This window comes from Mesorhizobium sp. M0771, from assembly GCF_040320155.1.
Taxonomy (GTDB): Bacteria; Pseudomonadota; Alphaproteobacteria; order Rhizobiales; family Rhizobiaceae; genus Mesorhizobium.
Genome location: NZ_JAMYPC010000007.1, coordinates 1 through 57,671 on the forward strand (window position 1 = coordinate 1; position 57,671 = coordinate 57,671).

The window sequence follows — 57,671 nt, forward strand, 5'->3', positions numbered from 1 at the left end:
TAACCTGAAGGTCACAGGTTCAAATCCTGTCCCCGCAACCAACAAAAAAAGCCCGCTTCACGCGGGCTTTTTGCGTTCGGACCGTGATCGATGGCCGCGACCGGATATTCAACGATCGAGGAGGGCAGCAAGGCTGGCGTGCTCGACTTTATTGACAGGTCCGCGAACCGGGGGGTGATGCCGCCTCGGCGCATTTCGGCGAGAGCTACACGTCGAGCATTGGGAGTTCGCCAGCCCGTCATGGCAAGCGATCTGCACGACAACAGCATGATTCGAGCGGCGGAGAGATCGTCGTACGAAGGCGCGAACCGTTGATTTAAACAACCCGCGCCTTGCCGAAGCTTTTCGTCGCGGGCCGCGTCAGCCAGCTCGCCGCAATGACGCCTGGAAGACCAGCGAGGTCCAGCTGTTGCTCGAGGCGAGATGGCAATAGAGCAGCGCAAGCGCGCCGGATTTCCTGAGATCGAGAAACGCCTCGTCGCTCAATTTGTTGAAGGCCGGCTCGTCGATCACCTGAAAGTCGGTGAGGTTGAGGGTCTCGCCGCCCTCCAGCGTCACCTTGCTCTGCCGCGGCGCGAACAGGCCGTGCGCGTCGATCTTGTCGATCATGGCGCGAGTCGCATTGAAGTCGGTCTGGAACTGGCTGCAGAAGGCGAGCGCCTGCTTCGAGGCCTCGGCCGGCTCGTTGCCGTCGAAGAAGGGCGCGGTCTCGTCGCCGCCCTTGGACGAAGGCGTCTGCTCGACGACGCGTTCGCTGGCGCGGTCGATGCACAACGTCAGGCGGCCGGTCGTTTTCGATTCATCGGCCAGGATGAAGGGGTACCGGCGGACATAGGCGGGAATGTAATGCGGCTCCGCCCATTTGCCGTCGGCGCCGACGAACAGGTTCTGGTCCTGGCGCAGGCCGGTGATGATGACAGGCGCCTTGGCGTCGCCAATGAAAACGATCGGATAGGAGCGCATCGCCGCCGGCATTTCCGATGCGACGACGGGGATGGCGTGCGCGGTGCGGGCAAAGGAGAAATCGGCCCGCGCCGTAAGGCCGAGTGAGCCGTGCCGCAGCGGATTGAGCGCCTCGGGTTTTTTGTAGAACAGCGGCAGCGCGTTGGTCGCGGTGCTTCCGGCCGGGGCCGTGTCTGTTTTCGCGTCAGTCATCCCTAGTGTTCTCCTCTTATACCATTCCGGTTTAGGCCAGTGGCTGCCGGTGCGCAACGCGTTGACGGCTGCTTCACCCTACGTGGCCAAGATAAATCTATCTGTTTGTTTGATCGTGCTCTTTTGTACTTCTGGAGATCGAGCTCTATAGACAGCACGCCATGAAGCGGCGAGATTGGCTGACGGGATAGACATCTCAAGAGAGCCGTCTGAAAGACAGACGAACCAGGGCAGGCGCATGGCATCGCTTTCGGATTTCGAGCAGGGGCAGAGCTTTTCCGTCGAAGCCGGCGGTCAGACGCTCACGATGGAACTGAGCGCGGTGCAGCCCATTGCCAACAGCCCGCGCGACGGCGGTGGCTTCACGCTGCTGTTCAGGGGGCCGCGCGACGCGGCGCTGCCGCAGGCTATCTATCGGTTCAACGGCAAAAGCGGCGCCCATGAGATCTTCATCGTGCCGATCGCTGCCGATGAGGCAGGGCGGCTTTACGAGGCGGTATTCAACTGATTTTTTTCGACCGGATCGGCCACGGGGACGCTCCGGCCATCAGGGCGATTTGGCAGCGCGGCGGCTCGACATATGATCGACTATATCGAGATTGCGGACGTATTTGACGGAGCGGCGTGTAGCGCACTGTGCGCGGAAATTCGGGCGGCCCTGGGCCGTCCGGCCGGCCTGCTGGGGCGTGCCGACCAGAAGATGGCATGGCCGGAGATCCGAAAGACCGTGCGCGCCGATGTTTCGCAGGCCACTGAAGAGCGAGTGAGTGCCCTGTTGGCGCAGCAGAAGGCGGCTCTGGAGCGGCATTTCGGGCTGCTGCTCGGCCAGGTCGAGAAACCTCAGTTCCTTCACTATCGGCAAGGCGATTTCTTTGTGCCGCACCAGGATGGCAACACGCCGCTCATTCACGACGAGTCGCGGTTCCGAAAGATCTCGGTGGTGATCTTTCTCAACCGTCAATCGGACAACCCTTCGCCAGAAAGCTATGCAGGCGGCTCGCTGGTCCTGCATGGGCCTTACAGCGGCCCGGACCTGCGCATTGCCATGCCGGCATTGCCGGGCTCTCTCGTCGCCTTTCGCTCGGAAACGACGCATGAAGTCACCCCGGTCACGTGCAACGAACGTTTCACCATCGTCTCCTGGTATCGCGGCACGTGACGACCGGCACGGCCCTTACGGCGAACGGATCATCAGGTCGTAGACGCCCTTGTCCTCGGCAACGGTGAAGCCGAGGCGTTTGTAGAGCCGCCGCGCTGGATTGTTCTTCTCGACATGGATCCAGACCGACTTGCCGACGGCGGCGGCCTCATCGATGAGATCGGCGAGCAACGCACCGCCAGACCCCTTGCCGCGATGCGCCGGCAGGAAGGCGATATCTATGATGCAATGCTCGCTCGCCGAGCGCTCGATATACAGGCGACCGATATCTTGCCTTCCCTGCTCGATCACCAGCCAGTCGGCGTTGGGATAGTATTTCTGGTAATGCGCGTGCTGCGCTTGAAACTGCATGTCGAGGAACGCCGTTTTCTGCGCGTCGCTCCACGGCGTGACGGCAAGTTCTTCGGCGCGGGTCGAGGCGTAGAGCGCCGACAGGAACGGCAGATCGGCGTCCGCCATCGGGCGGAACGTCAGATCAATCCGCGCCGCGCGCACCCAGCAAAATATAACAGGCCCGTTGTCCACAATCGGAAGCTGGATCATGGAGTGGCGCTTACGGACGCGCCGGATAAACGCCTTGCATGGCAATGATGAACGTCATCGCCAGATAGGGAGGCAGGTTGTTGTGAGGCAACGTACTGCCCGTTATGCTCAGTGCCTGGGGGTCCATCTGGACCAGATTTTGCGAAGTGTTGTTCTGATAAAGCGTTCCGCCCCCCGACTTCCCCAGAACAACCGCATCGGTAAGAGTTCCCTGGGCGCCACTCTCGGTGGATATCGCGACAAAATGATCATGTTGCGGCATTTCCGTTTGCAGAAGGGTGACGGACGTTTCGCCACCCGTCTCGCCGAGAAACCGCTCCGACAAGCCATTGCCCTGTCCTTGCCCCATGGGCGCGGAGCCAGCCATATTCGGCAACGCGAAGGTCGACTTGCCGTCGCCGCCGTAAACTGTGCCCAGCAGCGAAAACAGCGCCGTATTCTGCGAGATTGGCAGGAGCTGGCCATCGCAGGTCGCCCACCCCGTCGGGGCGAAATCTCCGGCAAAAATTCGAATTTCGGCGACGAACGGATTGGTCATGGCAAGTCTCTAGCTTTGCTGGGGGAAGATGCCAAATAGCGAGATGATGAAACTGACGGCGAGGAACGGCACCATATTGTCGTGAGGCTGGCTGCCGCCGGCCGGCGAAATGGCTCCGGCGGCCATGTTGCCATCAGGTGCGATACCCACATAGGGCGTCAGCAGGCTCGATGTCGCCAGGACACCGCCGGACGGACCCGGATTTTTGGCGATATTCGACGAACCGGTCCAGGTATGGGAATGGTTCGGCATTTGTTGGGTTGAAACAGTGACGGATTCGACCCCGCCCAGTTCTCCGATGATATAGGTCTGGCTGACCAGCGGGCCCTTGCCAGCATGGACGGGGATGCGGGATGCGAGGTTGGGCAGGGCGAATGTTTCCTCCCCGTCGCCGCCATAAGTCGTACCGATCAGATTGAACAAAGTTTCGTTCTCGGAGATCGGCATCAACTGGCCTTGGCAGAACGCCCAGCCATTCGGAGGGAAATTGCCACCGAACATCCTGATCTCGCCGACAAAAGGTTGGCTCATCGAAGCGTCCTCTTAATTTCGCGACGGGAATATGCCTTGCAGGGCAATGATGAAATTCAAGACGAGATAGGGCGATCTGTTCTCATGCGGCTGGCCGCCACCGACGAAAGTGATGTTTTCCTTCGCCATAGCCACCGCGCTGCCAGGCGGCTGATAGATCGGGCTGGCGTTCGCCCCCAACAGCGCGCCGGATGGATTGTTGACGTTGCCGGCAGTGTTCGATGCGTTGACGAAATGGTTGTGTGTCGGCATTTCGCCGAGCGTGAGCGTGTGAAACTCTTCGCCGCCCTGGCCGCCGACAATTGCACCGATAGGGCCGCCCGTATGAACCGGCGCACGTCCCCTCATATCCGGAAGGGCAAAATTTGTCTGGCCGTTGCCGCCGTACCTGGTGCCAAGAAGTGAGAACAATGGCTGGTTCTGGTTAAGCGGCAACAACTGGCCGTTACAAAATGCCCAGCCGCGCGGTGCATAGTTCCAGGAAATGATCTTGACTTCACCTAAATAAGGCTCACTCATCCCCGTCCCCTCCGTTGGCCGCTTACTGTCTGAATTCTTGTATTATGCCTAAGTAAGACAACAAGTCGATATCAGATTCATAAAATATATTTCCTAGGACGAATCCAAGGTTGCTGACTACGGTGTCGCGGCAGGCAGCAGTGGCAGCGGCTGGTTGAAGAACGTCCGGGTGTCCGTCAGCGCCGTTGCCCCGCCATTGATGGTTTCGATACCGGCCTCGCTCGCCTGCGGTACGTTGATCGTGCCGTCGGCGCCGCCGAGGCCGTCCGCGAGGAAGCGGATGGCATTGGCGTTGTTGACGTTGGTGATGGTGTTGGCATGAACGTCGGCATTGATGATAGCGCCGGCAAATGTGGCGGTGACCGTGATGCCGCGGCTGTCGGCATTGTCGCGAATGGTGTTGTTGGTGACCGTCGCGTGCACGGTGCCCGGCTGCACGAGCTGCGTGATCGAGACGCTGTCGCCACCGCTTATGCCGTTGACGCCGATGCTCTGGATAATGTTGTTGTCGATCAGCACCTTGGCGACGCCGAGGCTTTCATGCCCAACCCTGATGCCGTTGCCGGTTCGCGATCCCGAGGTTGCTACGCCTTGCGTACCGATGACGTTGTTGGCGATTGTGCCGTCAAGCGTCCGTGCGAGGTCGCCGCTGCTGAACACGTTGATGGCCGTCGAGTCGCTGTTGGTGACGGTGTTGTTCCGGACGGTGAAATTCAGATTGCCGCCCGTGCCGGCGCCGGAATTGCTGCTCTGGGTGAGGTTGATGCCGTTGTTCAGATTGTTGAATAGATTTCCCGTGGTCTCGCCGATGTGAGCGTTGACGGTGCCGTCATTGGCAATGACGAACAGACCGGTTCCAGGGATGACTCCCGGTCCGGGATAGGCGTTGTTGCCGGTGAAGGTTGCGCCGTCGACGGTCAGCGTCATCGTCGGCGCGCCGGCGACACCGGCGCCGTCCGCCTCGAAGATGAAGTCGCTGCCGGCATTGTTTGAGGCGCCGTTGTTCGAGAACGTGCCGCCGCTCACCACCAGGTTCGCCAACGTGCCGCCGGAATTGATGACCTGCACGTTATGGGTGAATGAGTTGGAGACCGTGAGGTTGGTGAACGTGGTGACGTGCGAGGCGTTGCCGGTAAGTTCGTTGAACAGGATTCCGGACTCGGTGTTGGCATCGGCATTGCTGTTCAGGGTCAGACCGTTGAGCACCACACCGTTGACGCGCAGGCCCTTTATGCCGTTGCCCGCATTGTCGCTGATAATCATGTTGCTCAGGCTGACATCCTGAGTGTCGGTCAGGCTGACGCCATCGCCGGTCGAGTTCTGGATCGTGCCGCCGCTGCCCCCCGTCGCGCCGGTGCCGGTCACCACCAGATTGCCGCTGGTGCCGGTGTTGTTGAGCACGATGCCGTTGGCTGCACCATTGGACGCAATGCTCCTGAACGTCACGTCGCCGGCGCCGATCGTCGTGTTGGCGACATTAAGGGCCGTGCCCGTGCCGGACACGATGGTGTTGCCGGTGCCCTGCACCGTCACCGTGCCGCCGGTGGTGGCTGCCGGACCGGGGCCGGTGGCGCTGAAACCGGCGCCGCTGGTCGTGGCGATGACCAGCCCGCCATTGGTGAAGTTGATCGTCGCGCCGGCATTGTCGCTCAGGCTGACGCCAGCCGCCGTGGTCGAGGTGATCGATTTCGACGCGCCGGAGAAGGTGATGATGCCGGCGACATTGTCGTCCAGCAGGATGCCGATCTGGCCCGCCGCATTATGCGTGATGTTGCCCGACAGGGTGATGTTGCCGGCGGTCAGGGCGCGATCCTGGATGTTGACCGCCTGGCCGGTGCTGCCGCTGGTGATCGCGCCGGCATAGGTGAACGCCGCCGTGCCGCCGCTGTTGGCGGTGCCTAGGCCATCGCCGATACGGATCACGGCGCTTGTTCCGCCCACCAGCGCGCCGGTGCCGAGGTCGATCGCTCCCGAACCGGTGACGGAATCTAGGATGACGGCGCTGGTGCCGCCGGCGCCTTTGTTTGTGGAAGCGAAGGTCACGCCGCCCGCCGCGATAGCAACGCTGTCAAGGTTGACCGCGACGCCGCTGCCGGTCGAAATCGTGTTGCCCGAGCCGATAACGGTCACGGTGCCAGTACCGTTGCTCGTGGCGTTGAAGCCGGTGCCGGAGGTGGTGGTGATGGCTAGGCCGCCGCCGGTGAAGTTGACCGCGGTGTTGGTGTTCGCCGTCAGGTCGACGGCATTGTTGGCTCCGGTGGTCAGTATCTTGCTGGCGCCGGAGAAGTTGATCGTGCCGCCGGTGTTGGCGTTGACGAGGATGCCGTTGGCCACGCCGCTGGTGGCGCTGAGAGTGCCCGACAATGTCGTGGTGCCGGCGGTACGGGTGGAGATGCTGACGACGTTTCCGGCCGTGGTCTTGGTGACCGAGCCGGCATAGCTGACATTGGCCGAGCCGCCGGTGACCAGGAAGGCCGCGCCGGTCGCGCCGCCGAGCGCACCGGAGCCGAGGCTGACAGTGCCGGCGCCGGTGACATTGGTCAGCGACACGTTGTTGGTGCCGCCGGTCGAATTGGTCGAGGTGAAATTGATGCCGGTGGTGGCGATGCCGTTGAGGTTGACCGCCTGCGCGGAAGTGGAGCTCACCGTGCCGGTCGTGACATTGACCGTGCCGCCATTGCTGGCGCTGAATCCGGTGGTGCCGCTTGTGACGATGTCGAGGTTTGCGAAGCTGACGGTCGAGGCCGTGGCGCCGTTGTTGATTGCGACTGCGGTGCCGGTCATCGGCGTCGTGGTGCCGAGATCGACCGTACCGGTGAAGCTCACCGTATTGGCCGCCGTCGCGCCGGAAATGCTGATGCCGCTCGCAGCGCCGTTGGCGATCACCGAGCCGGCGAAGGTGAAGCTGCCGCCAGCGCGGGTCGAGATCGTGGCCGCCGCGCCCGACGTGCTGATGATGGAGCTGGCGCCGTCGAAGCTGATCACCGCGTTGCCGCCGGTCACCGAAAGGCCGCTGCCGCCCGATATATCGACATTGATACCGGCAATCGTGCCGCCAGCGCCCGACGCGCCGCCGAAGGCGATGCCGGTGCCGGTCGCTGCGGTGGTGATGTTGACGTTGGTCAGCGTCGTCGTGCCGACGGTGTTGTCGAGCCTGAAGGCAATGCCGGTGGCGCCGGTGCTGGTGACGTTGGTGATGGTGGTGTTGGACGCGTTCAGCCACACATCGCTGGCGTTGCCGGAGAAAGTAACGTTGTTGATCGTCGTGCTGTTCGACGGGGTAATCTCGATACCCTGCGTGAAATTGCTGATGGTCATGTTGCTGATGACGGTATTCGCAGCACCCGCGCCATTGTCCTTGATGCCACGCGCGGCACCCGCCGGGCTGCCATTCAGGATGAAGCCGTCGATGATGTTGCCGCTGGCGCCGAGCGTGATGACATTGTTGCCGGCGCTCGTCGTCAGCGTCGCGGCGCCATTGGGCGTCTGGTCGATGATCGAGATGCTGTTGCTGGCGAGCTGGATGGTGGAGGGCACCGTCAGCGCCAGATTGATGTTGCCGTTGCCGAAGCCGCGCACCTGCTCGACGGTGGCGAGAGCCAGCGTGTCGTTGCCATTGCTGCCTGCCGCGGTGATGGTGCCGCCATCGTTGACGAGAACCAGGATGTCCGTCGCCACGGCTGCTGCTTCGGCGGTGGCCAGCGTCGCGAGATTGTTCTGGTCGCGACCGCTGCCGTCACCGGTCGCGGACGCGCCGACGAAATAGACCTTGCCGACTCCGAAGCCCAGGCCGGGAGCCGACTGGAAGTTCACATCCTGGAAATTGTAGGTGCCGGCAACCGGCGCACTGGATGCGTCGACGCCTACATTGGCGCCGATGGTCGAGAGCTGGTCGGTCGCCGATTCGCCGTCGCCATAGGTGAAAGCGAGGTTGGTGGCGCTGTTGAGGAACACGCCGGTGTTGACGCCGGCAATGCTGGAGCTGGCGCCGCCGACAACGGCATCGCCGAGGCGTACCGTCTGGCCGCCAGTGGCGCCACGCAGGTCGACGGCGATGGTGCTGCCGGCGGCGGCCGCGTTGGTCACGTCGAAATCATTGGCGGTGATCGCCGCGTTGATCGCCGCACCATTGAGGTCGAAGGCGATGCCTGTCGTGCTGTTCAGGCCGATGTCGAGATCGTTGAAGGACAGCGCCGCGCCAAGCGTGCCGGAAACATCGACACCACGCGTGGTCATGCCTTGCAGGTTGACCGTGCCGAGAATGATGGCGCCGCCGCCGGACGAGGCGATATTGTTCAGCGAGATGCCGGTTGCGGCGGCAGTGGCCGAAACACTGTCGAAATTCATGCCCGCAGCGCCAATCGTAACGCCATTGAGGTTCAACGCGGTGCCGCCGGCCGTCGTGGTGATGCTGTTGTCGCTGAGGGGCGCGCCGACGCTGACCGTGCCACCGCCGCTGGCGTTGAAGCCCGTGCCGGAGGTGGTGGTAATCACCAGGCCACCCGTATCGAAGTTGATCGTCGCGCCGGTGTTGGTCGTCAAGTCGACCGCCGTATTGGCGCCAGTGGTCAGCGTCTTCGTGCCACCGCCGAGAGTGATGGTCCCGCCGGAGTTGCCGTGGACATAAATACCATTGTCGAAACCGCCGGTGGCGCTGAGCGCGCCGGACAGTGTGACCGTGCCGCCGGTGACGCCGGAGATGTCGACGATCTTGCCGGCGGTGGTCTTGGTGACCGTGCCGCCATAGCTGACGGTCGCAGCACCGCCGGTGAGCTGGAATGCGACGCCCGAAGCGCCGCTCAATGCGCCGGATCCGAGGCTGACTGTTCCGGTGACATTGGCCAGGCCAACATTGTTGGTGCCGCCGCCCGACGAGGTCGAGTCGAGCGCAATGCTGGCGGCGACGTTGATGAGGTTGATCGCCTGGCCGCTGGTCGAATTTACCGTCTGGGCTGCAGCGGAAGCGGTGATGCCCATAACGCCACCGGTCCCGACAATGCCGGTGCCGCTGGTGGTATCGATGGTCAGGCCGTTGAGGAAGTTCACCGTGCCGGCGCTTTGCGAGAAGCCGACGCCGCTGCTCGTGTCGATGTTGGCGAGGCCGGCGATGTTGAGGTTGCCGCTGACCCAGTTTATGCCGCCGCCGGTCGTCGCGACGTTGTTCACCGTCACCGTGTTGAAGTTGAAAGTGCCGGGATTGGTGTTGATCGCACTGATGCCGAAGCCTGTGGTGCCGGTGATGGTGGTGGCGCCGCTGACCGTGACGGTGGCGTCAACGCCATTGAAGGCGATGCCGTTGACGCCACCGTAGACGGTGATGCTGTCGAACTGGATATCGCCGGATACACCGGACAGCGTCAGGCCATAACCGCCGACGCCATTGCTGCTTGTGCCGGCGACGAAGGCGCCGCCGTCGACCTGGTCGATGCCGACGGTCGCTGGAACGGCATCGAAGGTGACACCGCTCACCCCAAAGCCGCCGGTTTCGCCATTGTTGCCCAGAAGCGTGATGTCGGAGAAGGCGCTGACCTTCATCAGCCCGGCGCCGACCGTGCCGTCAACCTTGGCAATGTCGCCGCCGGTTGCCGACAGGATCAGGTTCGACAGTGCGATCTGGCTGGCAGCGGCGCCGTCGGTAAGCGACAGGGCGCCACCGGTGCCGCCGGCGATCGTGGCGCGGCGCAGGATAAGATCGGTGATGTTGGTGCCGGAGATGCCAAGGCCCGCACCGGTGTTCTGCACGATGACGTTTTCGATGCCGGCCTTGCCGGAGAAATCGATAGTGTTGCCGCTCGCGGTCGTCAGCGTCGCCAGCACGCTGTCGACATTGGACCCTGCCGTGATGACGGTCGACGCATTGATGCCGCTGAAGCTGAAATTGCCGCCGAGGCCGCCGCCGACGGCGCCCAGCGGCGCGGTATCGATGGAATCGCCGGCCTTGAGGCCGATCAGGATCTGGCCGTCGGCAAGGTTGAGCGTGTTGTTGCCGCCGCCATTCTGCTGAGCCTGCATCATGTCGATGAGGTTGCTGGTGCCGTTCTGCGACGTGTCGACAAGGATGACAACCGAGGCGCCCGACGCTTCCGCGCCGGCAATCGAGCCCGGATTGGCGGCGGTGCCGTCGCCGTCGCCGTCCTGGTCGACATAATAGGTGGTCGGTCCCTGGGCCTCGGAGAGGTCGCCGATGAAGCCGCCATTGGCGCCGTCGACATCCTGGAAATTATAGGTGCCGCCGACCGGGAAAACGCCGGTGGAATTGAGGATGTCGATTGCCTTGACCGTCGACAGCTTGTCGACCGCGCTTTCGCCGTCGCCATAGATCAAGTTGATCGCCGTCGTCGGGGTGAACTGGAAGCCGATGCCGGGTCCGGCGCCGGCGCCGCCGATGGTGGAGGATGCGCCGGCCGTGTTCGGATCGCCGAGCTGGATGGTGCCGGTGCCGGTGGTGTTGGACAGGTTGACGGCGGTGGTGCCGGTCGAGGAAGCACTGGTGAGCGTGAAACCGCCAGTCGTGAAGATGCTGTTGACGACTGCATCGGCGAAGGTGATGCCGGTCGAATTGTCGCCGGGCATGGCGATGGTCAGGCTGGCGAAGTTTACCGTCGAGCCGAGCGTGCCGGAAATGTCGACGCCGGTCGAGGTGATGCCTTGCAGGTTCACCGTGCCGAGATTGAGCGTGCCGCCGCTGACATTGTTGAGCGAAACGCCGGTCGCCGCTCCATTGACCGAGATGGAGCTGAAATTGATGCCGCCGGCGCCGACCGTCGCGTTGTCGAGGTTGAGCGCGGTGCCTGTCGTCGTGGTTATCGAGTTGCCCGTGCCGCTGACGCTGACCGTGCCGGCGCCGAAAGTGCTGGCGGTGAAGCCGGCGCCGCTCGAGGTGGTGATGACCAGGCCGCCATTGGTGAAGTTGAGCGTGCCCATGCCCTGGGTCGGGCTGATGCTGGGCAACTTGACGATCGCGTCGTTGGTGCCGCTGCTGGTGTTGAAGATCTTCGACGCACCGGAGAAGGTGGCCGTCCCGTTAGACGATCCGTCAAACCGCACGCCGATGCCCGTGCCGGTATGATCGATCGTGCTTGAAATATTGTAGACGCCGTTGGCGTTGCCGGTGAAGACGAAGGCCGCCGTACCAATGCCAGTTGCTGCCGTAGTCGAAACGACCGAACCGCTCATGTTGAGCTCGCTCCAGTCGGCCACGGCCTGCACGACCATGCCGGTGTCGACCTTGATCGAGCCGTTGTAGTTCAGCGTGGCGTGAATGAGGTCGTTACCGCCGCTGACGGCGATAGCCGCACCGGTGGTGCTTGTCGTCGCGCCGATGCTGGCGACGCCGCCATTGCCGCCAACGTTGATGATTCCTGCCTGCAGGCCGTTCGTGACAATGCCGGCTTCCCCACCGTCGATGGTCAGGGTGGAGCCGGCGACGTTGGCGATGTTTATGGTGCCCACTTGCGGGCCGCCGATATCGAACCCTCGGTAGCTGACGTCGAGATCGGTCGTGCCGGTGAAATTCACCGCACCGGTGCCGAGCAGGGCGTTCAGCGAGGCGCCCATGTAGCCGGTATCTTTCAGGCCGCCAATGTTGACGTCGCCCGCCAGATTGGACCCTGTCAGCAAGACGCCGGCAGCGTCCGATGTCGATACGGCCGAGACGCTGTCGAAGGTGACGCCGGCGGCGCCGACGTCGGCGAAGACAATGAACAGACCATTGCCGCCGGAGGCGATCTTGTTGCCGGTGCCGGAGACGCTGACGGTGCCGCCGAAGGCGGCGCCGAAGCCTTCTCCGGTCGTTGTCGTTATATCCAGGCCGCCATTGGTGAAGTTGATCGTGCCGTCCGTGTTGTCATACGGGACGATGGCGGAGAGGGGGCCCGTGTAGCCGATCTGTACAGCTGTCGTCGCGCCAGAGCTTATCTTCTTGCTGCTTCCTGAGAAGGTGACGGTCGCCGCCGTGCCGTTGGCGATGCCACCGATGAAGATCTGGCCGCCATCGGCTGCGTTGCCGTCGGTCAGATTGCCCGACAGCGTCACCGAGCCGCCGGTCAGTTCCTGGATCGAGACGGCGGCCCCGGTGCCGTTGCTGGCGATGGTGCCAGCATAGGAGATGATTGCATTGCCGCCGCTCTGATCGGCCGCCGAGCCGACATTGAAGGCTGTACCCGAACCGGTGTTGGTCAGCGTGCCGGTGCCGAGCGCGACCGTACCGGTCAGATGCTGCAGGTCGACACCGCTGCCGGAACTGAAGCTGGCGCTTGTCGAGGCGAAATTGATGTTGGCCGCAATGCCGTCGAGCGCCACCGCTCCCGCATTGGTGGCATTGATCGTTCCGGTCGTGACGTTGACCGAGCCGCCTCCGGTTGCAGTGAACGCCGTTGCGGCGTCCGTGGTGATGTCGACATCGGCGAAGGTGATTGTGGCGCCGGTGTTGTTGGTCAGCGATACGCCGCTGCCGCCGATCGTCGCCTTGTCCGTGAAGTTGACCAAGCCGCCGGTGCGGTTGGCGATTGCGATGCCGCCACCGGTCAGCGTGCCGGGCGTCGCGCTGTTGGGCAAGGTGCCGCGGGTGACCGTAATGTTGCCGTTGCCGCCGTCGACATCGAGCAGCGTGCCGGCAACGTTGATATTGTTGTTGATAATCGACAGGTTGCCGGTGAGGCCGTCGACGTTGAACGCCGTCTGGCCGGCAGCGACATTGCTGACGGTGACGCCTTCGATAACGATGCCGCCGGAATTGTTGAAGCCACCCACGCTCTGGTCGATGACGAACACCGAGCCGCTGCCGCCGCTGTAGTCGAAGGCGGTGTTGCGCACCTGATTGCTGCCGAGCAGATGAAGGGTGTCGCCCGTGCTCTTGACCACGCCCTCATCGCCGGTGACATTGCCGCCGGTGGCGCCGAGATTGCCCTGCACATTGACCGGCTGGAACGTACCGGAGGTGAGGATGGAATTGCCGTTGCCGAAACCGGTGATCGACTGTCCCGAATCGAGCGTGAACGGCGTCGCGCTGAGGTCGACGATGCCGACAAAGGCGAAGGTCTGCGTGCCAACCATGGCATCGGCCTGGGCGGCCGTCACGGTGGTGACATCGGCGCTCAGCCCGTTCGTGCCCGCGTGAATAGTGCCGCCTGTCTGCGAGATCATGACGACCCCGCCGACAGTTACCGCCAGTTGGGCATCGCCGGTGAAGACGACATCGTCGAAGTCGTAGTTGCCGAGCGCCGGATCCAGCCCGATCGTATTGACAGTGTAGCCGCCGGTTGCGGCGGTGATGAAGGATTCCAGCCCATCGGCGGAATTGCCGTCGCCGAAGGCGAAGTTGGCGTTGGCCGACGTGGCCGTGGTGCCGCCTGACGACAATTCGACACCGACGCCGACATTGTCGATCTTGGAGCCCTGCAGGAAGGTGATCGTCTTGTTGCCGGTCGTCGACGACAGGTCGATGCCGCGCGAGGTCAGGTCGCCGGTGCCGGTAATGCTGGTCAGCCCGAAATCGGCTGTCGTTGACGAGCCGCTGAAGTCAATGCCCGTCTGGTTCAGCCCTTCGCCGAGCAACACCGTCGTCGTACCGAAACTGACGTCGTTGTTTGTGCCGCTGAAGTTGATGCCCGCGCTGCCATAGGCAGAACCGATGACAACGATGGTGGGGCCAGAGAATGTGACTGACCCGGTATTGCCCCCAATATCGATGCCGTTGAGGCCGGCCTGGCTGATTTCCGCATAGCCGAAGCTGACTGCCCCGGTATTGCCGCTTAGCGCAATGCCATTGCCGAGCACCTGGCCGATGAAAACGTCGCCGCTGAAGCCAACCGTTGCCGTGCTGCCGCTGATCGAGATGCCGTCGCCGGTGGTGCTGCCGATCGTCGTCGGGCCGGTAACGCTGACGCTGCCGCTGACGCCCGAAAGGCTGACGCCGGTTGTGCCGCCGACGTGGCCGATGTTGGAGAGCGTGACACCGAGCCCGATATTCGACGCCGTAAAGGCGGATGTGGTGTTGTTGTTGACGGTACCGCCGTCGATCGAAAGCGAGCCGGTGCCAGTTGACGTGGCCTGGACGCCGCTGCCGCCATTGCTGGTCGCGTTGAGCGTCTGGAAGCTGGTGATGGCATTGCTGTTGATCAGCAAGCCGTCGCCGGCATTATCCGACACCGTCGTCGTGCCGGTGAAATTGTAGGTGCCGTCGCCCTGGATCGACAGCCCAGCGCCGCCATTACCGGTCGAGCTCAGATTGCTGCCGGAAACGTCGTTGGCGCCATCGAACAGCACGCCATTGAGGGCGGCTCCCGACACGGTCATGCCGGTCAGCACGACGCCGGCAACGCCGCTGCCATGGATGCCGTTGGCGGTACCGCCGGAGATGTTGAAGTCCTGGAGCGAGGTATTGTTGGCCAGCGTGACGACGTCGCCGCTGCCCGAAGCGGTCAGCGTTGCGGCACCGGCCGCATCCGAGATGGTGCTGCCGTGATCGACGTTGTCGCCGGTCACATTGATCGGCAGGCCGCCGAGCGAGAAGGTGCGGCCGTTGCCGAAAGAGGCCAGGGTCTGCCCCGCTTCGAGCGTAAAGCCGTCGGTGTCGTCGATGACACCGCGATTGACCAGCACGAAAATCGCGGTGCCGTCGGTATTGTTGTCGGCGTCGGTGATCGAAGCCAGGTCCGAAAGCGAGGTACCGTCGCCTGTGCCGCCTGCAGCGACAAAGAGCAGCAGCGTCTGGTCGAACAGTTGCGGCCCGTTGAACGTCGTCGTGCCGAATGCGTATTGGCCCGAACCGGAATTGAGGCCGCGTGCGTCGAGCGAGGCGAGGTTGCCGCCGATCGAGCCGCCACGGAAGGTGAATTGGGCGTTGGCGGTGTCGGCCGGCGAGCCGGCAATGCCGAGCCGCACGCCGGTGCCGACATTGGCGATGGTGCCGCCATTGGTGATGATGATCGTGCCGCCGTTGGTCTGGACAAGGTCGATGCCGATGGACGTCTTGCCGCCGGTGCCGTTTATGTTCAGCGACTGCGCCGTGAAATTGGTCTGGCTGCCGGAGAAGTCGAGGCCGATGCTGGAGCCGAGCCCCGAGATGATGATGTTGCCGGCGATGACGGACGCATTGACGCCGGTAAACACCATGCCGTCGGTGCCGGGATCGGTGATGTTGATGTCGCCGAAGCGGATCGCGGCCGGCGAATCCGTGATCGCGATGCCCGGTCCGGTCGTGTTCGAGATCGTCGTCGCGCCGTTGACGGTGAAGCTGCCCGAAAGATTCTCGAGCACGACGCCCGATGCGCCGCCGGTCTGGGTGATCGAATCCAGCACGATATGGGCGGTGATCGGATCGATGAAGACACCGACGCCGTCGTCGCCGAGCGCCTTGTTGGCCGACACCTGGCCGCCGCTGATGTCGATCGAGCCGGCGACCCCGGTGCCCTTCACGGTAATGCCGGCATCGTTGTTGTCGAGCGAGTTGAGGGTGGCGAAAGTGTAGGTGCCGTGGCCGGTTATATCCAGGCCGTCGTCGCCATTGCCCTGCAGCAGCGTCGTGCCGGTGAAGTTATAGGTGCCGTCGCCTTCGATGTGCAGTCCGTCGAGGCCGTTGCCGGTCGCGGTGAAGTTCGAGCCATTGACGCCGGTCGATGTACCGGTGAAGTCGGCGCCGTGGCCGCCGGTGCCGGTGACCGTGACGTTGGTCAACGTGGCGCCGGTGATGTTGTTGCCGAGGATGCCGTCCTTGCCGCCTGTGATGATGATGCCGCTCAGCGTGTTGCCGTTGGCGAGCGTCAGGACGTTGTTGGCGGGGTTGGTGCCCTGGAGGGTGCCGTTGGATCCGCCGAAATTGTAGGTGCCGATGCTGCCGTCGACGAGCCGCGCCTGGACGCCCCCGCCACCGCCGATGACGGTCTGGCCGTTGGCGAGCGTCACACCGGCTGTCGTAATGTTGCCCTTGCCGCCGAGCGCGACGACGACGCCGTTCGCGCCGGCGCCGGCGACCGCATTGTCGAGCGTGGTCGGGTCGCCGATCGTGCCGAGGCTGAGCGCGTCGTTGTCACCATCGGCAAAGAAGAACTGGCCGAATGCCGTGTTGGTGGCGGCATTGATCGCCACCCGCGTCGACGTGCCGGTAACTTTGTCCTGGCTCTCGATGCGAACGCCGATGTCGCCACGCACGCGCTCGTTGACGCGTTTGCGCAGGCCGGGGCTGACCGGATAGACCGGCTCGGCGCCGTCATCGGCCGAAGACGAGCCCTTGTCGAAAGCGTTGAGCGGCACCGTCAGCCGGATGCTGCCGGCGAACTGGGTGTCATCGCGGTTGTCGTTGCGCACCTCGCCGGTGAAGGTCAGCGACGTGCCTTTGCCGATGACGTCGCCGATCGAATATTCCAGGCCGGCCTTGGCGCCGGTGATGCTGCCGTCGTCGCCGTCGGGATCGCCGAAATGGTAGGCGCCGACATCGAAACGCAGTGAATGGTTCTCGGGCAGGTTGAGCGGCACCTGAACGCCGACCTCGCCCTCGATGCCCCAGGCCGCGTAATCGCGGTGGGCGATGGCCGATATCTGCTCGATCAGCTGATGACCGACCAGCGACAGGCTCGACTCTTGCCCGGCCGTGCTGCGGTCGCCGCTGATCGGCAGATAGACGTTTACGTGCGCATCGTATTTTGAGGTGATGGCCTCGAGGCCGAGCGTCGAGGCGACGAACTGGTGACTGTCGTGGTTCTGGATGTTGAGATAGGCGTAGCCGCCGATCATCAGATCCGGATTCACGATGCGGCGAACGCCGAGGCCGACGTCCTGGCCGAAGCCGTCGTCGAAATCGTATTTCGAGCGCACATCGAGAAAGAGAACGGATTCGAGGTTCTGCTTCAGCGGCAGGAAACCCTCGATCGCCGTGTTGCCGCCATTGTTGTTGGCGCCGATGATGGCGCGGACCTGCGGCTGCCACAGTCCGGTGTCGCCGGCATCGGCGGCTATGCCGGAAAGGGCAAGTGCCAGAGTGGACAGCGCAGTCGTTTTCCAGAGATGCCTGGAAAAACCTGACCGGCGATACTTGCTATTCGCCCGGAAGCTTCTTCCGTGCGTCGCCATGTCATTGATCTGCCGAGTTTTCTCGGTCGTCTCCATCCCTTGCGAACCCCGACGAGTACACGCTCCGTCGCTAATACTATCCGAATCCCAGTGTATAGCGAGCATGATTGTTTGCTTTACACGTACAAGATTTCAAAGTTGTTTATTGTGACAATTCAGCAACAGTAATTTAGCCCGAGCTCATGTACCGTATTGGCTTCCCCGCCAGGCTCGGCTGTTGTATCAACGCGCTCGGCGAAACCCTGACACGACGAGGATCGGGTGGCTTCATTGCTGAGAACCGTTTGTGGCCGGGCCGCCTGGGTCGGCGCGCTATGGCTGGTCGTGACGGCAGGGTCGGCGCTTGCCGAAGAGCCGAAGTCAACCAAATCTGCCGAGACAAAGCCTGCAGAAGGCAATCCGTGGGCGCTAAACTGCTCCAGCGGATCAACCGGAACCGAGCTTCAATGCCAGGTTTCGCAAAACCTTACCGAGGCCAAGACGGGGCAGCGCGTTCTTACCGTTACGGTTCGCCGCGACAACGGCAATGGCAACCTCGCGATGCTGCTGGCCTTGCCGCACGGGCTGTTCCTGCCTTCCGGCGCCTCGTACCAGATCGACCAGGGGCAGAAGACGACCATTGCCATCCAGACCAGCGACCAGAACGGCGCCTATGCCGCGACCCCTTTGTCGGCGGACCTCGTCAAGGCGATGAAATCGGGAACCAACCTGAACATCGGCATCGAGTCGGTGACGCGCAAGCCGGTGACCATTCCGGTCTCGCTTGCCGGATTCACTGCCGCGATCGACAAGCTTCAAGCGTTGAAATAGCCGGCCCATCTCGGCAGATGCGTAAGCATCAGCTTACGTTATGGACTGGCCGGGCTCACACGTGCTTGCGGCCGCCTGTCTCGCGGAACCAGCTGTCGGGGTAAGGATACCACCAGTCCTGGATCGCCGGTCTGTGGTCGATGACGACCATCTTGGAGCGTCGGAAGGCGTCGAGTCCCTGGCGTCCCAGCTCGCGGCCAAGGCCTGATGCCTTCCAGCCGCCGAAGGGCAGGGCGTCATTGTCGATCAGCGGGTTGTTGACCCAGACCATGCCGGCCTCGAGCCGCTCGGCCGCCTCATGCGCCTCGGCGAGGTCGGTGGTGAAGACCGAGGCGCCGAGCCCGAACGGGCTGTCATTGGCAAGCCGGATCGCTTCGTCGAAATCCTTTACGCGGCAGATCGCTGCGACCGGCCCGAAACACTCTTCGCCCACGATCGCCATATCGGGCGTAACCCCGGTCAGGATCGTTGGCTCGTAGAACCAGCCAGTGTTGTGCGCCGGCGGAATGCGCCCGCCGGCAACGGCTATAGCGCCGTTGCCGATAGCATCATCGACCAGCCGCATCACTTTCGCCCGGGCGGCTTCGCTGACCAGCGGGCCGATCTCGGTCTTGTCCATGCCATTGCCGATGCGCAGCGCCCGCGTCTTCTCGGCGAACAGCTCGACGAAGCGATCGTGAACCGAGTCGACGACAAAGAAGCGTTCGGCCGAGGTGCAGACCTGGCCGGTCAGGTGGAAGGCGGCGGTGACGCTGCCGGCTGCCGCCACGTCGAGCGGCGCGTGCTCGCTGATGATCAGCGGATCGCTGCCGCCGGCTTCGATGACGCAAGGCTTCATGCGCTCGGCGCAGGCGACTGCCACGGCTTTGCCGGCGGCGACCGAGCCGGTGAAGGCGACAGCGTGGGTGCGCTCGGAGGCGATCAGCGCCTGCGCGGTGGCGGCCGTGCCAGGCAGGCAGGCGACCAGCCCTTCCGGCAGTGAACGGAACACCGTCATGTAGTCCAGCGTCGACAGCGTCGTCGCTTCGGCCGGCTTGATGACGCAGCCGTTGCCGGCGGCAAGCGAGGCCGCAACGGTCCAGCACATCAGCAGGATCGGGAAGTTGTAAGGCATGATGTGCACGGAGACGCCATACGGCTCGTAGCGCGCATACTGGAACGACCCGGCCTGCGTCGTGCCGGCGATCTTGCCGGCGTCGTCGCGCGCCATCTCGGCATAGTAGCGGAAGATCGGCGCGCAATTGGCGATCTCGCCGATCGCTTCGGGATAGGGCTTGCCCATCTCGCGCACCATCAGCTCGGCGCAGCGCGTGAAGTCCGCCGCCTCGATGGCGTTGGCGACCGCATGCAGATGCTTTGCCCGGCTCTTGGCATCGAGCTTCTTCCAGGCGGCTTGTGCCGTGGTTGCGGCACACAGCACCGCATCGACCTCACCGTCCGTTGCGGCGGAGATCGAGCCGACGGTCTCCAGCGTCGCCGGATCGATCACCGGTTTTGCCGTGCCGGTCATCGGCCGGTAGTCCGGATTGACGAAGAAAGCCGGCCGTTCAGCGGAGAATTGCATGGTCGTCCTTTCAGGTCCGCTCAGCGGATCATGTAGACTTTCTTGATGGTCTCATGGACGGTGCAGACGCCTTTCCAGTCCTGCGGGAAGAACGCCGCCGTGTCCGGCTCGATCTCGATGACCTCGCCCGATTCGTGCACATAGGTGCAGCGGCCCTCGAGGAAGTGGCAGAACTCGTCGCGGGTGACATGGCAGTGCCATTTGCCGGGGGTGCAGACCCACAGGCCGCATTCCGAACGGCCCTCCGGCCCCTTGTAGAGCAGCTTGCCCGAGGTGTGAGACTCGCCCTCGATCACGGTCGGGATGACGCCCCAGTCGACGAGGTCGGTGATGGCAAGCGGGGATTGCATGATGGGCGTGGTCATGGCGATTTCCTTTAAAAAAGTGCTCAGCGGCACATGAAGGCCTTGGTCAGTGTTTGCGTGATGGTGGAGGTGCCGGCCCAGCCAGCGGGGAGGAACACCAGCATGCCGGCCTCGACCGGGATCTCTTCGCCATTCTCGCGGACATAGGTCCCGCGGCCCGACAGGAAATGGCAGAACTCCTCGGCGGCAAAGGTAATCTTGCGGCTGCCTGGCGTGCACGACCACAGGCCGCATTCGCTTGAGCCGTTCGGGTTCTGCGAGAGGATCCTGCCCGAGGCGCGCGGCGAGCCGGCAAGCGTGTTGCTGCCCCCGCCCCAGTCCTCCAGTTTCACGGTCGAGGCCTTTGGCCAGCGCGGTGTCGGCATATTGGGAAGCTCCGTTGCTGTTCAAGCCAGCATGTAGATGTTGCGCATGGTCTCATGCACGGTGCATTCGCCTGTCCAGCCGGCAGGGAACATGACCACGGTCCCGGCTGCGACTTCTACCACCTCCCCGGCATCCGACCGGTACGTCGCGCGGCCGGCGACGAAATGGCACAATTCGTCGCGCGGAATCGAGAGCCGCCAGCGGCCGGGCGTGCAGACCCAGATGCCGGATTCCGGCTGGTTGTTGGGTCCTTTGTGGACAAGCCTGCCGGTCGAGTGCGACGCGCCGTCCAGCGCGTCGGACTGGGCGCCCCAGTCGACGAGGTCGGTGCGGGTGGAGGCTTGGTAGAGATGCGGGGCGGAGCAGGTCACAGCAGCGCCTCCAGCAGCCCGGCTGCCTTCTCAGGCCCGTTCTGGGCCTGCATCTGCGCCGAGGTCTTCGCCAGCCTGATCTTCATCTTGGGGTCAGTCAGGCAGGCTTCGATCCTGCTGATCAGCTGGGCGTCGCTCCAGTCGTAGCGCGGCATGCCGAAGCCGTGGCCGGTTTCCTGGACGCGGGTGGCGTTGTCGTGGCCGTCCCAGACATAGGGCATGATGATGGCCGGCTTGCCGAAATAGAGGCACTCTGTGAACGAGTTGTTGCCGCCATGGTGGATTACGGCATCGACCTGCGGGATAACTGAAGGCTGCGGAAACCAGCTCTCCACGATGACGTTGTCCGGCACATCCGTGTACTGGTCCTTGTAGCCGCCGACATTGACCAGCGCGCGGTAACGGGTCTTGCCCAGTGTTGCGATTATGCGCTTCAACAAATCGACATCGCCGGCGCCGAGGCTGCCGAAGGAGACATAGAGCAGCGGCCCGTCATTGTTCTCGGGGAAGGTCGGCACGGTATAGGGCTTTTCCTGCCGCACGCAGCCTTCCAGATACTGGAACTTTGCCGGGTCGAGCGGATGGCGGCGCTTGAACTTTGCCGCTTCGGGATAGAGCAGCAGATTGAGATAGGGCGAGGCCTCGAAGAATTGGCCGACGGGGTAGGGCGCTTCATTGTTTGCGGTGAGGAAGGCGTTGAAGTCGTCGTGGATGGGCTTGATCACCGCGTTGAAATGATCGCGGTAGCGCTGGTGGCCGACATGGTCGTTCTCGCCGCAGCCCGAGAGATGCGGCGGGATGTCCTCATCCTCGATCTCGTTTTCCGAGCAGGAAATGACGCGCACCCAGGGTTTGCCGAACTGTTTGATGGCCGGAAACAGGATGACGTTGTCGACGCAGATCACGTCCGGCTTGATGGCGGCCAGAACGCGCGGCAGATCTTTCTGCGCCCATTTGGCGCTGTCGACGATCGCGGTCCAGCAATCCTTCACGTAATTGTCGACCTGATCGTATGGCGATTTGCGGAAGTTCGGGATGTGGCCGTTGATGAAGTCTTCCCAGAATTTCGCCATCTGCTCGGGCGGCATCGGCTCCGACAGGTTCACCGGATGCGCTTCGAAGCCGTAACCCTTGTAGACATCGACAAAGCCCGGGTCGGACAGGAACACTGCCTTATGGCCGCGCGCCTCGACGGCTTGCGCGATGCCGACCGAATTGAGCGCCGGGCCGTAGGCCGCTTCGGGAAAAAACGCGATCGTCTTCTGCGCCATCAGGCTTCTCCTATTCTGCAAAAATTCTGACATCGGCGGCGTCCCAGCCGAGTTCGACTTGGTCGCCCGAGGAGACCGGCCGGCGGTCGGCGGCATCGGCGGTGACGCGCACCAGGAACGGTTTTGGCGACAAGGGCGTGCGGATATGCAGCTGCAGGTCGAGCCCGTGATAGGCCAGCGCCTCGACCGTGCCCGTGGTGCGGTTAGCGGTGTCGGCTGACGGGAACAACCGGATGCGTTCGGGTCGCACCGAAGCGACAGCGAAAGCGCCGGGTGTGAGCTTGGCGGGAACCTTGCCGGTGATGCGCGCGCCGTTCGCGGCGATCACGCCATTGGCAGACACCTTGCCCGGTACGAAATTCATCACGCCGATGAAGTCGGCGACGAAACGGTCGGCCGGATGTTCATAGATCGCGTGCGGTGTGTCGCATTGCAGCAGTCTGCCGTCCTTCAGCACCGCCATGCGGTCGGCCATGACGAGTGACTCTTCCTGGTCGTGGGTGACAATGACGAACGTGATGCCGACTTCGTGCTGCAGGCGCTTCAGCTCCAACTGCATGGCGCCGCGCAGTTTCTTGTCCAGCGCGCCCAGCGGTTCGTCGAGCAGCAGCAGCCGCGGCCGCTTGACCAGGGCGCGGGCAAGCGCAACGCGCTGCTTCTGGCCGCCCGACAATTGCTCAGGCTTACGGTCGGCGAAGGGGACAAGCTCGGTGGTGGCCAGAATGGCGTCGACGCGGGAACGGATTTCGGCTTTCGGCAAGCGCTCCATCTCCAGCCCGTAGGAGACATTGGCGCGCACGCTCATGTGCGGGAACAGCGCGTAGGACTGGAACATCAGATTGACCGGCCGCTTGTTGGGCGGGGTCCGGGCGATGTCCTTGCCGTCGAGCAGGATGCGGCCGCCCGTAGGTGTCTCGAAGCCCGCCAGCATGCGCAGCAGCGTGGTCTTGCCGCAGCCGGAAGGACCGAGCAGCGCGAAGAACTCGTTCTCGCGGATATCGAGCGAGATGCCGTCGACGGCGGTGACCCGGCCGAACGTCTTCGACACGTTATCAATGGCCAGCAGCGTGCGCGGTTCGCTCATGGGCCGATGATCCCACGGTTGATCCGCTGCGACAGGGTCAGCGCGGTGATCGATACCGCCATGACGATGGTCGCCAGCGCGTTGATCTCCGGCGTGATGCCGAAGCGGATCATGGCGTAGATCTGCATCGGCAGCGTCGTCGAGGCGCGGCCGGCACCGGCGGTGAAGAAGGCGATGATGAACTCGTCGACCGAGAGCGTGAAGGCAAGCAGAGCGCCGGCAATCACTGCCGGCGCGATGACCGGCAATGTCACACGCCGGAAGGTGGTCAGAGCCGAGGCGCCGAGGTCGGCGGAGGCCTCGACGATCGACCAGTCGAAACTCTTCAGCCTTGCGCGCACCACCGAGCAGACGAAAGCGAGGTTGAAGACGACATGGGCGAGGATGATGGTGTGCAGGCCCATGGTGAGGTTGAGCATCGAAAAGAACGAGAGAAGCGCAATCGCCAGCACGATGTCGGGGATGATCATCGGCGCGAAGATCAGGGCTTCGAGGCCTTTGCCATATTGCCGGCGCATCTCGACGCCGATCGCCAGCAGCGTGCCGAGCAATGTGGCGATTGCGGTCGAGACCAGCGCCACGATCAGCGTGTTGAGCGCTGCAGACAGGATGGCGCTGTTCGAAGTTAGCGAAATGTACCATTTCAGCGAGAAGCCCGACCATGCCGTCGGCAATCCGCCTTCGTTGAAGGACAGCGCCACCAGCACGGCGATCGGGATGTAGAGGAAGGCGAAGACGAGGGTGAGAATCGTCCGCATGCCGAGCGTACGGGTGAAGGAATGGGTCATCGCCGGCCTCCGGCAATTGGAAGGCAAGCGAACGACCAGAGTCCTTCTCCCCGTTCACGGGGAGAAGATACCGGCAGGCAGATGAGGGGCAGCGCTGAGCGTCGCAAAGGTTGACGCCGCCCCTCATCCGCCCCTTTGGGGCACCTTCTCCCCGTGAACGGGGAGAAGGCAAGAATTGCGCAGCGCTCAGCCATCGACGTCGCCCCTTGCCTCAGCCGCACGCCCCGCGGCGCGGTCGGCGGCGAGCGCCTGCGCCATCAGCACCAGAAGCATGATGGCGATCAGCGCCATGGCGAGCGCTGCGCCGAACGGCCAGTCATTGGCAGTCAGGAACTGGTCGTAGACGAGGTTGCCGATCATCTGGAAGTGGCCGCCACCGAGCAGCGCCGGGGTGACAAAATTGCCGATCGACAGCACGAAGACGAAGACAGCACCCGCAGCGATGCCGGGCACGGTCAGCGGCAGGATGACACGTCGGAAGGTGGTGGCAGCGGAGGCGCCGAGATCGCGCGATGCCTCGGTCAGTTCCGGGTTGAGGCGCGACAGCGGCGCGTAGCAGGCGAGGATGACGAAGGGCAGATAGTTGTAGACGAGGCCTGCGATGACCGAGCCTTCGGTATAGAGCATCGAGGGCGGTTCGCCGGTGTAGCCGAACCAGCGCAAGAGCTGGGTGATCAGCCCTTCGCGGTTCAGCAGCACGATCCAGGCATAGGTGCGGATCAGATAGTTGGACCAGAACGGCAGCACGGCGAAGAACAGGAAAATTGGCTGCCACCGGCGCGGTGCGGCGGCAATTGCATAGGCCGCGGCATAGCCGATCACGACTGCGATGAGCGTCGCGGTACCGGCGATACGTGCTGAGTTGAGGAAGATGCCGGCATAGAGCGGGTCGAAGACCAGCCCGAAATTCCCCAGCGTGAAGGTGTAGTCGATGCCGCCATAGACGCCGCGCCGGAAGAAGGCGAGCGCCAGCACCAGGGCGCATGGGATAACCATCAGCGCGGTCAGCCAGACCAGCGCCGGGGCCATCAGCAGAGAGGAACGAAGTCGGGTCTGGGACAATTTCTCGGGTACCGCTCAGGGCCGGCGGCAGAAGTGCTGCCGGCCGTGAAGTCTGCGCCGCTTACTGCGCGGCCTTGATCTCGCTGACGATCTTGGAATAGTCGCGCTGGGCTTCGCCGACGTCACGCAACTGCTCGAACTTGACGAGATCGGCCACCGGCATCGCCATGTTGGGGAATTTGGCCAGGAAGTCGGCCGGCAGGCTTTCCATCGCCGGCTTGTTCGGCACCTTGTAGTCGATGTTCTGCGCCGCCCAGGCGTGGTTCTTGGCGTCGAGCATGAAGTTGATGAACTTGAAGGCGTCGTCCTTGTGCTCGGACGCCTTCATCACCACCATCGTGTCGACCCACAGGTCCGAACCTTCTTTAGGGATGACGTATTTGATCTCCGGCTTGTCGGCGATGCCGTAATTGCACCAGCCGTCCCAGGCCTGCACCATCAGCGCCTCGCCGGAAACCAGCTTGGAATAGAAGGTGGTGTCGTCATAGGCGAGCAGGGTCTTCTTGGCGGAGATCAGGAGGTCCTTGACCTCGGCCATCTTGGCCGGGTCGGTCTCGTTGACCGAATAGCCCTTGTCGAGCTGCCCGGCGGCCAGCAGCCAGCGATCGGTCGCCAGCATGGTGGTCTTGCCCTTCATCTCGTCGGAAGGGGCGAGCAGGTCGCTCCAGCTCGTGGGCGCCGTCTTGACAAGGTCAGAGCGGTAGCAGAGGCCCGTCGTGCCCCAGGTGTAAGGCACGGAGAAAGCGTTGCCGGCATCGTGCGGCAGCTTGGTCGCTTCGGGATAGAGGTTGGCGAGGTTGGGGATCTTGGCATGGTCGATCGGCTCGGTCAGGCCAAGCTTGTTTAATACTTCGCCGAAGGGCGAGGAGACGAAGACCACGTCATAGCCCTTGCCGCCGGCGGCAATCAGCTTGCCCATGATCTCTTCATTGGTGGCGTGCACCACCACTTCGCCGGCAACGCCGGTGGCGGTCTTGAAAGCGGCCATGGCGTCGGGTGCCATGTACCCATCCCAGTTCGAAATAACGAGGTCGGCTGCGGCGGCCGGCCCCGAGAGCGTCAGGGCGAGACCGAGAGCGATTGAGGATGTATTGAGCGCACGGCGCCGCAGGCTGGTAGCGGTCATGGCAGTCTCCCATTCGGTTTGATCGTCGAAATCATTTGCCGGACCAAGGCCGGCGACGCGCGCGCCTGCCTCGATCCTGTTCCCTCGGTCTTTTCTCGCCGATTGTGCCGACAGTACTATTGCAGAAAAAAGTACGTCAATCCATAATCTGTCAACCGACGGAGGAATTTGGCCGATTGTCCCTGTTCCGGCGATCAGCCAGACCAATGCGCCACATTCGCATTCGAGAAAAGTCATGCAAGCCGTAGCCAGACGACCTCGCACCAACCATCTCGATCTGGCGCAGCGCATCCTGGATGTGGCGCGGCAGCGTGGCTTCGAGCCTGGCGCCCGCCTGCCCGAACAGCAGATCGCCTCGCTGTGCAATGTCTCGCGCACGCCCGTACGCGCCGCACTCGGCCTGCTCGCGGAACGGGGCGTGGTGCGCTGGGAGGCCGACAGCGGTTATCATCTGACGGTCGACCTCGCCGCCCAGCCCGCCATTGCCGCCGAACTACCCAGTGCGGAGGAAGACGAGCTCGCCGAAGCCATCCTGCGCGACCGCTCGGCGCGACGGTTGGACCAGACGGTGACCATCGCGGGGCTGATGCGACGCTACGACGCTGATCGCAAGACGGTACTAAAAGCACTTAACAAACTGACCGACGAGAATCTTCTGGATCGTGCGCCTGGGCAATCCTGGTTGTTTCGCCGCGCGCCGGACGATCCGGAGGCGCAAGGCGAAAGCTACGAGTTCCGCCTGGTGCTGGAGCCGGCGGCCATCCTGACGCCAGGCTTTCGGCTGGACGGGGCGCGGGCAGCAATGTTGCGGCAAGGCATGGAAGCGCTTGCAGCGCTGCCGGACGAGACATTCGACACGCGCGAGTTCCAGCGGCTGGACATGGATTTTCATGGCATGATCGCCGAGGGCTGCGCCAACCGTTTTGTGTCGGATGCATTGGCCGATCATCTCCGCCTGCGCCGGCTGCCGGGCATCTATTCCGGCGTCAACGTGTTTCGGCTGCGGCAATCGTTGCGCGAACACTCGGGCATACTCGACTATCTTGAAAGCCGGCAGTATGAGGTGGCTGCCGATCTGCTTCGCATCCACCTGCGGCTCTCCCGCAGCCAGCGACCGCAAGCAGCCAGCCGCGGAGCTCCCGCACTGTTCAGCATGATCAGCCGGCCGGATTGAAGAGGAATAATTGACGCGTAAAGCCAGCCCGACCATCGCGCTGTTTCCCGAAGCCAGTTTCGGCGCCGCGTTGAATTGCGTCGGTATCGCACAGGCATTGCGCGCACGGGGCGCTCGCCCCGTCTTCATCTGCCATGCCGGCTTCTCCGGCGTCTTTACCGACTATGGCTTCCAGGAATACCATCTGCCGACGGATGAGCCGCTGAGCGACAGCGACCGCCAGAGCTATTGGCAGGCCTTCGTGCGCCGGCACCTGCCGCATTTCCGGCTGAGCCCGATCGACCAGCTCGAGACCTATGTCGCGCCGACCTGGCAAGCGATCGTCGACACCGCCGTCAACGCCGAGGCGCCGCTGCGCCAATTGCTGGCGCGGCTGAAGCCGGACGCGGTGGTGCTCGACAACGTCATCATGTTCCCGGCGATCGCCGCCGCCGGCTGCCCGTGGGTGCGCGTCGTCTCCTGTGCCGAGACGGAACTGCCGGATGCCGAGGTGCCGCCCTATCTCTCGGGGATGGGTGCCGACGACCCGCAACGTGCGGCGTTCGAAGCGCGCTATCTCGCGGCCTCCGCACCGGCGCATGAGCGCTTCAACCGTTTTCGTGCGGATGCCGGCCTGGCGCCGTTGCCCAAGGGCCTGTTCCTCGAGACATCACCCGACCTCAATCTGCTGCTGACGCCAGCGATCGTACGGCGTGAGCGGGCCGAGCCGCTCGACCCCAAACGCTTTGTCTATCTCGAAGGCTGCGTGCGTTCGGAAGGGCCATTCGAGGTGCCGGTGTTTCCGCGCAATGGCGGCCCGCTGGTCTATGTCAGCTTCGGCAGCCTCGGCGCGATGGATGTCGGGCTGATCGAGCGCATGCTCGCCGTCTTCGACAGGCTGCCGGCGCGCTTCATCGTCAATGCCGGCGGCCTGCGCGACGCCTATCGCGCGGTGCCGGACAATGTCTATCTCGACGCCTGGTTTCCGCAGCCTTCGGTGGTGGCGAAGTCGGACCTGTTCATCCACCATGGCGGCAACAACAGCTTTTGCGAGGCGCTGCGCTTCGGCGTGCCGTCGCTGATCATGCCCTATTGCTGGGACGGTCACGACAATGCGCAACGCGCGGGAGAGACAGGTGTCGGCGACCATATCGGCCGCGACGCCTGGACGGAAGGGGGATTGGAGAGAGCCATTCTCGGCCTGCTGGCCGACGATGCGATGCGCGCCCGCCTCAGGGACAATGCTGCCAAGATGGCGCTGACCCCTGGAACGGATGTGGCCGCGCAAGCCATACTCTCTCTCATAGGTACGTGAACCAAAATGCAGGACAAAAATACCAACACCGCTCTCTTCACCGGCAACGATCCCAAGGCCTGGCTCGCCCAGCACGGCATCACGGAGGTCGAGTGCCTGGTGCCCGACATGAATGGCGTGCTGCGCGGCAAGGCGCTGCCGACGGTGAAATTCCTCAAGGCGCTGGAAGACCGCGCACTCTACCTGCCGAGCAGCGCTTTCCTGGTCAGCATCGATGGCCGCTACTCCGGTTCCATCGACGAAGGCTTTGCCTATCAAGACCCGGATATGCGCATGGTGCCTGATATGTCGACGCTGTGCCTGGCGCCGGGCGGTGGCGTCGGCAAAGCCTATGTCTTCGCCGACGCCTTCCACATGCAAGGCAAGCCCTGGATGGCCTCGCCACGACATGTGCTGCGCGCCGTGCTCGATCTCTACCGGAAGCGCGGTTGGCGCGCGGTGGTGGCGCCGGAAATCGAATTCTATCTGACCGCGCCCAATCCGAATCCCGACCAGCCGCTGACGGCACCGGTTGGCGCCAATGGCCGCGCCGAGGGCTCGCAGCATCCCTATGACATGGTGGCGCTGGAAGAATTCGAGCCGGTGATAAGGCGCGTCTATGATTATGCCGCAGCCGCCGGCCTGCCGCTCGACACGCTGATCCATGAGTCCGGCACCGCGCAGCTGGAGATCAATCTCTTGCACGGCGACGCGGTGCCGCTCGCCGACCAGGTGCTGCTGTTCAAGCGGCTGACTCGCCAAGCGGCGCAACAGAGCGGCATGCACGCGACCTTCATGGCCAAGCCGATCGCGGCGCAGGCGGGAAGCTCGATGCATCTGCACATGTCTGTCGTCGATGAAACGACAGGCGCCGCGCTGTTTGCCGACAGAGATGATGCAGACACCGAAATGTTCGGCCATTTCATCGGCGGCCTGCAGAGATATGTGCCCGAGATCATGCCGCTGTTCGCACCCAACGTGAACTCGTTCCGCCGCATCCGGCCGAACCACAGCGCACCGGCCAACATCGAATGGTCGCATGACAACCGCTCTTGCGGCCTGCGCGTGCCGGCAGGTGGCCGCGCCGCCCGGCGGGTAGAGAACCGCTTGCCGGGAGCGGATTGCAATCCCTATCTGGCGATCGCCGGTTCGCTGCTTGCCGGCTATCTCGGCGTCGAGCAGAAGCTGGCGCGCTCGGCTGAGGCCTCGGGCAATGCCTACAAGATCAAAAGCACGCTGCCGAAAACGATGGAGGAGGCGCTTGATCGTTTCATTGCTTGCGAGCCGGTGCGGGCATTGCTCGGCGAGGATTTTTTCCAGACCTATCTGCGCGTCAAGAGCGTCGAACTCGACCTGTTCCAGAGCGTGGTGACGAGCTGGGAACGCGACCATTTGCTGCTGAAGGTGTGATCATGGCCTCCGGCTCAACGGGTTTCAATTCGAGCCTCGATATCGGCAATTCCTATTATGTCGCCACCGCCAATCCGGCGCCGGACCATCCGGCGCTGGTGGGAGATGTCGGCGCCGATCTGGTGGTGGTCGGCGGCGGCTGCACCGGCCTGTCGGCCGCCCTTCATGCCGCCGAGCGCGGCCTGAAGGTGGTGCTGCTCGAAGGCGGCAAGATCGGCTGGGGCGCGTCGGGCCGCAATGGCGGCCAGATGATCCCTGGCCTGCGCAAAGGCGCCAAGGGGTTGGTCAAGCTTTACGGCCCCGAGCGGGCGAAGGCGCTGTTCGACCTCGCCTTCGAGGCGCGGGGCCTGGTGCTCGACATCATCGAGCGCCACGCCATCGATTGCGATCTGCGGCTGACCGGCCATCTCGTCGGTGCCGTTAATGGCTCCGACCTCAGGGATCTCGAAGACGAGGCCAAATGCCTCGAGAGCGTGATGAAGTTCCGCGACGTCGAGATCCTGTCGGCGGCGCAGGCACGCGGCAAGGTGGACACGCCCTATCATGGCGCGATGTATGAGCCGCTTGGCGGCCATATGCATCCGCTGAACTACACGCTCGGCCTTGCCCGTGCCGCCGTGGCGGCCGGTGTCGTCATCCATGAAAATTCCGTCGCGGTAAAGCTGGAGCGCGAGCCTTCGATCCGGGTCTCGACGGCGCAGGGGTCGGTAAGGGCCAAACATGTCGTGCTGGCCGGCGACGCGTTGCTGCATGGGCTGGAGCCGCGCGTCAACAGCCGCATCATGCCGGTCGGCAACTACATCGTCGCCACCGAACCGCTGGAGGGCAAACACAATGTCATCCCGGCCAATGTCGCGGTGTCCGACACGCGCTTCGTCGTCAACTACTACCGCATGTCGGCGGACGGTCGGCTGCTGTTCGGCGGCGGCGAGCGCTACACGCCATCGCCGCCGGCCGACATCGCCGGCTTCGTGCGGCCGCACATGGAGGCCACCTTCCCGCAACTGAAGGGCTGCCGCATCGATCATGCCTGGGGCGGTCTGGTGTCGGTGACCACGTCGCGGCTGCCGCATGTCGGGCACTATGGCGAGGTCTATTTCGCGCATGGCTATTCCGGCAAGGGCGTCATCCTGTCAACGCTGTCGGGCAAGCTCTTGGCCGAAGCGATTACGGGCGACGCCTCGCGGCTGGACCTGTTCTCGACGCTGACGCCGATGCCGTTCCCGGGCGGTACGGCGCTGCGGGGCCCGCTCTATGTGCTGGGGATGTTGTGGTACGCCATGCGCGACCGCATCAAGCATTGAAGGCTGCGGCCGGCGGGCGCGAAATCATTGGAGGCGATTGCATGCGTGATTTTCAGTCCCCCGGACGCTCGCCAGTTCGCGCGACAGAAGCGATGGCGGCGACATCGCATCCGCTGGCGACGCTGGCCGCCATCGACATGCTGCGCTCCGGCGGCAATGCCATGGATGCCGCTGTGTGCGCTGCGGCGGTGCAAGGCGTCGTCGAGCCGCAATCGACCGGCATCGCCGGCGACTGTTTTGTGCTCTACAGTCCCAAAGGCGAGGGCGATGTTCTCGCTTTCAACGGCTCGGGGCGTTCGCCCGCTGCGGCAACCGCCGAATGGTATCTGGAGCGGGGGCATTGCGAACTGCCTGCGGCCGGACCGCATGCCGTCACCATACCAGGCGCCATCGATGCATGGTGCCGGCTACTCGAGGACCACGGAAAAAAGGGCATCGACGCCGCGCTGGCGCCATCCATTCGCTATGCCGAACAAGGCTATGTCGTTCATGATCGCGTCGCCTTCGACTGGGCCGACGAGGTCGCCCTGCTCTCAGCCGATGAACATGCCGCGCGCATATTCCTGCCCGACGGAAGGGCGCCGCAAGCCGGCGATGTGCATCGGCAGCCGCACTTGGCGGACACCTTGCGCATCATCTCCAACCGAGGCCGTGCAGGGTTTTATGAAGGTGAAGTCGCGGACGATCTGGTGGAACGTCTTCGCGCGCTGGGCGGGCTGCATGCATTGGAGGATTTCGCCGAGACCCAAGGCGACTACGTCACGTCGGTGAATACGTCCTATCGCGGCTACGATATCCATCAGATGCCACCGAACAATCAGGGCATGACGGCGCTGATCATGCTGAATGTGCTTTCGGGCTTCAGCCTTGGTTCGTTGGAGCCGAACAGTGCCCAGCGGCTGCATCTCGAGATCGAAGCCGGCCGGCTTGCCTACCAGGACCGCGATACTTTCATCGGCGACCAGGATTTCGTCCAGGTCCCCGTCGAACAACTGCTGTCGGCAGCTTATGCGGAGCGGCTGCGCGCCGCCATCGATCCGGCCCTCGCCATGACGCATCTGCCGCGGCTTGAGCTGCCGCGCAGCGACACCGTCTATATCTCCGTGGTCGACCGCGACCGCAATGCAGTCAGCTTCATCAACTCGACCTTCGGTTCCTTCGGCAGCGGCGTCGTCGGTCCCAAGACAGGCGTCGTGCTGCAGAATCGCGGCAGCAGTTTTCGCCTCACGGAAGGCCATCCAAATCGTATCGCGCCGCGAAAGCGACCGATGCACACCATCATGCCTGGCATGGCGACGCGAGGGGGTAAGGTGGTGATGCCGTTCGGGGTGATGGGCGGCGGCTACCAGCCGTTCGGCCATGTCCATCTGTTGACCAACATGATCGATTTCGGGATGGACCCGCAGCAGGCACTGGATGCGCCACGGGTGTTCTACAAGGACAATGCCGTGCTGGCCGAGCGCGGGATTCCGGCTGAGGCGATCGCCGGCCTGCGTCAGCGCGGTCATCAGGTTTCGATCGCCGAGGAGCCGCATGGCGGCGGCCAGCTGGTGCTGATCGATTGGGAAAAGGGCACGCTCACCGGTGCCTCCGATCCGCGCAAGGACGGTTGTGCGCTGGGCTACTGATCTGCGTTGCTGGAATGCGCATTCAGAACCAGATCAGCCAGACAAGCTGCAGGATTACCAGTGCAATGGCGTCCCAGAAGATGAGTTCGCCTGTCGAGAACCAGCGCCGCGACCGGTTGAAGCTGTAGAACAGCCACCAGACCAAGGCTGCGGCGGCCAGCGGCACCAAAGCGAGCAGCGTGCTCACGGCAGTCGCGCTCCCGACACCGCATCGAAGGTGTGCAGCGCCGCCGGCGGAAAGTGTAGATAAAGCGGCTGGCCGGGATCGAAAGCGCGATCGACATTCACGGTCCTGACGATCAGCGCGTTGGCCTCGCTCGTGGCGAAGATCAGCACGTCCGGCTCGACCGGTTCGACGACGTCGACGGCAAACAGGATGGCATCGCCGGCAGTCGCGTCGACAAGCTGGATCTGCTCGGGGCGAATGCCGAGCACGATGGGACCATCAGGCTTTCCCGGAAGCGGGCAAGTGAAACCGCTGGCGTGGAAGACGCCGGCGCGGACATCGCCATCGAACGTGTTCATCGCTGGACGGCCGATGAATTCAGCGATGAAGCGATTGGCAGGCCGCCGATAAATCTCGCGCGGGTCGTCGTACTGGATCAGTGCGCCTTCGCGCAACACCGCGACCCTGGTCGCCAGCGTCATCGCCTCTTCCTGGTCGTGTGTGACGAAGACGAAGGTCTTTTTCAGCTCGCGATGCAGACGCTTCAGCTCGGTGCGCATGTGGAGCCGCAACAAGGCGTCGAGATTGGACAGCGGCTCATCCATCAGACAGAGGCTAGGTTGCCAGACCAGGGCGCGGGCCACGGCGACGCGCTGCGCCTGGCCGCCCGACAATTGCGAAGGGCGGCGGTCGAGGTAACGGGTGATTTCGAGCAGCTCGGCCATGGCGCGGACGCAGCGGTCGAGCTCGGCAGCCGGCATCTTTCGGATGCGCAAGGGATAGGCGATGTTCTCGTAGACGCTCTTATGGCTGTAGAGCGCATAGTTCTGGAACACCATGCCCATGCCGCGCAGGCGCGGCGGCAGGTCGGTGACATCGCGACCCTCGACCATGATGCGCCCGGCGGTCGGCCGCTCCAGCCCGGCGAGCAGCCGGCAGGCTGTCGTCTTGCCCGAGCCGGAGGGCCCGAGCAGCACGAGGAATTCACCGGGCTCGAAAGCAAGGTCGAGCGCCTGCAGCGCCACCGTCCCATCGGGGAAAGCCTTGGTGACGCCGTCGAAAACAATTGCCATGCGAGATCCCTTCAACCCTTGACCGCGCCGAAGGTGAGGCCGCGGACGAGCTGTTTCTGGACAAGGAAAGTGAAAAGCACGATCGGCAGCGTCGCCACGATGGCGACCGCCGCGACTTGGCCCCATAGCGTGCCATGCGGCGTCACCAGCCCCGGTATGCCGACGGTCAGCGGCCGCCCGTCGAAGGCGACGAGGATGAAGGCGTAGAGGAACTCGTTCCATGACAGGATGAAGCAGAGCACGGCCGTCGCGCCGATGCCGGGCGCGGCCAGCGGTGCAACGACGAAGAAGAAGGCGCCGAGCCGCGAGCGGCCGTCCATCATCGCGGCCTCGTCGATCTCCCTGGGGATTTCGGCGAAGAAGCCGCGCATCATCCAGACGACGAGCGACAGGTTGAAGGAGGTGTGGGCGATCACAACGGCGTAGATGGTGTCGATCAGGCCCAGCGAGGTGAAGAACAGGAACAGCGGCACGGCGATTGAGATCGGCGGCGCCATGCGCGTGGTCAGGAAGAAGAAGAACAGGTCTTCCTTGCCGGGAAAATCCGAGCGGGCAAAGCCATAGGCCGCTGGCGCGCCGATGACGATGCAAAGTATGGTCGACGACACCGAGATCAGCACCGAATTGATCGCCAGCGGCCAGTATTCCTTGTCGATGAAGACCGCCGGATAGTTGGAGAACGTCGGCGTAAAAGCCCATTTTGGCACCGAGGACAACAGGTCGACGCGGTTCTTGAACGAGGCCAGCACCATCCAGACGTAGGGCGTCAAGGCCACCACGACAGCGACCAGCAGCACGGCCCAGGCAAAACTGCTCCAGGCGCGGTTGGTGGATTGATCGATCATCGCAGCGCCCTCAAAACGACGCCGCCTGCTTGCGGCTCGACCAGTAGACGGCCTTGTAAAAGACGGAGCACAGGATCAGCACGACGAGATAGATCATGAAGGCGACCGCGGCGCCGTAGCCGAGGTCCCAGTTGCGGAAGTTGACGCGGTAGGCGTAGATCGACACCAGTTCGGTCAGCGTTCCCGGACCGCCGCCGGTCATCAGGAAAACCTTGTCGAACTCCTTGAACGCGTCGATGCCGCGCAGCAATAGCACCAGCGCGATGACGGGCCGCAGCAGCGGCAGCATGACATCGCAAAAGATCTGAAACGGTTTTGCGCCATCCATCATCGCCGCCTCGAACGGCGCGCGCGGCAGGCTCATCATCCCGGCGAGCATGATCAGGGTGACGAAAGGCGTCCACTGCCAGACATCGATGGCGACGATGGTCGGAAACACCAGGTCGGGTGCCGAAAGCACCGCCGAATTCTGCGCAAGCAGGCCGACCTTGCGCATGTAGAAGGTGAGCATGCCGAAATCGCCCTGCAACAGCAGCCGCCAGATCAGCCCGACGGCGACCGGCGCGATCATCATCGGGATGAGCAGGAGTGTGGTGAGAAGCCGCTGGCTGGCGACGAAGCGGAAGATCAGGAAGGCCAGCGCAAAGCCGAGCAGGAATTCCAGGCCGACGGCGATGATGACGAATTTCAGCGTCAGCAGGAACGATGCCCAGAAGAATGGGTCGTTGCGCATCAGCTTGCGGAAATTGTCGAAACCGACGAAGGCGCCCGCATGGCTGGCGTCGGCGAAGCTGAGGTCGGTCAGCGCGGTGTAGACCATGTAGTAGAACGGGCCGACCAGGAAGACGACGACGAGCAGCGTCGCCGGCAGCATCAAGAGCGGCCCCACCCCACGGTCGAGAAGCGGCATTCCGCGCGGCGATGGAGTGCGGTTCGTCACGGGCGTTTCCTGCGGACAAGAACGGCTACCCGCTTGTGCGGGTAGCCTCTGCGCGACATCTCAAGGCCTATCGTGCCGGATAGGTCATGGGTGCGCAAGAACCGAGCAGTGTCGAGATGTCGGTGGCGGCGGTGTCGAGGGCGGCCTGCGCCTCCTTTTCGCCGGCGAGGTAGGATGACAGTTCGCGCACCAGTATGTCGGTCATCTCGGCCGATTGCGGCAGCGTCGCCTTCGGCACCGCATGCTCGTTGGCCTCCATCGACGCCTTGGCGTAGGGCAGTTTCTGCACCTCCGCCGAGGCATAGACATCGGGCCGGCCCGAGGCGCCGCCATTGAGATGCTGCTCGAGCTGGCGGTCATAGCCCATCATCCACTGGACGAAGAGGAAGGCGGCCTGCTGGTTCTTCGAATAGACCGGGATCAGATAGGTCCAGCCCTCGACCTGGCCGATCTTGCCGCCGTCGCCTTGCGGCACGAGATCGAAGCCAACCTTGCCGACCACGGTGGAGGCCGTGGTGTCGACCGATACGGCATAGGTTGCGTCGTTCCACATGATCAGCTCGGTGACCTTGGCTTGCTGCATCAGCGCCATGACATCATCCCAGAAATAGTTGAGGCTGTCCGGCGGCGAGAATTGCAGCAGGCTCTTGTAATATTCGAGCGAGGCGACGGCCTTGGGGCTGTTGACGATGACCGGGCCGCAGGCCGAGCCGCTCTTCACGTCGAGCACGTCGCCGCCGAAGGAATAAAGGAAGTTGAGCCACTCATACCACAGCGCCTCGTGGCGCTTGCCCTGCAGGGCGGTGCCGTAAAAGCCCTGGTCGGGGCGATAGAACCATTCGGCGATATCGCGATATTGCTTCCAGTCCTTGGCGGGAGCGAGGTCGTAGCCATACTTGGCCTTGAAGCCTGCCTGCTCCTTGGGATCGGCGAGCAGGTCCGAGCGATACCACATGAACATGTTGAGCACTGTGAAGGGGAAGCCGTACTCCTTGCCGTCATACCAGGAGATTTCGTGCCAGGCGGTCTGGTAGAGCTGCTTCTCCGGCTCGAAGCTCGGATCGCGCAAAGCCGGGTCGGCCATCATCTTGGCGATTTCGACCAGATGGTTGTTGGTGGCGAACTTGCCGAGTTCGCGATGCGGCTGGATGATGACGTCGTAGCGGCCGCGGTGCGAGTTGAGATCGAGCTGCACCTTGTTGACGGCTTCCGAGTGCTCGTACATCTCGACTTCGACATGGATGCCGGTCTGTTTTTCAAACTCCGGCGCCATCTTCTTCAGCGCTTCGAGCGGCGGCAGCGCCTCGCCGACCATGCGGATGGTCTGGCCGCTATAGGGTTTCGACGCCTCTTTCAGATCCCACGCGGCCGCTTGTGTCACTTGCCACGTCAGGGGCCACACAAATACGGCTGCGACGAGCAGTCTGGACGCAGTACGTCTCAGCGGCTTGAGCATTCTTCCCTCTCCCTAGAAGTCGTGCCTGGCGGGCTGGCGCCCGTTCTGTCATAAAATGTGTGGTACTGCAAATCAAAATGTGGCACCTTGCAACAAATGGCTGGGAGGTGTTAACAGACCGGCAGCAAACCGGCTTTCCCGACCAGGCGAGGGACCTTTCGGATGGACTTCATCTTCATGCTGACGCGCAACGATCGCACGGTCGAGGACTGTCTCGACCTGGTCGAATTGATTGAGCCGGTCGGCCTGAAGCATGTCGGCTTCAAGGATATTGGCGTCGCGCCGGATGTGCTGCGCAAGCTCGCTGTCGCCATTGGCCGGACAGGCGCCACCACTTACATGGAAGTTGTCTCGACGACGGCTGAGGCCTGCCTTAATTCCGCGCGCATCGCCAGGGATCTCGGCGTCCGGCGCCTGCTCGGTGGAACCCAGGTCGACGAGATCATGGCGTTGCTGGAGGGGAGCGGCACCGAATACTACCCTTTTCCGGGTCGGCCGGTCGGCCATCCGACCAAGCTCGGCGGTTCGGCCGAGGATGTCGAGGCCGACTGCCGCGCCTTCGCCGAGAAGGGTTGTGCGGGATGCGACATCCTCGCCTATCGCGCCACCGAGGCCGACCCGGCCGAACTGGTGCGCGCAGCCCGGCGCGGGCTTGGTCCGTCGCGGCATCTGATCGTCGCCGGCGCCGTGGCATCAGCCGATCGGATCAAGGCGATCAAGCTGGCCGGCGCCAACGCTTTTACCATTGGCACAGCGGTGTTCGACGGTTCCTATTCGCCGACGAAAGGTTCTATCCTCTCGCAACTGCGGGATGTTCTCGCGGATTGCGAGCGTGTCTAATGCCAGTCATCGGCATCGATCTCGGCACACAAAGCCTGAAGGCGATCGTTGTCGATGACGAATTGCGGCTGCGTGGCGAGGCCGCTGTGTTGTACCAGCCGGCCTTCCCGGCGCCCGGCTGGGCCGAACAGAATCCGGCGCTGTGGCTGGCGGCGCTCAAGCCGGCCATTGCCGGCGCGCTCGACAAGGCTGGGCTTGCGCCGTCCGACATCAAGGGCATTGCCATTGCCGGCCAACTCGACGGCTGTGTTGCGGTCGACAGCAGCGGCCAGGCCCTGACGCCGTGCATCATCTGGATGGATCGGCGCGCGGCGGCAGAGATCGCCGCCATCGATCCGGACTTCATCCGCGAGCGCACCGGTCTCGTTCTGGACGCCACGCATATGGCGGCGAAAATCCGCTGGGCCGCGCGCAACCTGCCCGAAGCGCGCCGAGTGGCGCTCTGGCATCAACCGGTATCATTCGTGGTCGCAGCGTTGTGCGGTCGTGCCGTCATCGATCACGCGCTGGCCTCGACGACCATGCTCTATGGGCTGAAGGAGCACAACTATGCCGGCGATCTGCTGGCGGCCTTCGACATCGATGCAGATAAATTGCCCGGCATCGACGATGCATCTGAGATCGCCGGCGCCTTGACCCACGCCGGCGCCGAGCTCACCGGTCTGCCTGTGGGCACGCCGCTGGCGGTCGGCACCGGCGATGATTTTTCGGCCGCCATAGGCGCCGGGGTTGTCGTGCCCGGTGTCGTCGCCTGCAATCTCGGCACGGCCGAAGTGGTCGGCGCGGTGTCCGGCACGCTTCGCCTCGACCCCGGCGGCCTGGTCGAGACCCATGGCTTTCTCGGCAACGGCTATTTCATCTCCAATCCCGGATGGCTCTCGGGCGGCGCGGTGACGTGGTTTCTAACAACCTTCGGCGTCGATTCGCCGGCGGCGATGTCGGAACTGGCGGCGACGGTGGTTGCCGGCAGCGACGATTTGCTGTTCTTGCCCGCGTTGTCCGGTGCCATGGCGCCGCGCTGGATCGCCGAAGCGCGTGCCGCTTTCTACGGCCTGACATCCTTCCACGGCAAAGCCGCTTGTGCCCGTGCCGTGCTGGAGGGCTGTGCCTTTGCCATGCGCGACGTGGTCGACCGGCTGGACGATCTCGATATCGCGACGGATCGCATCCGGCTCTCAGGCGGTGGCGCGCGCAGCCGGGTATGGGCGCAAATCCGTGCCGATGTCAGCGGCAGGCCGGTCGAGATCGCGGGTGCGGCCGATGCCTCGCCGATCGGTGCGGCAATCCTTGCCGCCGCAGCCATCGGCCTTACCTCCTCAGTGCAGCAGGCGGCTGAAAGGCTGGCCGGCCACATCGAGACGATCGACCCTGATCCTTCCGCCAAGGCCGCCTACGACAGAAGTTACCGCCGGTATCGCACCTTGTTCGATGCCCTGACCCCGCTTCATGCTGACTGACCGGACTGCATCCTATGTCCAGACAAATGCTCGATCGCCTTATTGCCGGCACGCTGCCTGACCCGGACAGCCAGGGAATGCTGTCGGTGCCGCTGAAGACCATCGTCATAGGGCGCGGTCTCGGCGATGAAGCCGATGCGCTGGTCAAGCCGCTGCCGCTCGGCCGCAGGCTCGCCGTTGTCATGGATCCCGACACAAGGCTGGCTCTCGGCGAGAGAGTGTCGATTGCGCTGCGCGGCTCCAGCGATGTCGACAAGATCATCCTGCCGCGCCATCCGCATCCCGACATGGACGCCGTGCGATCGGTGATCGCCCGCACGAAAGACGCCAGCGGTCTGGTCGCGGTCGGATCGGGCTCGATCAATGACATCACCAAATATGCCGCCCATCTGACCCAAAAGCCCTATGCGGTGTTCGGCACCGCGCCGTCGATGAACGGCTACACCTCGGTGTCTGCGGCAATCACAGAGGACGGCCTGAAGAAATCGCTGACGGCGAGCCTGCCGGTCGGTGTCTTCCTCGATCTCGATGTCATGGCGCGAGCGCCGCACCGGCTGATCGCTGCCGGCTTCGGCGATTCGATGGCGCGGCCGACCGCGCAGACCGATTGGCTGATGGCGCATCTGTTGCTCGGCACGCCCTACCGGGAGGCGCCGTTCATGCTTCTGGCTGAGGACGAGGAGGCGCTTATCGCCAAAGCCGGCGAACTCGGGACCGGCGACCTTGAGGCGATGGAAGTGCTGGTGCGCACGCTGGTCATGTCCGGTCTCGGCATGACACTGTGCGGCGGCTCTTATCCGGCCAGCCAGGGCGAACATCTGATCGCCCACTATATCGACATGCGGGGCCAGGGATTGCCTGAGGCGCATCACGGCGAACACATAGCGGTGACGACGTTGACGATGGCGCGGCTGCAGGAGCGCGTGCTGGCACTGCCGGAGCTGCAGCTCGCGCCGTCCGCGGATACGCCAGAACGCTTCATCGAGATCTTCGGCGAAACGCTCGGACGTTCCTGCTGGGCGGCATTCAAGCCCAAGCTGCTGGACCGCGAACGGGCAAACGCCATCAACACCATGCTGGCCAAGCAATGGCGCTCGCATCGTGAAAGGCTGGTGCGGGTGGCACGCCCGGCGCGCGAGATCGCGGCAGCACTGCGCGCCGCCGGCGCGCCGACCACGCCGCAGGAGGTTGCCATACCGGCTGGCTTCTACGACGAGGCGGTCGCCAATGCCCGGCTGATCCGCGACAGGTTCACCATGCTCGACGTCGCGGCTGCCTCGCTCGAAACGGTTGCGGCGGGAGCCTGAGCGGGTGCTGCGTCCGCTTGCCGACTTCACCGCGCTAGACCGGCGCAACATCGCCGTCGTTCTGACCGATATCGACGACACCTTGACCGACAAGGGACGGCTGCCGGCAAAAGCCTATGCGGCGCTCGAGCGGCTGAAGCAGGCCGGCTTCCTTGTCGCGCCGGTGACCGGCCGCCCTGCCGGCTGGTGCGACCTGATCGCGCGGCAATGGCCGGTCGATGGCGTGATCGGCGAGAACGGCGCTTTCTATTTCCGCTATGACGGCACTGCCAAGCGCATCGTTCGTCACTATGCCAGGAGTGCCGGGGAAAGGCAGGCTGACGCGGCGCGCCTGCGCGAGATCGAACGCGCCGTGCTCGCGGAAATTCCGGGTGCGGCGGTCGCCGCTGACCAGGCCTATCGCGAAGCCGATTTGGCGATCGATTTTCGCGAGGATGTCGCGCCGCTGCCCAAATCTGAAGTGCTGAAGATCGTCGCTATCTTTCAGCGCTATGGAGCGGCGGCGAAAATCTCGTCCATCCATGTCAATGGCTGGTTCGGCAAATACGACAAACTGTCAACAAGCCGGCTATTCTTGCGCGACTGTTTTGGTATAGACATAGACCACGACAAGGACAGCATTGTCTTCGTCGGCGATAGTCCAAACGATGCACCAATGTTCGGCTTCTTCCCCAACAGCGTCGGCGTCGCTAATGTGCTGGACTTCGCCGGCGAGCTTCCGGCGTCTCCCGCCTTCGTCACAAGCGGGCGCGGCGCGGAGGGATTTGCCGAGCTTGGCGACGCGCTGATTGCTGCAAAGGGAATGGAATAGTCATGGACCAAGGCCGACTGACGAAGAAGGAGCGGCACGCGCTTATCCTTTCGGAAGTGCGCCGGTCGGCGTCGATACGCATCTCCAAGCTCGCACGGCGCATCGGCGTCGCCGGCGAGACCATCCGCCGCGATCTCATCGAACTCGGCGATGCCGGGCTGATCAACCGCACCTATGGCGGTGCGACGATCTCGCTGGTGACATCAGAACCGGTGATTTCCGAGCGTGGCCTGACCCTGATCGAGGAGCGCGCCCGCATCGGCCGCGGCGCGGCAAGCCTTGTCGAGAAGGGCCAGATCGTGATGATCGATGGCGGTTCGACCACCTATGAGGTGGCGCGCAACCTTTCGCAGCTGAAGCGCGACCTGACCATCATCACCAATTCCACCGGAGTGGCCTCTGTGGCCGGCGCCAATCCGACCTTTCGGGTGCTGCTCTGCCCCGGGACCTATGATAGCCGGGAAGGCAGCGTGTTGGGCGAAGACACCGTCGAGTTCCTGCGCCGCTACAATGCCGACGTCGCCATTATCGGGGCATCGGGGATAAGCGCCGATGGTCCGAGCGACATGATCTCGGGTGCCGCAGCCGTTAAACGCGCGATGATATCGCGTTCATTGTCGACGGTGCTGGTGGTGACCCACGACAAGTTTGGCCGCAGCAGTCTCGAACGCATCTGCGGGCTCGATGACATTGCCGATATCGTCACCGACAGCGAACCGAAGGCCGACCTGCGCACTGCTGCCGAACAGGCGGGCACGGAGCTGCATGTGTTTGCCGCCGGCTGATCAGCAACTGCCTATCCGGCGGCATCCCGGTTGGTCAGCGCGATGTGGCAGCAGCCGGAGCCGTGGCCCGGCGTCCAGGTGACATTGTCGAAGCGCACGCCCGTTGCCTCGAACAGACCACGGTCGAAAGCGCCGGCGATGCGGCAGAGCGTGGCGAGTTTTTCATCACCGACACCGGCCTCGACCCAGGCGTCCTTCAGCGGACAACGCTTCACCTTGAAAGCGATGTGGTCCGGCCCGCGCTCGACATCCGTCGGATACATCAGGCCGCCATCCGGGCTGACGGCCAAAAATGCCTCGCCGATGGCCGGCGCGTCGTTAGGTCCGAAACGGGCGAAGGCGGCCGCCGCCACCTCCTTGCCGCGCTGCTCGATGGTGCGGATCATGATCGCCTCGGCCTTTTCCGCGCCGAGTTCGCCGGTCAGCTCGTCGAGAAACAGACGGTAGAGATCGGCGCGGTTGCGGAAGGCGGAATCGAGTTCGAGCGACAGTTTTTCGGCTCTGGCTTCTGGTTCGGTCATGGTACCTGCCTGCTACTTTTGTTCAATCTTGGCGCCGCCGCAACCAGCGCCTTGCCGATTGCCGACTGCGGCGCGTCGATTACGTTGCGGGCGTCGCCGCTCTCGGCGATCCGCCCGGCGTCGAGAAGAACGACGCGGTGGGCGATGGCCCGCACCACGCCGAGGTCATGGGAAATAAAGAGATAGGTGATCCGTTCCCTGACCTGCAGGTCGAGCAGCAGCTCGAGGATCTGTCCGCGCACCGAAACGTCGAGCGCCGACACCGCTTCGTCGAGCACGATCAGCGACGGTTTGGTCGCGATGGCTCGGGCGATGGCGACGCGCTGGCGCTGGCCGCCGGAGATTTCGTGAATGGCGCGCGAGGCGAGATCGGCTGCCAGCCCGACGCGCTCCAGCAAGGCAGCAATGCGGGCCGGCCTCTCGGCGCGGGAAGCGATGGCATGGATGCGCAAGGGATCGTCAAGCACGCGAGCCACCGTGGCGCGCGGGTTGAACGCGGCGAGCGGATCCTGGAAAACCATTTGCAGGCGCGCGCGCTTGGTGCGCAGGGCCGCACCCTTCAAGAGCAGAAAGTCATCGCCTTCGAACTGGACGGTGCCGGCGTCGGGCTCGATCAACCTAAGCACCAGCCGCGCGATCGTCGACTTGCCGCTGCCGGAGGGCCCGGCCAGCGCCAGCGTCTCGCCGGGTTCGATGGCGAAGGAGACACCGTCGACGGCCGCGATGGCCTTGCCGCCACGACGGTATCGCTTGGTAAGACCGAAGACGGTGAGCAAGTTCATGCCGGCGCCCGTCGTAGCAGCGGATCGGCGTCGAGGCCGAGATGGGCGTCGAGCAGCGTTCGCGTATAGGCATGGCGCGGGGCGTTTATGATTTGCTCCGTCGGGCCGAGTTCGATCAGTTCGGCGTTCCGGAATACAGCGATACGCTCTGCGAGTTCGGCGGCCAGCGCGATGTCGTGGCTGATGAACAGCAGCGTCATGCCGTCCTCCGCCACCAGTTGCCGAATGAGGCTGACGATTTCCGCTTGCACAATGGTGTCCAGCGCGCTGGTCGCCTCGTCGGCGATCAGCAGTTTCGGACCGGCTGCAATGGCCGCGGCAACAGCAACGCGCTGCTTCTGGCCGCCGGAGAGCTGGTGCGGGAAAGCACGCATGGCGGTTTGTGGGTCGGGCAGCCGGACACGTTGGAGCAGGGTTTTGGCTTTGGCGTAAGCTTGTGGCCAGTCGAGGCCGAGGTGGGTGCGGGCGACTTCGGCGATCTGTTTGCCGACGGTCATGACGGGGTCGAGGCTGGCGGAGGGGTCCTGGAAGACGAAACCAATGTCGCGGCCGGGAAGGGGGAGCGTGCTGGGCTCGGTTAATTTGAGAGGTCGGCGTTCCGTCACACCCCCCTCTGTCCTGCCGGACATCTCCCCCGCAAGGGGGGAGATTGCTCTCTCATCTCCGCCTTCGCCAACCACGAACGTTGCAGAAGGGAAGCCGTCGGCAAAGCTGCTGATCTCCCCCCTTGCGGGGGAGATGTCCGGCAGGACAGAGGGGGGTGGGAAGGATCGCGGCGCCTGAAATTGCCACTTGACATGCCCTTCAATCTTGGCGCTCGCCGGCAGCAGTCCAGCCACCGCCAGCGCCAGCGTGCTCTTGCCCGAACCGCTTTCGCCAATGACCGCCAGCCGCTCGCCGGCAATAACATCCAGGCTGACCCCCTTCAGCGCCGTCACCTCGGTCCCATCCCGCCGATAGTGCACCGAGAGATCGCGAATCTCAGCCAGCGCGGTCACGACAGGCTCCTCCGCACGACCGTCGTCTCCACCACGCCTTCGCCGGCGAGATAGATACCGAGCACGGTCAGCACGAGTGCGATACCTGGAACGATCGACAGGAAGGGCGCGGTGCGCAGCACAGTGCGGCCCTCGGCAATCATGCCGCCCCAGGTGACGCGATTGGGGTCGCCGAGACCGAGGAAGGAAAGCGCTGCCTCGGTGAGGATCGCGGCCGCCACGATTACCGAGGACAAGGCCAGCACCGGCGGCAGAGCGTTGGGAAGCACTTCGCGAAAAGCGATCTCAAGCGGATGCATGCCGATGACGCGAGCGCCGGCGACGTAATCGCGCTCGCGGATCGACAGCACTTCGGCGCGGGCTACACGCGCCGGTCCGGTCCAGGCGCCAAGCGCTATTGCCGTGACGACGACGCCGAGCGACGGCCCGACGACACTGACGAAGGCCAGCGCCAGGAGAAAACTCGGCACGGTCTGGAAGGCATCGGTGATGCGCATCAGCCCCTCGTCGACAAGGCCGCCGGCAAAGCCGGCCAGCGTGCCGACGACCGCGCCGATGAAGAGTGCCGCCGCCGCCGCCGCCAGGCCGACCGCCAGCGAGCTGCGGGCGCCGTGGAACAGTTCGGCCAGCACGTCACGGCCGAGCCGGTCGGTGCCGAGCGGCAGCGACCAGTCCTGGAACGGCGGCAGCAGTGCTGGTCCGGCAATGGCTTGCGGGTCGCCGGGGAAGAGCAGCGACGCAAACAGCGCCATGGCGAACAGAAGCGCCAGGATGATCGCGCCGGCGACCGCTTCCGGCCGGCGCAGGAACCGCGGCAGCGCGCTCACGCGCTGGCCTCGCTGGCGCCGACGCGCGGGTCGAGGAAGGCGTAGGCGATGTCGACGGCAAGGTTGACGGCAATGACGAGGACGGCGCTGGTGAGGATGATGCCGAGCAGCAGCGGCGTATCGCGCGAGGCAACCGCTTCCTGCGCCAGCCGGCCGAGGCCGGGCACGGCAAAGACGCTCTCGATGACGACACTGCCGCCAAGCATCTGCGCCGATTGCAGGCCGAGCATGGTGAGCAGCGGCAAGAGCGCGTTGCGGGCGACATGGGCGAGCACGATGCGGCGGCGCGACAGCCCCCTGGCGCGGGCGGCGAGCACAAAATCCTGCCGCCACGCCTCGGCCATGCCGGCGCGCATCATGCGCAGATAGAGCGCGAGATAGATGAAGCCGAGCGCGGAAACCGGCAGGACGAGGTGGACGGCGATGTCGGTGGCGCGGTCAAAACCGGTCTTGTCCGAGGCCAGGCTCTCGATGCCGCCGATCGGCAGCCAGCGCAGGTCGACGGCAAAGACGACGATCAGCACCAGGCCAAGCCAGAAACCCGGCACGGCATAAAGCGCCAGCGAGCCGATCGACAGGAAGCGGTCGCGAAAGCTGCCGGGTCTGGCGCCGGCATAGATGCCGAGCGCCGAGCCCAAACCGAAGGAGAGCGCGGTGGCGGTGACCATCAGGAGCAGTGTCGTCGGCAGGCGTTCCAGGATGACGTCGCGGATCGGCCTTGAGAAAGTGACGGACTGGCCGAGGTCGAAATGCAGCAGCGCCCAGAGGTAGTTGGCGAGCCGGGTCAACTCGGACTGGTCAAGGCCCCAGCGATGGCGCAGCAATTCGATCATGCCGGCATCGCCGCCGGTCGAGACGATGTAGGCGTCGACCGCGTCACCGGGGGCGGCTTCCAGGAGGAGGAATGTGCCGATGATGACGATCAGCAGCACGAAGATGCTGCCGACGAGGCGACGGCGGATGAGGGTGAGGGCGCGGGTCATGGGGGACGCATGGCGGCGCGCCAGTCGGGAGAAGTGCGGTGTCTAGGCACCCCCCTCTGTCCTGCCGGACATCTCCCCCGCAAGGGGGGAGATTGGATTTCGCCTCTGCCTTCGCCAATCTTCGATGCCGAATGTACGCGACAGCGAAGCTGCTGATCTCCACCCTTGCGGGGGAGATGTCCGGCAGGACAGAGGGGGGTGTGACGAAACGCGGCCCTACGCCATGCCTTCACACCAATTTCTTCGCGAACTTTCATCCGCGAAATACTGTCACGATTCCAGATACGTGTCCGCCCAGTTCGAAACCGCCCAGCGCGGGTTGTTGGCGATGTTCCCCACCGTCTCGCGCGCGACGCTGATGAAGCTCCATTCGGCGACGTTGATCAGCGGCAGGTCCGCCGCGACCTGTTTCTGGAATTCCTTGTAGAGGTCGGTGCGCGCTGACGTATCCAGCGTCTCCGAAGCCTTGGCGATCAGCGCGTCGAGCGCGGCGTTCTTGTAGCCGCCCTGGTTGGAGAACGGCACGCCGTCGGGAATGCCGCTCTGCACCAGGATGGTGGTCGAGATCGCCGGGTCGCCGCGGAACACCGGCGGGCCGACGGCGAGGTCGAAGGCGTGGTCGGTGTAGACGGCCTTGATGTGCGCGGCCGAGTCATTGTTGACGATCACGGCGTCGATGCCGATTGCCGCCAGCGCCTGGCGCAGATAGTCGCCGAACTGCTTGGTCTCGTTGAAATAGGGTGCCGGCAGGAGTTTCAGCGCAAAACGCTTGCCGTCATCGGCGCGCTTGTACCCCGCGCCGTCGAGCAAGGCGTTGGCCTTGGCGACGTCGAATGGATAGATCGGCACGTCGGCAGTGTAGAATTGCGGATCGTTCTTCGGCACCGGGCCGGTGGCGGTGGCGGCATAGCCGAGGAACACCGTCTTGACGACGAAGTCCTTGTCGATGGCATGCGCGATCGCCTGGCGGACCTTCACGTCGGCCAGTTCCTTGCGACGATGGTTGATCTCGACGACGAGCTGATAGGTCAGCCCCTCATAGCCCTTGGAGATCACCTTCAGGCCCGGCACCTTGGAGATGCGGTCGAGATCGGCGAGCGGCACGGCGGAGAAGGCGGCGAGCTGGATCTCTTCGGCCTCGAGCGCCGCTGCAGCCGACGTGCGGTCGGGCAGCACCTGATAGATGATCTCGTCGAGATACGGCTCGTCCTTGGCCCAGTAATCGGCATTCCTGGTCAGCTTGTAATACTGGCCGGCCTTGTATTCGCCGAACTTGAACGGTCCCGTGCCGATGGGCGCGTTGTTGGCCGGGTTGTCCTCGATCTTGCCGACTTCGTAGATATGTTTCGGCACCACGCTCGACAGCGCCGGCAAGGCGTTGCGGATCAGCTGGAACGGCGTCGGCTTGGCGAATTTGAACACGGCGGTTAGATCGTCAGGGGTGTCGACGCTGGCCAGATCCTTGAACACGGTGCGGCCGAGATTTTGCAGCGGCTTCCAGATCTGCAGCGCCGAGAAGGCGACGTCGGCCGAGGTGAACGGCTCGCCGTCATGCCATTTGACGCCCTCGCGTAGTTTGAACGTCACCGACAGGCCGTCGGCCGCGCCCTCCCAGCTGAGTGCCAGCTGCGGCTGGAGCCCGTCCTTGCCTTCGAACGAGGCTTCGGCCAGCGTTTCGACGATCTTGCTGGAGATGAAGAAGACGCCGTTGGAGGCGACGATGGCCGGATTGAGGTTGCGCGGCTCGGAATCGGCGGCAAGCACGAGGCGGCCGCCCTTCTTCGGCGTCTGCGCCCAGCTGAATGTGGGCATGGCGGTGGAGGCCAGCAGTAAAACTGAGCCGCCAAGCAGCGTGCGTCTGGAAATATCCGACATGATCAACCTCCGTCCTCTCCGCGACCAGATGGGCGCACCCCTCGAAGCTGGCGGCACCCGCCAGCATCCTCGCGGCGATTATGGCCCTTGCCAAGGGTTTCGCCAGAGACGGAATTGGCGCATCTTTGCTTGGCTTTGAAATTTTCGTCCGCTGGACCAGTTTAGAGGTGGCCCTTTCATTCTGGTATTCTGGTAGGACCAGATTGCCTTAGTGTGCAGCAATGACGAGTGGTGACAGCCTGCCGAAGCAATCTAACCTGTTTCTGGCTGGACCAGAGTTAACGAAATGGTGCAAATTTGATCGAAGCCAAGGGATTGGACGCAGTACGGCCGGCGATCCCACTGATATCAGGGAGAGAAAGATGAACATTGCCCCGGGCAAGAGCGCCGTCAGCAATATCCCGTTCGACCAGGCGAGGGTCGACCGGCTGATGGAAGAGGCCGGCATCGATGTTCTGCTCGCGACGTCCAAGCACAACACGCAGTATCTGCTCGGCGGCTACAAGTTCATCTTCTTTGCCGCCATGGATGCGATCGGCCATAGCCGTTACCTGCCTATCGTCCTCTATGAAAAGGGCGGGCCCGATCATGCCGCCTATATCGGCAACCGCATGGAAGGCGCCGAGCACCAGAACAACCCGTTCTGGACGCCGACGCTGCATGCCGCCTGCTGGGGCACGCTTGATGCTGCCAATCTTGCGGTCGAGCACATCAGCAAGATCGGCAAGGCCGGCGCCCGCCTCGGCATCGAGCCGGCCTTCCTGCCGTCGGACGCCTATGCGCTGATCCGCAGGGCGTTACCGGATGCCAGGCTGATCGACGCGACCGGCATGCTGGAGAGCATGCGCGCCATCAAGACGGACGCCGAGCTGGAAAAGCTGCGTATTGCCTCCGAGCTAATCACGGATTCCATGCTGGCGACCATCCAGTGGGCGCATGAAGGCACGACCAAGGCGGAGATCATCGAGCATCTGCGGCGCGAAGAAACCAATCGCGGCGCGCATTTCGAATATTGCCTGCTGACGTTGGGCGCCAGCCACAACCGCGCGGCGTCACCGCAGGCTTGGAAAAAGGGCGACGTGCTGTCGATCGATTCCGGCGGCAATTATCACGGCTATATTGGCGACCTCTGCCGCATGGGCATTTTGGGCGAACCGGATGCCGAACTGGAAGATCTGTTGGCCGAGGTCGAGACAGTGCAGCAGGCGGCGTTCTCGAAGGTGAGGGCAGGCACCATCGGCGGCGACATGATTTCGCACGCGGAGGGCGTGCTGAAGGCGTCGAAGGTCGCGCCCTATACGGATTTCTTCGCCCACGGCATGGGGCTGATCACGCATGAGGCTCCGTTCCTGATGACCAACCATCCGGTGACCTATGAAGGCACCTATGCCGCCAAGCCGCTGGAGACAAACATGGTGCTGTCGGTGGAGACGACCATGCTTCACCCGACGCGGGGGTTCATCAAGTTGGAGGACACGTTGGCGGTGACGGATACGGGATATGTGATGTTTGGGGATCGGGCGCGGGGGTGGAATAGAGGTGGGATAGCCTAGCTCGGCGCTACCCCCTCACCCGGATTGCCATCCGAATTCCGAAGGGCAATTCGGGGCTATCCGACCTCTCCCCGAGGGGAGAGGAGTTTGCGCCGGCGCTGGCTTCTGCCTCTTCTCCCCTCGGGGAGAAGGTGGCCGCGAAGCGGCCGGATGAAGGGGGCCTTTCGCGATTACTTCCCCGCCGGGATCAACCTGAAATCCGGCAACTCCCGCAGCACCAGTTCGGGTCCGGCCGGCGAATAGACGACGAAGAGCTGCATCGGCCCATCGCCCGTGTTCAGTGTCGAATGGAAACGGCTTTCCGGCACATAGATGGTGCAGCCGGGGCCGACCTTGGCGACGACCGGATTGCCCTCCTCGTCCTCCACCATCTGCTCGCCATTGCCTGAGATGACGAAGATGATCTCTTCCGCGCCGGGATGGTTGTGGCGCGTGTGGCCCTTGCCTGACGGCAGGTCGACGACGCCGCCGGAAAAGCGCGTCGCGCCATTTACTTCCGGCGCGACTGTCAGCGACAGCTTGCCCCAGTCAAAGCCGAAGGCGCTCACGTCCTTCGGGTATACGAACACCTTGCTCTTGTCGGTCATGATCTCATCCCTTCTTTTTCTTCTGGTCGTGCAGCGTGACGGCCTTGAAATCCGCCGTCTGCCTGGCGATCGCGGCTTCAGCCGGCAGCCGTTCCATCGAACTCGCGCCATAAAAGCCATGCAGGCCCTTGCAGCGGTCGAGGATGTAGCGGGCATCATCCGGCATCGAGATCGGCCCGCCATGGCAAAGCAGGATGACATCCTTGCGCACCGAGCGCGCCGCGTTGGCGATGGCGTCGATCTCGACCACGCAGTCGTCGAGCGACTTGGCCGACGTGGCTCCGATCGAGCCGCCGGTCGTCACCCCCATATGGGCAACGACGATGTCGGCGCCGGCTTTTGTCATGGCGCGCGCCTCGTCGGGGTTGAAGACATAGGGCGTGGTCAGAAGATCGAGCTTGTGCGCCTCGGCGATCATGTCGACCTCCAGCCCGAAGCCCATGCCGGTTTCCTCAAAACTCTGGCGCATGCTGCCATCGAACAGGCCGATGGTCGGGAAATTCTGCACGCCGGAAAAGCCCATCGTCTTCAGCTCGGCAAGCAGCAGCGGCATGATGACGAAGGGATCGGTGCCGTTGACACCGGCCAGCACCGGCGTCTTTTTGACCACCGGCAGCACCTCGTAGGCCATTTCCTTGACGATCTCGTTGGCGTTGCCATAGGCGAGCAGGCCGGCAGCCGAGCCGCGCCCGGCCATGCGGTAGCGGCCGGAATTGTAGATGATGATGAGGTCGATGCCGCCGGCTTCCTCGGCCTTGGCCGACAGGCCGGTGCCGGCGCCGCCCCCGACGATGGGCACGCCGTCGGCGATCATCGCCTTGAACTTCTTCAATATGTCTTTGCGCGGTATTGCGGGCATTTGTTGGCTCTCACTATCTGGCGATGTCGAGGAAGGCCGCGGTTGCGGCTTTGGCAAATTCCGGATCGTTGATGTGCAACGGCAGGCGTGTGACGCGGCGCGTGGCGCTCGGCCTGATGGTGCGCTCGATGGCATCGAACAGCACGGCGTCGGCTTCGAGGTCGAAGAAGGCGCCGCCCTCGATGTCGAGTGCCGAGACGCCTTTTTCGGGGATCAGGAAATGCACAGGGCCCTCGCAGCGAGCGAGCCTGGTGCCGATCCACTCGCCTATGCCGCGGCATTCATTCGCCGTGGTGCGCATAAGCGTGACGTTGGGATTGTGCTCGTAGAACAGCCGGCCCCTAAACTTCTCGGGAATGGTCGGCGGCGCCCAGAAATTGACCATGTCCAGCGCGCCGACCGAGCCGACATAGGGCAGCTTGGTGCGGGCGATAGCGCCGAAGCGGTCTTCCGTCGCCGGCAGCACGCCGCCGAACAACAGGTCGCAGACTTCCGTCGTGGTGATGTCGATGACGCCGGCGAGCAGGCCCGAGTCCGCGAGCTTCTCCATCGAGCGGCCGCCGGTTCCGGTGGCGTGGAAGACCATGCAGTCGTAGTTGGCGCGCAGCTGGTCGGCGATGGCGGTCACGCAAGGCGTGGTGACGCCGAACATGGTGAGCCCGAGTGCCGGCTTGCCAGTGGCGACTGGCGCCGGCCTGGCGGCCATGCCGGCGATTGCCTGCGCCGCATTGTGCAGCACGACGCGTGACAGCCGGTTCAGTCCCGCCATATCGGTGACCGATGGCATCATGATGATGTCGGAGACGTCGACATAGGGCGCGGTGTCGCCGGAGGCGAGCGTCGAGACCATGATCTTGGGCAGCCCAAGCGGCAGCGCGCGCATGCCGGCAGTGATGATCGACGTGCCGCCGCCGCCGCCAATGCCGATCACGCCTGATATGTCGTCGCGCGACTGAATGAAACTGGTGAAGGCGGCGCCCATGCCGGCCACTGCCGTGCCGCGATCATCGATGCCGAGCACGCCACTGGCTCCATCCGGATGATGCGCCGCGACCTCGCTGGCCGGGATATCGACCGGCACGGTGGCGCCGCGCGTTCCGATGTCGACACGGGCAACCGAACTGCCGGTGGCGGCAATAGCATCGGCCAGGAAGGCAAGTTCCTCGCCCTTGGTGTCGGCTGTGCCCACCACGTAGATGCGCTTCATCGCGTTTCTCCCGTCACCGGCCGACCGGCGCCGGGCCGCCTGTCGCCCTTTGCCGGCCTTTCGGTGGGCAAAGGTCATTGCAATTTTTTGAGACGCGCGTATCGTATTGACATGGAAGTCTCACGTCAACAAGCCGCTGGGAACGACGACGCCAACGAAGCTGCCGAACGCGGCCCGCGGGCCCGCACAAAACGGCTGATGCTGGAGACGGCGACGCGGCTGATGCAGGCGGGCGTCACCCCGTCTGTCAGCGAAGTCGCGGAGGCGGCGCAAGTGTCGCGCGCCACCGCCTATCGCTATTTCCCAAGCCAGGCAGCCCTGGTGCAGGCGGTGGTCGACGAGGGGCTTGGGCCGATCCTGACCTGGCAATCGACGTCCACCGATGCCGGGCGCCGCGTCGCCGAACTGTTCGACACCGCCATGCCGCGCATCGAGGCTTTCGAGGCAACTTTCAAGGCGGCGCTGAAACTGTCGCTCGACCAATGGGCGCAGCGGCAGGCGGGCACGTTGGACGGCGAACCGCAATTCACGCGCGGACATCGCGTCCAGCTGCTGAAGGACGCCATCGCACCGCTCAAGGGCCGGCTGCCGCCGCGCGAGTTCAAGCGACTGGCACAGGCGCTGTCGATGATGTTCGGCGTCGAAGTGCTGATCGTGCTGAAGGATATATGGGAGCTCGATAGCCGCGGCATGCGGTCGGTCGCGCAATGGGCGGCGGGCGCGCTGGTGCGCACGGCGATGGCGGAATCAACGGCTGAAACCGATGCGGCCGTGCCAGCGGCATCGGCGAAATAGCGCCAATCTGGTTCGACCAGATTTGAACGACCACTACTGATGTTAACCAGGATGTAGATGCCGAAACAAGGCTCTCCTATATCAAGGAGTAGGAAAATTAAGGGAAAACAGTCGGATACATGAAGAATCCGGTTATGCAAGCTCCGATAGCGATCCAAGAAAGAGCTTGACGGCTATCCAAAATTGGTAATACCAGATTAGGAAAGAAAAGGCGGATCGAGAATGACAGCCGCAGTCCATTTCGGCAGGGCGAGGAGAATCATACGGATGGCGCGTGTTCCGTCCGCACGAGGTGGCGCATCGTGACGCAGACGTCGCCTCGCGCCAGTGACGGCAAGGGGATTGCGCTGCGCCTCGATGGGCTCAGCAAGGCCTATGGATCCGTGCGCGCCATCAACGACCTGAGCTTCGCCGTCGACGAAGGCCGCTTCTTCGTACTCTTCGGGCCGAGCTCCGTTGGCAAGACGACGACGCTGCGCACTATCGCCGGCCTCGTCCAGGCCGACTCCGGCACGCTTGAGATCGGCGGCCGCGACATGGCCCATGCGCCGATCGCCGGCCGAGGCATCTCGATGGTCTTCCAGTCTTTCGCGCTTTACCCCCACCTCACGGTCTATGACAATCTCGCCTACCCGCTGCGCGAGGAGAAAGCCGCGCGCGCCGAGATTGACAAGCGGGTGAAAGAGACCGCCGAGATCCTGAAGCTGACACACCGCCTGAAGGCCAAGCCGGCAACCCTGTCCGGCGGAGAGCAGCAGCGCGTCGCGCTCGGCCGCTCCCTGATCCGCCGGCCAAAGATTCTTCTGCTCGATGAGCCGCTCACCAATCTCGACGCCAAGCTTCGGCACGAGACGCGCGCCGAGCTGAAGCGGCTGCACCGCCAGTTCGGCATGACCGTGATCTATGCCACGCCCGACGAGATCGAGGCTCTCTCGATGGGCGAGACGATCGCCGTCATGCGCGATGGGGGCATCGTCCAGATCGGCACGCCAGACGAGCTTTACGAGCAGCCGATCAATACCTATGTCGCCAGCAAGATCGGCTCGCCGCACATGAATCTGTTCACGGCCTCGGTGCGCGCCGACACCAGATCTTTCGACACGCCGCTCGGGACTCTGGTTCCGGCGACGGCGCCAAAGACTGCCGATGCCAACGAGGCCGCGCTGATCGGCATTCGCCCGAGCGACATTCGGCTCGCCGCCAAGGGCGAAGCCGGGGTTGCCTCGAAGGTGCATCTGGTCGAACCGCTCGGCGACATAACGATCGTCTCGGTCGAGGCCGGCGGCGAGATGTTGCGCATGGTGCTGCCGGAAGCGATCGCCGCCAGCATCAGGACCGGCGATTCGGCATCGATCGCCATCGATAACAGGAAAATCCACGTCTTCCGCGCCGCGAGCGGCCAGGCAATGACCTGACTCGAACGGCGAGAAGCAATCCGGTTAACCAAGGGAGGAAACGCGAATGACGGCGATGACCAAACTGAAAGGGCTAGCGACAGCCGCAAGCTTCGCTGCCACACTACTGGTGGGAGGCGTGACCTATGCCTCTGCCGAAGAAGTGACGTTGACGATGGCGGTGCCGGATTGGCCCCCGACCCGCATTATGAAGAAGTTCTTCGACGAGCAGTACAAGCCGAAGTCTGGCAATACTGTGAAGCTCGATGTGGACTTCATTCCGTGGCCGGATTTCTACACCCGCGTCAACGCCTCGTTGACCTCGGGCGAAAAGAAGTACAACTTCATCGTGTCGGACTCGCAGTGGCTGGGCGCCTTCGTCGAAGGCGGCTACTTCCGCAAGATCAACGATCTCATCGATGCCGACCCGGAACTCAAGGCGACGATGGAGTCGATGCATCCCGCCGTGCTCAACGCCTACTCGACCTATCCCAACAGCACGCCGAACTACTACGGCTTCCCGCAGTTCCCGGACGTGCTGGTCACCTACGGCCGCAAGGACGTGCTCTGCAACAACGACGAGCAGGCCGCCTACAAGGCGAAGTACAATGAGAAGCTGCCCTGCACCGGCGAAGAAATCGACGCCATGGACTGGAACACGTTCGAGCATGTTGGCGAATTCTTCCAGCGCAAGAAGGGCGACAAGCTCGCCGGCCAGGTGCTGGATGACGATTTCTATGGCATCGCCTATCAGGCAGGCAAAGGCTACGACTTCTCGACGAGCTCGGTCCACACGTTCGTCTGGGAGCATGGCGGCGGCATCTGGGATGAAACCAAGGCCCCGACCGGACATGCCGAAGGCGTCGTAAACTCCCCGAAGTCCATCGAGGGCATGGAGCATTTCCTCAAATTGCTGAAGTTCATGCCGCCGGTGGTCAAGACCGGCACCATGGACATCTTCGTCTCGGACCAGTTGTTCCGTGAAGGCAAGGTGGCCATGAACATCGACTGGATCGGTCTCGCCGAAGCCTCGCTCGATCCCAAGACGTCGAAGGTTGCCGACAAGCTGGTGTTCGGATTGGCGCCAGGCCTGCGCGGTGCCGACGGCAAGGTGAATCGTACGTCACAGATCGGCGGACAGCCTTTCGTTCTCACCACCTGGACGACGCCTGAGCAAATCAAGGAAGCGGTTGGCTTCGTGAAGTGGTGGCTCTCGCCTGATATCCAGCACCAGTTCGCCGCCGGCGGCGGCCAGTCCGCGATCAAGTCGGTCTACAGCGATCCGAAGTATGTGACCTATCGTCCGTGGGACCGCGCCTGGGCGAACTCGCTCGACTGGCAGAAGGACATGTGGCACGTGCCGCAGTTCTTCGAACTGCTCACCCAGCAGCAGGACCAGTACGACCTAGCCATCACTGGCAAGCAGGACGCCAAGACCACCTTGGATAACATCGCCAAGTTCCAGGAGGACCTCCTGAAGAACGATGGTCTTATCCAGTAACCTTCCGACATAGCTGCGGGGAGCGGGCAAAAGCCGCTCCCCGTCATTGCCACTTCAGGCGCTCCATATTTCGGACTCCCATGACCGCTGTTTCAAGCACGCTGCTGACACCACGCCTTACCGCGGTTGTTGCCCACAACTGGAAACTCGCCATCGCTGTCGCTGTCGTCGTGTCGGCCATATCAATGGCGGGCTTGCCTGCGGCTGTCTCCTTCTGGGTGGTGGGCGCCGCGGTGGCGTTGGTCGCGGCCGCATTTACCGTCAACGCGTATCGCCGCCACTACTTCGGCGCCTTGCTGGTCGCTCCGGCAATCGCCGTTCTGTTTGTGATGAATATCTTCCCCCTGCTGTGGTCGCTGGGCCTTTCGTTCTTCGCCTACCAGGCAAACCAGCAGACGATCCGCTTCGTCGGACTCGGGAACTACATCCGGATCCTTACCAACGATCTCGCTGCTCACGCGACTTGGGGCGCGCTGATCAACACCGCCATGTTCGTCGTGTTCACCGTCTCCGCGCAGATGATCGTCGGCTTTCTGCTGGCCATCCTGTTCGCCAAGCAATTTCCGCTGCGCAAGTATTTGTTGATCCTGGTGCTGACACCGATGATGCTTTCGGTTGTCGCCTCTGGCGTGTTCTTCACCTACTACTATGACCCGACATTCGGGATTCTCAGCTACGTCATCAATTCCATCTCCGGCAACCAGTTCATCCTGATGAGCAACAAAGTCGGTGCCGTGGCGGGAATCGTTTTCGCCGACGCATGGATGTGGTCGCCCTTCGTCATGCTCCTTGTGCTGGCGGGCCTCGTCTCGGTGCCGAAATACCTTTACGAGGCCGCTGCCATCGACCGTATTTCCAGCTGGCGGCAATTCTGGATGATCACCTTCCCCTACATCCGCGGCCTTCTGATGTTGGCCCTTCTCTTCCGCACCATCGAGGCATTCAAGCTGGCGGATCTCGTCATCCTCCTCACCAAGGGCGGCAACGACACGCTGACGAT

General features: G+C 63.5%; 47 protein-coding genes (1 of these 47 running past the window's edge). 18 read left to right on the forward strand and 29 right to left on the reverse strand.

The window, feature by feature from the left end:
• Window positions 1-360 precede the first annotated feature (360 nt).
• Window positions 361-1,155 carry a SapC family protein gene (locus tag NKI05_RS12755; protein WP_023815705.1) on the reverse strand — a complete coding sequence of 265 codons (795 nt, stop codon included), beginning with the start codon at window positions 1,153-1,155 and terminating at the stop codon, window positions 361-363.
• A 238-nt stretch (window positions 1,156-1,393) separates the two neighbouring features.
• Here NKI05_RS12755 and NKI05_RS12760 point away from each other — a divergent pair, with 238 nt between their 5' ends.
• A complete protein-coding gene (locus NKI05_RS12760) occupies window positions 1,394-1,663 on the forward strand; it encodes a DUF6916 family protein (protein ID WP_023672960.1) in 270 nt (89 codons plus the stop codon).
• Window positions 1,664-1,735: 72 nt separating this feature from the next.
• Entirely contained in the window at window positions 1,736-2,314 is a 579-nt protein-coding gene (locus NKI05_RS12765) for a 2OG-Fe(II) oxygenase (protein ID WP_023672959.1), read from the forward strand.
• Window positions 2,315-2,329: 15 nt separating this feature from the next.
• Here the strand turns inward: NKI05_RS12765 and NKI05_RS12770 are convergent, their stop codons facing one another.
• The 5 genes from NKI05_RS12770 to NKI05_RS12790 form a co-directional block, all read right to left on the reverse strand.
• Window positions 2,330-2,857 (reverse strand): GNAT family N-acetyltransferase, encoded by a 528-nt coding sequence (locus NKI05_RS12770; protein ID WP_031205516.1) that lies wholly within the window; start codon window positions 2,855-2,857, stop codon window positions 2,330-2,332.
• Between the two features lie 10 nt (window positions 2,858-2,867).
• Window positions 2,868-3,395, reverse strand: a complete 528-nt coding sequence (locus NKI05_RS12775; protein WP_023815708.1) for a phage tail protein — start codon at window positions 3,393-3,395, stop codon at window positions 2,868-2,870.
• A 9-nt stretch (window positions 3,396-3,404) separates the two neighbouring features.
• Window positions 3,405-3,926 carry a phage tail protein gene (locus NKI05_RS12780; protein WP_023672956.1) on the reverse strand — a complete coding sequence of 174 codons (522 nt, stop codon included), beginning with the start codon at window positions 3,924-3,926 and terminating at the stop codon, window positions 3,405-3,407.
• 12 nt (window positions 3,927-3,938) lie between these two features.
• Window positions 3,939-4,445 (reverse strand): phage tail protein, encoded by a 507-nt coding sequence (locus NKI05_RS12785; RefSeq protein WP_023672955.1) that lies wholly within the window; start codon window positions 4,443-4,445, stop codon window positions 3,939-3,941.
• A gap of 117 nt (window positions 4,446-4,562) precedes the next feature.
• Window positions 4,563-17,513, reverse strand: a complete 12,951-nt coding sequence (locus NKI05_RS12790) for a hypothetical protein (protein WP_352792410.1) — start codon at window positions 17,511-17,513, stop codon at window positions 4,563-4,565.
• A 270-nt stretch (window positions 17,514-17,783) separates the two neighbouring features.
• Between NKI05_RS12790 and NKI05_RS12795 the strand changes: the two genes are divergently transcribed.
• Window positions 17,784-18,323 (forward strand): invasion associated locus B family protein, encoded by a 540-nt coding sequence (locus tag NKI05_RS12795; protein WP_023815711.1) that lies wholly within the window; start codon window positions 17,784-17,786, stop codon window positions 18,321-18,323.
• Window positions 18,324-18,378: 55 nt separating this feature from the next.
• Here NKI05_RS12795 and NKI05_RS12800 read toward each other — a convergent pair whose 3' ends face one another.
• From NKI05_RS12800 to NKI05_RS12840, 9 genes are all read right to left on the reverse strand, one after another.
• Window positions 18,379-19,887: an aldehyde dehydrogenase family protein gene (locus tag NKI05_RS12800; protein ID WP_023815712.1), complete on the reverse strand. Its 1,509-nt coding sequence runs from the start codon at window positions 19,885-19,887 to the stop codon at window positions 18,379-18,381.
• 20 nt (window positions 19,888-19,907) lie between these two features.
• Complete coding sequence (locus tag NKI05_RS12805; RefSeq protein ID WP_023712264.1) at window positions 19,908-20,252, reverse strand: cupin domain-containing protein; 345 nt, start codon at window positions 20,250-20,252, stop codon at window positions 19,908-19,910.
• Window positions 20,253-20,275: 23 nt separating this feature from the next.
• Entirely contained in the window at window positions 20,276-20,617 is a 342-nt protein-coding gene (locus NKI05_RS12810) for a cupin domain-containing protein (RefSeq protein ID WP_023815713.1), read from the reverse strand.
• Between the two features lie 21 nt (window positions 20,618-20,638).
• Entirely contained in the window at window positions 20,639-20,989 is a 351-nt protein-coding gene (locus NKI05_RS12815) for a cupin domain-containing protein (RefSeq protein WP_023815714.1), read from the reverse strand.
• Complete coding sequence (locus NKI05_RS12820; RefSeq protein WP_023704269.1) at window positions 20,986-22,260, reverse strand: glycosyltransferase; 1,275 nt, start codon at window positions 22,258-22,260, stop codon at window positions 20,986-20,988. Before NKI05_RS12820 ends, NKI05_RS12815 begins: the two co-directional genes overlap by 4 nt.
• A 10-nt stretch (window positions 22,261-22,270) precedes the next feature.
• Window positions 22,271-23,344: an ABC transporter ATP-binding protein gene (locus tag NKI05_RS12825; protein ID WP_023704268.1), complete on the reverse strand. Its 1,074-nt coding sequence runs from the start codon at window positions 23,342-23,344 to the stop codon at window positions 22,271-22,273.
• Window positions 23,341-24,132, reverse strand: a complete 792-nt coding sequence (locus NKI05_RS12830) for an ABC transporter permease (RefSeq protein WP_023704267.1) — start codon at window positions 24,130-24,132, stop codon at window positions 23,341-23,343. Before NKI05_RS12830 ends, NKI05_RS12825 begins: the two co-directional genes overlap by 4 nt.
• 186 nt (window positions 24,133-24,318) lie before the next feature.
• Entirely contained in the window at window positions 24,319-25,161 is an 843-nt protein-coding gene (locus tag NKI05_RS12835; RefSeq protein WP_023704266.1) for an ABC transporter permease, read from the reverse strand.
• 94 nt (window positions 25,162-25,255) lie between these two features.
• The gene (locus NKI05_RS12840) at window positions 25,256-26,320 is read right to left on the reverse strand and encodes a polyamine ABC transporter substrate-binding protein (protein ID WP_352792412.1); all 1,065 of its coding nucleotides are present in this window, start codon (window positions 26,318-26,320) and stop codon (window positions 25,256-25,258) included.
• 235 nt (window positions 26,321-26,555) lie between these two features.
• On the opposite strand from NKI05_RS12840, the gene NKI05_RS12845 reads away from it, so the two are divergent.
• Genes NKI05_RS12845 through ggt form a run of 5 tightly spaced genes read left to right on the forward strand, consistent with a single transcriptional unit; the run spans window position 26,556 to window position 33,109 of the window.
• Window positions 26,556-27,494: a GntR family transcriptional regulator gene (locus NKI05_RS12845; protein ID WP_023698838.1), complete on the forward strand. Its 939-nt coding sequence runs from the start codon at window positions 26,556-26,558 to the stop codon at window positions 27,492-27,494.
• A 10-nt stretch (window positions 27,495-27,504) separates the two neighbouring features.
• The gene (locus NKI05_RS12850; RefSeq protein WP_023698837.1) at window positions 27,505-28,788 is read left to right on the forward strand and encodes a glycosyltransferase; all 1,284 of its coding nucleotides are present in this window, start codon (window positions 27,505-27,507) and stop codon (window positions 28,786-28,788) included.
• Window positions 28,789-28,794: 6 nt separating this feature from the next.
• Complete coding sequence (locus tag NKI05_RS12855) at window positions 28,795-30,177, forward strand: glutamine synthetase family protein (protein ID WP_023698836.1); 1,383 nt, start codon at window positions 28,795-28,797, stop codon at window positions 30,175-30,177.
• A gap of 2 nt (window positions 30,178-30,179) precedes the next feature.
• Window positions 30,180-31,481 (forward strand): NAD(P)/FAD-dependent oxidoreductase, encoded by a 1,302-nt coding sequence (locus NKI05_RS12860; RefSeq protein WP_031201307.1) that lies wholly within the window; start codon window positions 30,180-30,182, stop codon window positions 31,479-31,481.
• A 41-nt stretch (window positions 31,482-31,522) separates the two neighbouring features.
• Window positions 31,523-33,109 carry a gamma-glutamyltransferase gene (ggt, locus tag NKI05_RS12865; protein ID WP_023815715.1) on the forward strand — a complete coding sequence of 529 codons (1,587 nt, stop codon included), beginning with the start codon at window positions 31,523-31,525 and terminating at the stop codon, window positions 33,107-33,109.
• Window positions 33,110-33,131: 22 nt separating this feature from the next.
• On the opposite strand, the gene NKI05_RS12870 is transcribed toward ggt, so the two are convergent.
• The 5 genes from NKI05_RS12870 to NKI05_RS12890 form a co-directional block, all read right to left on the reverse strand.
• Window positions 33,132-33,296, reverse strand: coding sequence for a hypothetical protein (locus NKI05_RS12870; RefSeq protein WP_023685717.1), 165 nt, complete (start codon window positions 33,294-33,296; stop codon window positions 33,132-33,134).
• Window positions 33,293-34,348: an ABC transporter ATP-binding protein gene (locus tag NKI05_RS12875; RefSeq protein WP_023815716.1), complete on the reverse strand. Its 1,056-nt coding sequence runs from the start codon at window positions 34,346-34,348 to the stop codon at window positions 33,293-33,295. The genes NKI05_RS12870 and NKI05_RS12875 overlap by 4 nt, the downstream gene beginning before the upstream one ends.
• Window positions 34,349-34,359: 11 nt before the next feature.
• Window positions 34,360-35,193 carry a carbohydrate ABC transporter permease gene (locus tag NKI05_RS12880; RefSeq protein ID WP_023751730.1) on the reverse strand — a complete coding sequence of 278 codons (834 nt, stop codon included), beginning with the start codon at window positions 35,191-35,193 and terminating at the stop codon, window positions 34,360-34,362.
• Window positions 35,194-35,203: 10 nt separating this feature from the next.
• Complete coding sequence (locus tag NKI05_RS12885; protein WP_155923888.1) at window positions 35,204-36,133, reverse strand: carbohydrate ABC transporter permease; 930 nt, start codon at window positions 36,131-36,133, stop codon at window positions 35,204-35,206.
• A gap of 67 nt (window positions 36,134-36,200) precedes the next feature.
• Window positions 36,201-37,514, reverse strand: a complete 1,314-nt coding sequence (locus NKI05_RS12890) for an ABC transporter substrate-binding protein (RefSeq protein WP_023751732.1) — start codon at window positions 37,512-37,514, stop codon at window positions 36,201-36,203.
• A gap of 237 nt (window positions 37,515-37,751) precedes the next feature.
• Here NKI05_RS12890 and NKI05_RS12895 point away from each other — a divergent pair, with 237 nt between their 5' ends.
• From NKI05_RS12895 to NKI05_RS12915, 5 genes are read left to right on the forward strand one after another with little or no spacing between them, the layout of a single operon-like run.
• The gene (locus tag NKI05_RS12895; RefSeq protein ID WP_023743084.1) at window positions 37,752-38,429 is read left to right on the forward strand and encodes a beta/alpha barrel domain-containing protein; all 678 of its coding nucleotides are present in this window, start codon (window positions 37,752-37,754) and stop codon (window positions 38,427-38,429) included.
• Window positions 38,429-39,886, forward strand: coding sequence for a xylulokinase (locus NKI05_RS12900; RefSeq protein WP_023751733.1), 1,458 nt, complete (start codon window positions 38,429-38,431; stop codon window positions 39,884-39,886). Before NKI05_RS12895 ends, NKI05_RS12900 begins: the two co-directional genes overlap by 1 nt.
• Before the next feature lie 14 nt (window positions 39,887-39,900).
• Window positions 39,901-41,193: an iron-containing alcohol dehydrogenase gene (locus tag NKI05_RS12905; RefSeq protein WP_081727369.1), complete on the forward strand. Its 1,293-nt coding sequence runs from the start codon at window positions 39,901-39,903 to the stop codon at window positions 41,191-41,193.
• 7 nt (window positions 41,194-41,200) lie between these two features.
• Window positions 41,201-42,004, forward strand: coding sequence for an HAD-IIB family hydrolase (locus NKI05_RS12910; protein WP_023672931.1), 804 nt, complete (start codon window positions 41,201-41,203; stop codon window positions 42,002-42,004).
• A 2-nt stretch (window positions 42,005-42,006) separates the two neighbouring features.
• Complete coding sequence (locus NKI05_RS12915; RefSeq protein ID WP_023672930.1) at window positions 42,007-42,789, forward strand: DeoR/GlpR family DNA-binding transcription regulator; 783 nt, start codon at window positions 42,007-42,009, stop codon at window positions 42,787-42,789.
• An 11-nt stretch (window positions 42,790-42,800) separates the two neighbouring features.
• Here the strand turns inward: NKI05_RS12915 and NKI05_RS12920 are convergent, their stop codons facing one another.
• The 6 genes from NKI05_RS12920 to NKI05_RS12945 all read right to left on the reverse strand — a co-directional run bounded on the left by NKI05_RS12920 (window position 42,801) and on the right by NKI05_RS12945 (window position 48,775).
• Window positions 42,801-43,310 carry an L-2-amino-thiazoline-4-carboxylic acid hydrolase gene (locus NKI05_RS12920; protein WP_023672929.1) on the reverse strand — a complete coding sequence of 170 codons (510 nt, stop codon included), beginning with the start codon at window positions 43,308-43,310 and terminating at the stop codon, window positions 42,801-42,803.
• Window positions 43,307-44,092, reverse strand: coding sequence for an ATP-binding cassette domain-containing protein (locus tag NKI05_RS12925; protein WP_023672928.1), 786 nt, complete (start codon window positions 44,090-44,092; stop codon window positions 43,307-43,309). Before NKI05_RS12925 ends, NKI05_RS12920 begins: the two co-directional genes overlap by 4 nt.
• Window positions 44,089-45,090, reverse strand: coding sequence for an ABC transporter ATP-binding protein (locus NKI05_RS12930; RefSeq protein WP_023754218.1), 1,002 nt, complete (start codon window positions 45,088-45,090; stop codon window positions 44,089-44,091). Before NKI05_RS12930 ends, NKI05_RS12925 begins: the two co-directional genes overlap by 4 nt.
• Window positions 45,087-45,917: an ABC transporter permease gene (locus NKI05_RS12935; RefSeq protein WP_352762659.1), complete on the reverse strand. Its 831-nt coding sequence runs from the start codon at window positions 45,915-45,917 to the stop codon at window positions 45,087-45,089. The genes NKI05_RS12930 and NKI05_RS12935 overlap by 4 nt, the downstream gene beginning before the upstream one ends.
• Complete coding sequence (locus NKI05_RS12940; RefSeq protein ID WP_023669856.1) at window positions 45,914-46,900, reverse strand: ABC transporter permease; 987 nt, start codon at window positions 46,898-46,900, stop codon at window positions 45,914-45,916. The genes NKI05_RS12935 and NKI05_RS12940 overlap by 4 nt, the downstream gene beginning before the upstream one ends.
• A 270-nt stretch (window positions 46,901-47,170) precedes the next feature.
• Complete coding sequence (locus tag NKI05_RS12945) at window positions 47,171-48,775, reverse strand: ABC transporter substrate-binding protein (RefSeq protein ID WP_031205523.1); 1,605 nt, start codon at window positions 48,773-48,775, stop codon at window positions 47,171-47,173.
• A 362-nt stretch (window positions 48,776-49,137) separates the two neighbouring features.
• On the opposite strand from NKI05_RS12945, the gene NKI05_RS12950 reads away from it, so the two are divergent.
• Window positions 49,138-50,328, forward strand: a complete 1,191-nt coding sequence (locus NKI05_RS12950) for a M24 family metallopeptidase (protein ID WP_023815721.1) — start codon at window positions 49,138-49,140, stop codon at window positions 50,326-50,328.
• Window positions 50,329-50,498: 170 nt separating this feature from the next.
• Here NKI05_RS12950 and NKI05_RS12955 read toward each other — a convergent pair whose 3' ends face one another.
• From NKI05_RS12955 to NKI05_RS12965, 3 genes are read right to left on the reverse strand one after another with little or no spacing between them, the layout of a single operon-like run.
• Window positions 50,499-50,915, reverse strand: coding sequence for a cupin domain-containing protein (locus NKI05_RS12955; RefSeq protein ID WP_023698983.1), 417 nt, complete (start codon window positions 50,913-50,915; stop codon window positions 50,499-50,501).
• Between the two features lie 4 nt (window positions 50,916-50,919).
• Window positions 50,920-51,774 (reverse strand): phosphoenolpyruvate hydrolase family protein, encoded by an 855-nt coding sequence (locus tag NKI05_RS12960; protein ID WP_023712290.1) that lies wholly within the window; start codon window positions 51,772-51,774, stop codon window positions 50,920-50,922.
• Between the two features lie 13 nt (window positions 51,775-51,787).
• The gene (locus tag NKI05_RS12965) at window positions 51,788-52,981 is read right to left on the reverse strand and encodes a Tm-1-like ATP-binding domain-containing protein (protein WP_023815722.1); all 1,194 of its coding nucleotides are present in this window, start codon (window positions 52,979-52,981) and stop codon (window positions 51,788-51,790) included.
• A 111-nt stretch (window positions 52,982-53,092) separates the two neighbouring features.
• On the opposite strand from NKI05_RS12965, the gene NKI05_RS12970 reads away from it, so the two are divergent.
• The 4 genes from NKI05_RS12970 to NKI05_RS12985 form a co-directional block, all read left to right on the forward strand.
• Window positions 53,093-53,776, forward strand: a complete 684-nt coding sequence (locus tag NKI05_RS12970; RefSeq protein ID WP_023815723.1) for a TetR/AcrR family transcriptional regulator — start codon at window positions 53,093-53,095, stop codon at window positions 53,774-53,776.
• A gap of 302 nt (window positions 53,777-54,078) precedes the next feature.
• Window positions 54,079-55,191, forward strand: coding sequence for an ABC transporter ATP-binding protein (locus NKI05_RS12975; RefSeq protein WP_031205525.1), 1,113 nt, complete (start codon window positions 54,079-54,081; stop codon window positions 55,189-55,191).
• A 46-nt stretch (window positions 55,192-55,237) separates the two neighbouring features.
• Window positions 55,238-56,671 (forward strand): ABC transporter substrate-binding protein, encoded by a 1,434-nt coding sequence (locus tag NKI05_RS12980; RefSeq protein ID WP_023728574.1) that lies wholly within the window; start codon window positions 55,238-55,240, stop codon window positions 56,669-56,671.
• A gap of 80 nt (window positions 56,672-56,751) precedes the next feature.
• A protein-coding gene (locus NKI05_RS12985; RefSeq protein WP_023835039.1) for a carbohydrate ABC transporter permease crosses the window boundary here: on the forward strand, window positions 56,752-57,671 show its 5' portion. Its footprint extends 142 nt past the window's final position; the window shows 920 of its 1,062 coding nt (coding positions 1-920); its start codon is at window positions 56,752-56,754; its stop codon lies off the right edge, out of view.

Coding starts and splice junctions, on each gene's coding strand:
- NKI05_RS12755 (WP_023815705.1), bottom strand. CDS start 1,155: ATGACTGACGCGAAAACAGACACGGCCCCGGCCGGAAGCACCGCGACC.
- NKI05_RS12760 (WP_023672960.1), top strand. CDS start 1,394: ATGGCATCGCTTTCGGATTTCGAGCAGGGGCAGAGCTTTTCCGTCGAA.
- NKI05_RS12765 (WP_023672959.1), top strand. CDS start 1,736: ATGATCGACTATATCGAGATTGCGGACGTATTTGACGGAGCGGCGTGT.
- NKI05_RS12770 (WP_031205516.1), bottom strand. CDS start 2,857: ATGATCCAGCTTCCGATTGTGGACAACGGGCCTGTTATATTTTGCTGG.
- NKI05_RS12775 (WP_023815708.1), bottom strand. CDS start 3,395: ATGACCAATCCGTTCGTCGCCGAAATTCGAATTTTTGCCGGAGATTTC.
- NKI05_RS12780 (WP_023672956.1), bottom strand. CDS start 3,926: ATGAGCCAACCTTTTGTCGGCGAGATCAGGATGTTCGGTGGCAATTTC.
- NKI05_RS12785 (WP_023672955.1), bottom strand. CDS start 4,445: ATGAGTGAGCCTTATTTAGGTGAAGTCAAGATCATTTCCTGGAACTAT.
- NKI05_RS12790 (WP_352792410.1), bottom strand. CDS start 17,513: ATGGCGACGCACGGAAGAAGCTTCCGGGCGAATAGCAAGTATCGCCGG.
- NKI05_RS12800 (WP_023815712.1), bottom strand. CDS start 19,887: ATGCAATTCTCCGCTGAACGGCCGGCTTTCTTCGTCAATCCGGACTAC.
- NKI05_RS12805 (WP_023712264.1), bottom strand. CDS start 20,252: ATGACCACGCCCATCATGCAATCCCCGCTTGCCATCACCGACCTCGTC.
- NKI05_RS12810 (WP_023815713.1), bottom strand. CDS start 20,617: ATGCCGACACCGCGCTGGCCAAAGGCCTCGACCGTGAAACTGGAGGAC.
- NKI05_RS12820 (WP_023704269.1), bottom strand. CDS start 22,260: ATGGCGCAGAAGACGATCGCGTTTTTTCCCGAAGCGGCCTACGGCCCG.
- NKI05_RS12825 (WP_023704268.1), bottom strand. CDS start 23,344: ATGAGCGAACCGCGCACGCTGCTGGCCATTGATAACGTGTCGAAGACG.
- NKI05_RS12830 (WP_023704267.1), bottom strand. CDS start 24,132: ATGACCCATTCCTTCACCCGTACGCTCGGCATGCGGACGATTCTCACC.
- NKI05_RS12835 (WP_023704266.1), bottom strand. CDS start 25,161: ATGGCCCCGGCGCTGGTCTGGCTGACCGCGCTGATGGTTATCCCATGC.
- NKI05_RS12840 (WP_352792412.1), bottom strand. CDS start 26,320: ATGACCGCTACCAGCCTGCGGCGCCGTGCGCTCAATACATCCTCAATC.
- NKI05_RS12845 (WP_023698838.1), top strand. CDS start 26,556: ATGCAAGCCGTAGCCAGACGACCTCGCACCAACCATCTCGATCTGGCG.
- NKI05_RS12855 (WP_023698836.1), top strand. CDS start 28,795: ATGCAGGACAAAAATACCAACACCGCTCTCTTCACCGGCAACGATCCC.
- NKI05_RS12860 (WP_031201307.1), top strand. CDS start 30,180: ATGGCCTCCGGCTCAACGGGTTTCAATTCGAGCCTCGATATCGGCAAT.
- ggt (WP_023815715.1), top strand. CDS start 31,523: ATGCGTGATTTTCAGTCCCCCGGACGCTCGCCAGTTCGCGCGACAGAA.
- NKI05_RS12875 (WP_023815716.1), bottom strand. CDS start 34,348: ATGGCAATTGTTTTCGACGGCGTCACCAAGGCTTTCCCCGATGGGACG.
- NKI05_RS12880 (WP_023751730.1), bottom strand. CDS start 35,193: ATGATCGATCAATCCACCAACCGCGCCTGGAGCAGTTTTGCCTGGGCC.
- NKI05_RS12895 (WP_023743084.1), top strand. CDS start 37,752: ATGGACTTCATCTTCATGCTGACGCGCAACGATCGCACGGTCGAGGAC.
- NKI05_RS12900 (WP_023751733.1), top strand. CDS start 38,429: ATGCCAGTCATCGGCATCGATCTCGGCACACAAAGCCTGAAGGCGATC.
- NKI05_RS12905 (WP_081727369.1), top strand. CDS start 39,901: ATGTCCAGACAAATGCTCGATCGCCTTATTGCCGGCACGCTGCCTGAC.
- NKI05_RS12915 (WP_023672930.1), top strand. CDS start 42,007: ATGGACCAAGGCCGACTGACGAAGAAGGAGCGGCACGCGCTTATCCTT.
- NKI05_RS12920 (WP_023672929.1), bottom strand. CDS start 43,310: ATGACCGAACCAGAAGCCAGAGCCGAAAAACTGTCGCTCGAACTCGAT.
- NKI05_RS12925 (WP_023672928.1), bottom strand. CDS start 44,092: ATGAACTTGCTCACCGTCTTCGGTCTTACCAAGCGATACCGTCGTGGC.
- NKI05_RS12940 (WP_023669856.1), bottom strand. CDS start 46,900: ATGACCCGCGCCCTCACCCTCATCCGCCGTCGCCTCGTCGGCAGCATC.
- NKI05_RS12945 (WP_031205523.1), bottom strand. CDS start 48,775: ATGTCGGATATTTCCAGACGCACGCTGCTTGGCGGCTCAGTTTTACTG.
- NKI05_RS12950 (WP_023815721.1), top strand. CDS start 49,138: ATGAACATTGCCCCGGGCAAGAGCGCCGTCAGCAATATCCCGTTCGAC.
- NKI05_RS12955 (WP_023698983.1), bottom strand. CDS start 50,915: ATGACCGACAAGAGCAAGGTGTTCGTATACCCGAAGGACGTGAGCGCC.
- NKI05_RS12960 (WP_023712290.1), bottom strand. CDS start 51,774: ATGCCCGCAATACCGCGCAAAGACATATTGAAGAAGTTCAAGGCGATG.
- NKI05_RS12965 (WP_023815722.1), bottom strand. CDS start 52,981: ATGAAGCGCATCTACGTGGTGGGCACAGCCGACACCAAGGGCGAGGAA.
- NKI05_RS12970 (WP_023815723.1), top strand. CDS start 53,093: ATGGAAGTCTCACGTCAACAAGCCGCTGGGAACGACGACGCCAACGAA.
- NKI05_RS12980 (WP_023728574.1), top strand. CDS start 55,238: ATGACGGCGATGACCAAACTGAAAGGGCTAGCGACAGCCGCAAGCTTC.